Below are 57,671 nucleotides of genomic sequence, written 5' to 3'. Positions count from 1 at the left end.
GAAGAAGAAATTCCGTACGTAAATCCTTTTTCTTCCCGAATATTTTTTTGTAGCCTTGATCCGAAAAAACCACCTAAAATGGTATTCAAAACGCTGAACTTGTAGTAGTCAGGATTCTGGCGATTCATGCTCACTTGCCCCATGCGAATTGAACATTGTAGGGCATTTTCGCGTGATTCATGCGTACAAATGGCTGGAGTAGAAACGATGGCTGGTCGGTCATTTGTAGTAATTTTTGACTTGCTGGATTGATCCACAAATGAGGCGACTGTCGCGATGGCGTCAGCGCTTATTTGACCCGAAAGAAATATGGTCGGCTTTTGCTCAAGCCAATAGTTCTGATGAAAACCAACTAAATCGGTGCGCGTAATTTGCTGAAGGCTTTCTGCTTTACTTACGCGGCCATAGGGGTCATTAGGAAATAATTGTGAGCGAAAAATCTGACTGGCACTAAAGGCTGTTTTTTGCCAGTTTAATTTACTCTTTTGGATTTCGATCGCGATTTCTTTTTCAAATTCCTCTTCCGGGAAAGTGGCATGTTGAATAATTTCAAAAACCAAGGGCATCAGCGACTCGAAGTGCTTCGTTAATCCATAGACTGTGAACGTGGCATGGTCTAGGCTTGATTGTACATCCCAGAAAGCCCCGAAGAAGTCGAATTTCTGATTTAATTCTTGGGCAGTATGCTGTTGTGTTCCACGTTTCATCAGCATAGCAGTTAGGCTAGCCACGCCAGCTTTAATGGCTTCAGTGGCACCTGCTTGAATGGTATACTCGAATTTAAATACGGGCTGCTCGCCAAGTGAGATGGAATGAATATTTACTCCATGCTCGGTTGTGTACGTTTGAGTGGAAGGAAATTGAACCCAATTAATTGGATAGGATGGGGGAGCAAAAGTCCGATCAAGCATGTGCATTTAGGAATAGGCATAAAACACAAATGACATCCCGAGAGATGTCATTTGATGAACGATAATCGTTAAATTATTTTCTTTCTTGGTTGATTGCAGCCAATAATGAAATACGTAATGTGTTCGCTAATGGGCTGCTAGAACCTGTTGGTACTAGATAAGCAAAATCAAAACCATATTTTTGGTCTAATTTAAATCCTACACCCATGGTGAAATATTTACGATCACCTTTCATCGCACTTTCATTGAAGTAACCACCGCGAATCGCAAATGTATTGTTGTAAAGATATTCAGCACCCAAAGAAGCAGTAACTTCTTTTAATTCTTCACCGAACCCATCTGGAGCATCAAATAATGAACCAAAGATTCCACCAATTGCTGTTGTGTTGTTAGGATCTGTACCTGTTACGGCTCCGTTTGCATCAACAGACTGTGGCGTTGGAACCATTAATTTGTTTAAATCTAATGTTAATGTCAATTTGTTTTTTTCGTCGATGTTCTTTACTCCAGCAACACCCATACGTAGGTTAGTTGGAATGAAGTTTTTATCTAAACCACCATAAGAAACTTTACCAGAAATGTTAGATAAAACTAAACCATAAGTTAAGTTCCAATTTTTTTCTGTTACTGAGTTCCAGTATAATGCCAAATCAGCAGCAACTGTTTGAGCAGGCTTCATTTGAGAGCCTTGCGCTTGATAGCCACCAGTTAAATTTGAATTAATGTATTTTAGATTTACACCTAATGACAACGCGTTTGATAATTTACGCGCATGTGCAACAGTTAAGGCATATTCTTTCGAATTGAAGTTTCCTGCACTTGTACCATTTGCAGTTGTTGCTTGAAATAAGCCTTGATCAAAATAGTTGATTGAGAAACCAAATGCTTGATCTTTTGATGTTTTCTTGTATCCTGCAATGTTATACAATGCCATGTCATTTACTAAATTACGCAACCAAGGAGTGTATGAAATAGCAAATCCTAGGTCTTTATCTGCCGTCGCAAGTTTTGCTGGATTCCAGTAAATTGCATTAACGTCTGAAGAAATGGCAACACCTGCATCACCCATACCTGCAGAACGCGCATCAGGAGAAACATTTAAAAACAACATCGTAGGAGTTGGAACGCGACCTGCGTTCGTTTGGCCCAATACGGTAGTTGGTAATTGTCCAAAGGTTAGCGTGCTAATAGATACAGCAACTAAAGTAAAAACTACTTTTTGGATGATCGATTTATTCGTTGTCATTGTATTAAATTTATAAGAGAGTCTCTTAGCATTAAAGCTAGATTCAAAAATAGTTATTTTTAAGGTAAATGTTCGAAATTTGAAAAAAATCTTTGTCAAAATTTATTTTAGGGTCAATATTTTGGATTTAACAGTTTCGATGATTTTACCTTGACTGTCACGTATATTTATCCTAACAAAGCCCACAACTCCTGCTCCTAGCATATCCACAGAAAACTCAAATCCTGACTCTTGGCCGCCGAACGGAGTTAAACTACCAGCTTGTGTATGGATTTTTTCTCCCATCAAATTAAAAATCTCAAGTTCATATCGATCGCTACTCCAAATACGGGTTACCTCTGTTCGGAAAGTCATTTTTTCTTTAGCTGGATTCGGAAATAAGATCCAAGGCTGCCGACTTGACGAATTTTCTACTACCGTGAATGTTAACGATTGTTGGCTGGCATTATTGTTAGTGTCCCAACAATTCACCCCTAACGTATAGGCGCCTGGAGACAGATTTGTTAGTCGATAGCGCATGCTACCTTGATTGGGCAAATCTACCGTTGGCTCCCAAAAAGGTAATATGGGAATCTTTAGCGTATCATTTAGCGTCAGGTAGGCTGGTTCATTCATGGGCCCTAGCCAGCGCAGTCCTTGTTCATCTGAAATATTGATAAGCACAATCGGATTGGAAGAGACAGGATTTTGCTTGAGTTCGTCCGGAAATGAAATTTGTATAACCGGGGCTTTTGTATCTGGTAAGGTGTTTTGTTTTTTATCAACCAGTTGGTATCCAGAAATGGGCATGCCTGTATTCGATTGGCCAATAAGCTTTAGCTCGATTTTCCCTCCTTTAGAAGGAATGCTATTTCCCGAGATGGATGCATTGCCTTGTTTCATGGTATGCGCCGACTTGCCTATGAGTTTTCCAGGTGCGAAATAGCTAAAGGCATCGCCTTTTGTTCCTAGTGTTTTTACTTTCGAGTTTTCCGAATAATAGTAGGCCGCCACTTGGCCGTCAGCCGGGCTTTCTGATTTAGCCGTATAATTATCGCCATTGGCCGAAATAGTAATCTGGGCACTTTGCCAAGGTAAAGGGCTGCTCGGATCTCCCAACAAACTGATGTTCCGATTAATGACTCCGGTTTTGCTGGCATTTTTTGTGTCTCGAAATAAGTCACCTAGCCGGTAATCCTTGTTTCTAAGATTTGCTTTTAAAAAGCTGTAAAACGCCTTTCCAAACAGATAATTGCTACTTTGAAATACAGGTCTTGTTGTACTGATTAGTGCAATAGATCCTCCCTGCGGAGAAAGCAAGGCTATTTCTCCTCCAGAAAGTTGGTTAGGATCATCGAACCGACCAAACTGACAAGTTGCCGTAAGTAAGATGGGAAGGTTTTGGCTGTTTTTTAGGCCAACAAGATCATTGTTGGTGAGAATTTTTTCATCAGTCCATCCACTTTCGGAACCGTGGCCAACAAAATGGATGAAATCGGCTTCTTGATTAAATAGGGAAAGCACTTGTTTTTTGGCTGCATTAGATGTGTATTGACCATTAGCAACTTCCATGGGGAATTGATCCAAATAAGTTTTCTGATAATCGAATGCCAAATTACTCGCTTGCATACTGGTCGAAAAGTCTTCCGCATCTTGCATGTGAATCGAAAAATCACCGTCATCTGCAACCCAGCTAAATCGATAGGGCCGTTTGGTGGCTACCGATGGTTTACTTTGGTAGTCAATTAATTTTTGAACGAACATGTTAGCCTCATCGGGATTCTTTGCAGGAATTCGGCCAACAGCCAGTTGGAGATTCGGTTGGGTATTCTCCCAGTCCCCCGCTTGGGTATCTATAATTCCAAAGTAATCGTCGGATGAATAACTCATTAGGGGTTGCGTAGATTCGAGACTTTGATAAGTAGGCACATAGCAGCTTTTTTCTAATGCACTGGCCACGGCCGATTTGCCTTTGTAGTCTATAGAAGCATCACCTAAAATTAATACATACCGCAAAGCCGTTTGCTTAGCCAATGCTTGTAGGTAATTTCTAATGGCACTTACATCTTGTTTTCCTCCTGAAAATTCATGGTAAATTTGGGCTGTTGTAACTGTTTGAGTAGGAATTTTTTGGATGTCTGACTTGAATTTAGCCAGTTTTTCTGCTGCTGAGCGTAAAGGCGGGCTTGTGATGATGATGAATTGTAACTTTGGATCTTGAGCCAGGAGGTCCTGATTCGAAAACCGATCGCGCCAAACAGGGTATGACGCCAGGTTTGTATTTCCAAGGGCTAATTGGCTGCCAGGAGAAATACGAATTTCCATCTCTGTGCCAGGAGCTTGTATTTTTTGCCATTCATTTTGTCCATTTTTAAACCAAACTAGACTCGCAGGTTGCAAATTTGGTATTTGTAAGTTGGCCGTTGTATCTCGTGAATTGGTAAACAAATAAAGTGGGAGCTCCGTATTTGCATTAAATTTTCTAGCATAAGCAAGCTGAATATAATTTACATATCCAGTTCCTGAAGTTGTTTGATAGGCGATATTCCAATTCCAATTTGAGCTAGCTGGAGCTACATTGATGGGCTGTCTTATATCTGTAAAAAATGCTTTTTGATCGTATCTATTCCCGGATATTGCTGGAATTTCGGTTGAAATGGGGGTATTACCTGGAATAGATAGTGTGAATTTACTGGCGCTTGTAGCGCCGGCATAAAATCGAGCTTTTAGTTCTCCAGGTGATCCATCTTTAACATCTTTTAGCGCATATTGTAGGGCTAAATTTCCAGATCCATAAAGTGCATCTCCCAACCAGATGCGTCCGGATTGAATGAGGTTATATTTTTCCGGTTCGTATCGTGAAAGTGTGGTACCGAAGTTGAGTGGACTTCCGTTACCCTTTGATGGTCTAAATAAATTAATGCGCAGAGGTTTTGGGTCGTCTATGCGTAAATAATAGTAGCTCGAGTCGGTATACGCATGTGTTGTTTGGTTCCAGGAAGCTGATTTTGCGTCAAATTGAAGTTCATTTGGTGATTCTCCCCAAAAAATTAGTTGGCCTGATTCTTCTAATGAAGCCGGAACTGGATATAAGTTATTTGTGAGCGCTTTTGCGGGATCTTGTAAAAGCATTCCGGGCGCAGATGTATAGAGTCCGATGTTCCGGGTGTCCCCGGTAATGTTTTGTTTACGTAACCACGCTTGATCGATTCGATAGAATCCGGAGTTAGCAATCGCTATCCGATGCCAAGTACCATCTTTGAAAGGAGATTGCGAAAAGGTTGCAAGGGGTAGTCCAACGAGTAAAATGCCAATAAACTTGAATTTACGCCAAAGGTTCTTGCGGTTGTACATATGCGTTTTTGGCAACTAGATAGTTTCTCCCTGATTGAGTGTCTTGACAAATGTAGCGTGTTCTGCGAAGTTTCCCTTTGATGAGGATCAGGTTTTTTAGTTGGAACACAGTTCCTTCTTCTAAATCAATAAGCCGAGTACCTATGGCTGGTTGGGAATCGAATGTTGCTAATACGTTCACAAGTGGCGTATAGCCCGTAGACGTTGCAGCCGGGTTTTGAAGGTATTTCTTTAATACATGCACGAGCGAGGCGGGCAATAATTCCTCGTCTAAAATAGGCTCAAATAGTTCATAGAAATTACGTTTCCATTCGTTTCCATGTGGGTTTACTTTACTTTTGTGGATATCGTACGTCACCCGGTGTGCCACTTCATGTATGTAAGTGACTAAAAAAGCATACGGGTTTAAGTTGTGATTGACCGTAATTTGATAGCCTTTGGTAGGAGAATAGCGGAAGTCACCAAGTTTTGTGCCGCGTGCTTTCGAAACAATAAAGTCGAATGGATGGTCTTGCCATAATTGAAAGCAATATTCTGCCACTTCAGGAGGGAAGTGATCAAAGAATGATTCTATTTTTTTGCTTTTCGTCATTCGAGGGAATAAAAAAAGTCCTCCACAAGTGAAGGACTCTTTTCTGTAGCTTGGCTAAAATTATTTAGCAGCAGCAGTGTCAGCAGCAGCAGTGTCAGCAGCAGCAGAATCAACTGGTGCAGCAGCAGCAGTATCAACAGCAACTGAATCAGCAGCAGCCTCAGTTTTTTTCTCACCACAAGATGCTAAAGTTACCATACCAGCAACGAAAGCTAAAGCGAATACTTTTTTCATTTTTGTAATATTTTAAGGTTTGAGTTCCAAAAGTAGTAGGAAAATTTAGATTCCCCAAAGATTTGCTATTTTTTTTAAGATTTTTTTAAGGTTTGGCTAATATTTTGCCAAAAAGTGCCTCATTTTGCCAGAAATCAAGTTCTATTTTTAAGAAATCTTAAGGTTTACTTAAGATTGAGTATAATACTTGGAGAATATATAGCAAGTTTACTTGATTAAATCCTTAAATCGGTCGTAAAACCCGCTGCTTTTGAAGGTGAAGGATTTGTGTAAAACATAGTTTGACATAAAGCTGAATCCCATTCCATTCACGGTAGTTCCCACTTGTGTCACATTGATGCGCTTAATCGAATATGGTATTTGAATGAAATAGTCCGCATACGTACGCGAAATAATGGAATAGGGCATGACACTAAAAAGCCATGTGACAAAGCCAGAAAATGTGGCAACGAGTAAGAATTTGATCATTTCGCGCTGCGTCTGTTTAGTTTGACGCGCATTAAATGCAAATAATTTAGTTAGGATAAAGCCAACGATCAGCGAAACAAAGTAAGCGGGTAAGATAGTAGATTCGTACGGCAGTCGAAACCAATCCTTTAATAAACCTCCTGCTAATAACTGAATCACAGCCCCAATTCCCGCAATGATAAAGTATGCGATTAAATCTTTGCGATTAAATAGGCTGGTTTGCTTCTTCAAATCAATAGCTGCTTAAAATAAAGTTTTAACGAATGTAGGATAAAGACCTAACACAAGTGTTCCTACTGTACTAATCACTAAAGCTAATTTATATAAACCGGGAATTTGAATCGTTTCCATTTCGCTCGTTTTAAAATAAGCTGCAATGATTCCTTTGAAATAATAGTAAATACCTACGGCCGACATTAATACAGCTACGATAATTGAATAGGTAATGTTGCGGTGGAATGTGTCTGAAAAAACAAAAAACTTTCCCCAAAATCCACCTGTTAATGGTATGCCTGCAAGCGATAATAGTGATATGGTCAGGCAAAATGCCAACAATGGATTCTGTTTCGCTAAACCGTCAAATGCTTGAAAATTTTCTGGTTTTTCCACCCGGCCTGTTTGATATTCTGAAACGATTTTGAAAATCGCAAAAGCTGTTACCGTTGCCAATGTATACGCTAATGAATAATAAAGTATCGTCGATGTCGTCGTTGCCTGGTTGGCAGATACCGTCATCAACATATACCCAGCGTGCGAGATACTAGAATAGGCTAACATGCGCTTCATGCTTTGTTGGTATACCGCCGTCACATTACCAATCACTAAGGTCAACATACTTATAAAATATACCGGCAGTGCCCACGTATTATACAACCCACCAAACATGCCTGAAAACACATGAAATAATGCCGCAAAACCTGCTGTTTTCACGACTGTGGACATAAACATCGTAAAGATAGTTGGCGCTCCATCATATACATCTGGGGTCCAAAAATGGAAAGGAGCTGCTGAAACCTTGAAAAGCATACCTACAAGCATGAGTAAAATACCTGCATACAAGAAAGTTGGCATAGATTCTTTCGGTGTACTTGCAATCGCGTTTGCTATATTGGCAATATAAAATGAGCGTGTAGCTCCATAAACTAAGGTAATACCGAATAGTAAAATACCCGTCGCAAAAGCACCCATTAATAAATACTTAATCGCAGCTTCATTAGATCGCAAATTACGTTTGTCGGAGCCCGTCAAAACATACATGGATACCGAAAGGATTTCTAGGCCCACGAACAGCATGATTAAATGGTCGAAGGAAACCATGAGAATAGCACCTTCAACCGAGAATAACATGATGGCATAGTATTCAGCCGGATGTGTATGTTCATCGTCTTGGCCAAATGCATTCGAAAATGCTACGACAAAAAACGCAGCTAATTGAATAATGATACTAAAATTAATAGAGGTGTTCGTCGAGCGGAACATATTGCCGAACCACAGATATTCATGATTCCAATCCGCCACCGTTAAGCCCATGCTAAGTGCTAAAAAACCTAACGTGAATGTTTGAATGGTTTTTCTTGAAAGCCAAAAACCTAAAAATAGATTACTAATTCCAAAAATTGATAAAGCAATAATAGCCGTCATAATAGATGCGTTATAGATCTTAGTTAAGTAATTGCGTTAATTTCTCCACGCTTTCTGCGCTGTAATTAAGTACGACTTGAGGGAAAATTCCACCCAAGAGTACAAGGATAACTAGCGGCACTAAGACCATTTTTTCTGCTGATGTTAAATCTTCAAATTCTTTTGTAATGCGCGAAACATTACCAAACATGCTTTTTTGAATTAAGCGTAACGTGTATACCGCTCCCAAAATGATGGTAATCCCAGCAATTATCCCCATCCACATATCTTGATCAAAGACACTTTTTAATAATAGAAACTCGCCGATAAATCCATTCGTTAATGGCAAAGCAACTGACCCTAAACTTAACACAACGAATGCCACGCTCAACATATATGATGCTTGCGTAATTCCTCCTAATTGGGCAATTTCGCGTGTTTTTGTTCTACGCTCAATGATTTCAATGATGAAAAATAATCCCACGATATTTATACCATGCGAAAGCATTTGGTACAAAGCTCCTTGAATACCTGCCAAACTACCTGTTAATATCCCTGCCGACATAAGCCCTACGTGTGCAAAAGAAGAATATGCGATTAGACGTTTCGCATCTTTTTGTTGGATTGCGATGATTGAACCATATATTATACCAATGATGGAAAGAATCATGACGCTTGTTCCCCACGTGATGAGTCCCAATGGAAACATGGGTAATACAAGCCGAATCACGCCATAGGTACCCATTTTTAACATGATTCCCCCTAGCAACATACTACCTTGTGCTGGGGAAGTCGTGTAGGTATCTGGTTGCCACGTATGGAATGGGAAAATGGGCATCTTGATTGCAAATGCAATAAAGAATGCTAGAAACAAATAGTTTTGAGAAGTCGCAGGTAAACTACGCGCCGTCTCAACCAATACTTCAATATCAGATGAAGCTACTGCACCCGGTGTACGCAGATACACGTAGATTAAGCCGATTAACAAGAATAGTGAACCAAAAAGTGTGTAGACAAAAAACTTAAATGTGATTGCAATGCGATTTTCCCCACCAAATTGCGCCGAAAGGAAATAAATTGGTAATAAGGAAGCTTCGAAGAAAAAGTAGAATAAGAATGCGTCTTTCGCTAAAAATGATCCCACTAAAGCAGTTTGCATCGCTAAGATTAATCCTTGATAAACAGGATTATTGGCTTTTTCTGTATTTGCCGTGCTGCCAACAATAAATGGAATTAAAAGGCCGGTCAAACCAATCAATATTCCGTTAATTCCATCTACCCAAAGTGAAAATGAAAGCCCCGCTTCTGGAATCCACGGATAGGAAATAGTGAGTGCATTAGGAGACTGACTTGATTGAATCAACACATATGCAACTGCTATCGCCTCAATGATTGATCCAGTTAAGGAAATGACAAATGCATTTTTAGGTTTAGCTAGTAGTAAAAAGCTACCTAATGCAAGTGGAAATAAAAGAATGAAAAGTAAATACATGCCTTTAGCGTCGATTAAAGATTATAAAATCCAAGTCTTTAGACCCAAAAATAAAATGACCGTTACAGAAATAACAATCATAAAAATGTAGTAGCCTACGTTCCCCGTTTGGATCCGTCGGAATTCTGTAGAAGCATATTGAACAATTTTGCCCACACCCTCTACGATTAAATCCAAAACTAAAAACTCGAAAATTTGATACAAGAAATTACTCAAGAGACTAATTGGGCGAACAATTAGCATGTCATACAATTCATCGATATAGAATTTATGGTATACTACCTTTTGAATTCCTGAAACTGATTCATCCGATCCTGGGACAGATTTCTGCATACCAAAAACATAGATTGCCAGCGCCGCAGGTAAAAAGGCAGCTAATAGTGGCGCTCCTCCTTCTAAGCTTAAGAAATTAACTTCGGCGGCCTCACCAGCTGCAGGAAGTAGTGGGGCTAACCAATGGGCTAAAAATTCATTTCCGCCGGCAAAATGTGGCAAATTGATGATTCCACCTCCGACTGAGAAAATAGCTAAAATGATCAATGGTAGTGTCATCGTCCACGGCGATTCATGTAAATGGTCTGCCTGTTTTTGCGAACCTCTGAATTCGCCGAAGAATGTTAAAATAAATACGCGGAACATGTAGAATGACGTCATGGCTGAACCTAAGATCGCCAACCACCACATGATTGGATCGTGATGATACAAGCTAGCCAATATCTCATCTTTAGAGAAGAAACCAGCAAAAGGAGGTATACCCGCAATGGCAATTGTCCCTAACAAAAATGTTATGTAAGTGATAGGTAAATGACTTTTTAATCCACCCATTTTACGAATGTCTTGCTCGTCGGACATCGCGTGAATCACAGAACCTGCCCCTAAAAACAACAAGGCCTTAAAGAATGCGTGCGTCATGACGTGAAAGAAAGATGCCGTATAAGCTGAGGCACCTAATCCCATAAACATGTAGCCTAATTGGGATACCGTAGAATAGGCTAATACTTTTTTGATGTCGTTTTGGAATAAACCAATTGCTGCACCGAGTAAAGCGGTAGCAAGGCCAATCCAGCCAACAAAATGCAATACGTCTGGACTTAACTCGAACAATACATTAGCGCGGATGACCATGTAGATACCTGCCGTTACCATCGTTGCCGCGTGGATTAATGCCGAAACTGGTGTTGGACCAGCCATGGCATCAGGTAGCCAAGTAAACAACGGAATTTGTGCTGACTTGCCCATGGCACCGATAAACAAACAGAAAGAAATTAAGCCTACATTTTCAGGAACATTGCCTTCGCTAATGGCTGAAAAAATAGCCGTATAATCCGTTGTGCCGAAATCTTGAATTAACAAGAAGATACCTACTAAGAATCCCAAGTCACCTATCCGATTCATGATAAACGCTTTACGCGCCGCATCTCCATAACTATTTTTCTGATTCCAAAATCCGATCAATAAATAGGAGCAAAGTCCTACCCCTTCCCAGCCAATAAATAGCACAGTAAAATTGGCACCTAAAACCAATATCAACATGAAAAATATAAACAGGTTCAAAAAGGCAAAGAATTTGCCCAAACCTGCATCATGAGCCATATAGCCCATCGAATACACATGAATCAACGTCCCTACACCCGTGATAATGAGCAGCATTAGGAGGGACAATTGATCTACTTGAAAAGCAAATGGAATAGACAATTCGCCTAATTTGATCCATTCGGCTAATGTGTAAATCTGCGTTTGGCCGTCAAAATTTAAAAATAATTGCAAGGATAAAGCAAAAGCCACCACAGGTGGAATGGTTCCGATTATACCGGCTAATTGCTTATTTAATTTGGGGAATGCGAGTCCATTTACGAGAAAACCAATAAACGGAAGCAAGGGAATTAAATAGAATAATGACATATGATTAGGCTGATTGAATGTGTGCAGGAATTAATTTTTTAATTTATTAAGCACACCGATATCAATACTTTGAATGTTTCGGTAAATCATAACAATAATGGCTAGGCCTACAGCAACTTCAGCCGCGGCAACTGCCATAATAAAGAAGACAAAAATTTGACCTGCTGGATCTGAAAAATAAGATGAAAATGCGGCCAACAATAAATTGACAGCATTCAGCATGAGCTCAACGGCCATGAATACAATAATTGCATTGCGGCGGGTCAAAACTCCCAAAATTCCAATGCAGAATAAAGCGGAGCTTACAAGAATGTAATGAGTTAGTGGTATTGTACGTAATACTTCTGGAATCGATTGCATAGTCGTTATTTAAATGCATTTATGCGAGGCAAAAATACGAATTAAACTGAATTTTATAGCCCCTAACGTTGAAAACCTTGTAATTTAATTTCAGTCAATTTTCGTTTTGTATCCATCGGGAAATCACCTTTCATCATCCAATCATAATAGGAAGGATCTGATTTAAGTACTTCCAAAATAGGTCTACCAATATGTTTGCCAAAATTAAAAACCGCAATTTGATCTTTGTTGTAAACCATTCGATTGGCAAAATCAATCGAGTTTGAGGCACTCAATTCGTGTAATTTATTCACATCATTTTGAATCGGGAAATACTCATTTCCTTCAGCATCTTTCATGCTGGTGTTTGCATATCGTTTTACTTGTGCATTTAGCACTTCCAACGTAGCTAGCACATCTGCCTCTGCACCATGTGCACCTACCAGCTCCTTGTCGCAATAGAATCTGAATGCAGCTGTTAAATTTCGCGGCTCCATCATGTGGAAAATACGTTGGGCATCCACTAATTTTCGATTTTTCATATCAAAATCTACATCGTTGCGTAGAAATTCTTCAACCAACATAGGTACATCAAATCGGTTCGAATTAAATCCGGCTAAATCACAACCATCTAAAAACGTGGCCAATGATTTCGCTACTTGCTTGAAATTAGGCTCATTTTGAACATCGGCATCATAGATTCCATGAACTAATGAAGCTTCTAATGGAATTGGAATACCGGGATTTACACGTCTCGTTTTTACCTCTACAGAGCCATCAATATTGGCTTTGGCAATCGATATTTCGACGATTCGGTCGCGATTGACCATAATTCCCGTGGTTTCTAAATCGAAAAAGGCCAACGGTCTTTTGAGTTGCAGTTGATGCTCCATAGCTTTTGGAATTTAATAGGCGCAAAGGTAGCTTATTATTACCTTTGTTCGATGAAATTTACCCCTAAAGCAATTTTTTTTGATTGGGATCATACCATTTGGGATCACGATCGAAATGCAAATGAAGTATTAGTAGCATTATTCGACGAATTCAATCTGCCGATTGCCGATAAGAATTATATGTGGAATACATTTCAGCAACTAAATGATTCGCTTTGGGAGGATTATCAAATGGGTCGCATTTCTCAAAAAACACTTCGGGAGACTAGATTTGTGCGTTTTTTTGAGTCACTACAAATAGATGGGCCGGCGCATGAATTTTCAGAAGCTTATTTATATCAAACACCACGAAAAACACATTTGATTGCTGATTCATTTGAGGTGGTCGAAATTCTGGCTCAAAAATACCCACTATATATTTTAACGAATGGCTTTAATGATATTCAATGGGTTAAAATTGAGGGTGCCGGCATGCGTCATTTTTTTAAGGAGGTAATTACTTCTGAAACTACAGGTCACAAAAAACCTGCTCCTGAATTTTTTGATCATGCATTGCAAATAGCGGGAGTTAAACCTGAGGAAGCTTTAATGATTGGAGATCATCCGGTCATTGATATTCATGGGGCAGGACAGGCAGGAATTGCGGGGATTCATTTGAATCAGCGAAATGTAGCTTCCTCATGTGAGATCCAAATTCAAGAAATGCGCGCGTTGCTTGATTGGATCAACTAATTATTCAAAAAGGGAAAGTTGGTTGTCATTCGCTTTCCGATCGACAATCTTTTTGTCGCGAATGAATCGCTTGTTCTCCTCTAAAAAAGCGGTAAACTTTTCGATTTGTTCATACAAGGGATTGAAGTCCATGGTATTTAGATGATAGGATTCTACATATACATCCGTAAAATCTGTAATGACGTAGTCGAGTTGTTCAATACCAAATTTTTGCAGACCTAATAAATATAGGTTTTGGTGATTCTTTAAAAACCTTCCCGGCTCATAGAAAGATGTGCTCTTTAAATCAAAGGCGACATGTTCTCCAACGCCATCCACGTAGCCATAAATTTGGGTGTTTTTATAGCGGGACTCCACATAAAATTGCGTTTTGTATTTATCCGGAATTAGGTTACGTGCTTTGTCGATAATTCCTTCGGCAAATAAATCTTCATTTTCCCCTAAGGTTACAGCTCTTTCGAAATCGACGCCTTTTTGTTGGGCCTTTGTCGTTGGTTTTTTTACGCGATTAATACGCTCAATCATCTCAATTTCATCCACAATTATTTTGCCATGCGCATCACGCGTTTGGTTTAAATACAAGGAGAATGAATTTAAGAGGGTCGGGTATAGTCGAAAAATCATACGTGTTTATCCGATTTGAAGGCGAGAAACAGGAGTATTATTTACCAGATGTGATTCAGTAATTTCTTCAACATCTGCTAGCTGAACATTTCCATAAAATACACCTTCGGGATATACGACCATGGTAGGCCCTTTTCCACAAAAGTCTAGGCATCCTGCTCGTTGAATTCTAATTTTCGTGTCCAAACCCTGTGCTGCCCAGGTAGCTTTAAATTTTTCTACAAGCTCCATCCCATGTCCGGAACCACAACATTTTTTAGGGGCATCTTTGTCATTTGAGCAGATAAATACATGTTTTTCGAAGTGCATTAGGAGATAGGTTTAAGTTCAACAACAATTGGGCAATGGTCAGAGTGCATCGCATCTGGTAATATATAGGCATTGTGAATACGTTCTTTTAACGTGTCCGAGGCGAGGTGATAATCGATGCGCCAACCTAAGTTTTTTCCACGCGCACCAGCACGATAGCTCCACCAGGAATATTGGTGTGGTTCGTCGGAACGAATCAGACGAAAAGTATCCACAAAGCCATTTTGAATGAAATTTTCCATCCATTCTCTTTCTTCGGGCAAAAATCCAGAGCTATTGGCATTTCCCTTTGGATTATGAATATCAATTGCGCGGTGACAAATATTGTAATCACCTGAAATGATCAGATGCGGAATTTGAGTTCGTAGTTTAGATGTATACGCATGGAAGTCGGCCAGCCAATCCATCTTAAATGCTTGGCGTTCATCCCCACTTGAGCCTGAAGGCATATAGACACTCATCACAGAAACATGATCAAAGTCGATACGGATAACTCGGCCTTCAGAATCGTATTTTTCCATGCCACATCCGATTTCAACATGATTTGGTTTGAGCTTGGAAAATATGGCAACGCCAGAATAACCTTTTTTTTGTGCTGAATGCCAGTAGATGTGGTAGCCAAGCGCTTCAATTTCTTGCGTGTCTACCTGTTCACGTTCCGCTTTAAGTTCTTGAATACAAATAATATCAGCTGCTTGTTCGGCCAACCAAGATGTGAATCCTTTTTGGATGGCGGCACGAATGCCATTCACATTGTAACTGATTATTTTCATTTAGATTAAAAGATTTCAGATTCAAAGTAATGCACAATATGTGCTTTCAGCAAGAGATCTTGTTCTTTTAAATTGAGGGTTGGCACAGGTTTAACTAAATTCCAATGTGGCCATCCTTCAGTATCAAGACCCTCTAGCGCATAAAAACCGCTGTAGCTGAGGACTTTACATGTAGCAATGTGCATCAAATCTTGCTTTTGTTCTTTTGTGAAATGTACATGGCCTTGTCCCAACTCTTGTACACCAATCAAAAATAGAACGGATTCTAAATCGGTAGGTCGTTTCTGAAATTGATTTTCAAAAAAGTCTAATACCGCTTCAAATGAAGCGTGCACGATGGCGGGTTCAAATTCCATGGGAATGTTTAGGGAACGACAATAGAAACCTTAAATTTGGATGACTCCAACACGGCTTTTTGTCCTTTGGGATTATTGCCAATAAGTACGAGGTTACCTTCAATTTCCGTATCAGACAGATACGTGATGTTTAGGCGTCCTACCCCATTTTGAACGCCTGAACTGTCGGGCATTTTGGCTTCGTAAAAATTATTTTTATTTCTGAAGTCATCCACATTGTGAATGATATTTCCAATATTTCCAGACTCACCATCTCCAGGAATAAAATAGGTTCCAGTGCCTCTGAGCTGTAATATCTTCACGTAAATAGTTTCTTTCGATTGCTGATTTGTGGCAATCAAACTCAACGTTTTTTGGCCTGATTCAAGACGAACACTTGCTGAGACGGCATCACATTGAATCACGTGTTCACCTTCGTGACCGAATTCTATTGTGCCGACTAAATAACCTTTTTGCGTAGGCGTGTCACTAAATGAATTTTCGAAACTGATAATCAGTACAAATAATCCAAGTCCGGTATAGAGAAAATTGACTGGATTCTCAATAAATGATTTAAAGAAAGAACTGATCCAGTTTGTTTTCATGAAACGCTTAAATCCATACTTACGGGAAGTAGAGTTGCTCATTGCGTTAGAAGATTAATAATAATTAGATCAATTTTATTGGACAACAAAAATACGACAAGTTATTTATCAGGCAATGGTATTTATTGTCCATTTGTAAAATTAATTATTTTAAGGTCATTTGTTCTTTGTTAATTATAGGCAATGATAGGTCGATTTGGTAAATTTGAAAACTCTTTAGCGCCATCATAGTTATTTGGGCTAAGAAATCTAGTTAATTACTTAATTTGAGAGTTCATGAAGTCATTTTCGATTCCTTCGTTATTTAAAAGTAATCTTATTGGTCGAATTAAAGAGGTTCGCCGACTTCGTGACAAACTTAAGCGAGATTTCAGTCCTACCAAACTAGAATTTGGTCCATTAGAAGTTCACCTTTCTCGTCACTTTGGTTTTTGCTATGGTGTAGAGAATGCCGTGGAAACAGCCTATCGCATTATAGAGGAAAATCCGGATAAACGTATTTTTTTACTTTCAGAGATGATTCATAATCCTGCTGTCAATGCAGATTTATTGGATCGCGGGGTACAATTTTTGCAAGACACGAAGGGGGTGCCTCTTATTCCTTATTCTGAACTAAATGCAGATGATATCGTTATTGTTCCTGCTTTTGGTACCACGCTTGAAACGCAAGAACGTCTACAATTACAAGGAATCGATACCTATGCGTATGATACAACATGTCCTTTTGTGGAAAAGGTTTGGAATCGGGCGGATGCGATTGGAAAAAATAACTATACCGTAATTGTGCACGGTAAACCAAGTCACGAGGAAACTAAAGCGACCTTCTCTCATTCGAAGGCGATAACTCCTACCTTGGTCATCAAGGATTTATCACAGGCCAAATTGCTTACTCAATTTATACGGAAAGAAAGTTCTGCTGAGGAGTTCTACGATATGTTTGAAGGGCAATATTCGGTAGGATTTAATCCGGATACAGATTTAGAAAGACTCGGTGTTGTCAATCAGACGACTATGCTGGCCACAGATACGCAAGAAATTGTTGAATATTTACGTGAGGTCATCGTTGATTATTACCATTTAAGTCCAGATCAGGTAACACAACATTTTGCCGATACCCGAGATACCTTGTGCTATGCGACGAATGATAATCAAAGTGCAACGTATGGTTTGTTGCAAGTGGAGGCAGATTTTGCACTGGTTGCCGGTGGGTATAACTCCTCGAATACGGCACATTTAGTGGATTTATGTGATGAGAAATTACCTACTTACTTTATTAAATCCGCTGATCAATTGGTATCTAATCAAGAAGTGATCCACTTTAGTAATCGGAAAAAAGCAGAGATTAATTCGGTGGATTTCATCCCCAATAAAGAAAAGGTAGTCGTTTTATTAACTTGTGGGGCTTCCTGTCCAGACGCAGTAATTGAGGAAATACTTCGAAAATTAGTCTCTTTTTTCCCAGGAGCAATTTCGCCTGATGATGTGGTAGCTACTTGGGAGGCCCAACTTAGTAACTAGCTAAAATCTTGTTGACCGCCGGTAAGTAACCCTCGCCAAACAAGTTTACATGTACCATCAGTGGGTACAAATTATAGAGTGGAATGCGCTCGTGAAATCCCTTTTCAATAGGAAATGTGGCATGATAAGCCTCATAAAATTTCGTATCAAAACCGCCAAACATAGTTGTAAATGCTAATTCAGCCTCGCGTAATCCATAGTAGCAGCATGGGTCCACGAGTGTGACAAGTCCTTGTTCATTCACCATCGCATTTCCCGACCATAAATCTCCATGAATTAAAGCAGGCGCCTCATGTGGCAATAAATCAGGTAGTTTCTCGTAAAGTCTTTGAAAGTTTTCAGCTAATTCAGGAGTGATTTTTCGATCATATAAGGCACGGTCAACCTGTTTGTTGAGTCGGTTTTCTATAAAAAATTCTACTCCGTCTTTTTTCCACGAATTTTCCTGGGTAGCAGCACCAATAAAATTAGTGTAGTCTAGCCCATGTCCAAGGGAAGAAGTGTTTTTATGTAAATGCGCTAATTTTTCACCAAAATCATGCCAATAATTTGCATGCTTATCTGCTGATTCTATGCACTCCATCATCAAATATTCCTTTTCATCGAGTTGGCCAACTCCCAATACTTGAGGCACCTGAATGGCACCCGTAGCATGGATCATTTGTAAATTTTTGGCCTCTGCTTCAAAAAGTCCTTGATGGTCGCCTTGCGTCCACTTAATGAAATATTCGGTGTTTTTAACGCGCAACCTAACTGCCAAATTGAAATTCCCCCCATAGAAAAATTGGAAGTCATCGATTTGAGTTGACTCCCCAGTATGTTTGCTCAATATTTGGGCAATAAACTGATATTGTTCTTGGGATTGTTGTGACATAGCTATCGGATCAAGGGCAAAGCTAGGAATTATTTTTGGGCTGTACTGCTTTTTTGAATAAAGGTACGGTGCTACAAGGCTCGCCAAAAAAAATGCTTTTCGCAACGGGTTGTAGTTTTTGCATTAATGCCACATAGGCATCTGTAGGCACAGACTCCTTTGAACAGCCTTTGATGACGATTCGTGTATCTTGAAATTCTGCCGCATCAATCGACTCAATTTTGCTTAGATATAACGTTTTTTCTAAATCAGCCAGATTGCCAAAAATGGCCAAACGTGCGACAGGGTTGAGGTAGGTGGCCGCCAACATATATGCCCACGTGGGAATAATGGCGTCTGCAGTACAACCGATGGCCACGAATTTGTCTTGGTATGCCGACCAGTCATGCCCGGCCAAAAATTCACGGTACTCTTTTTCTTTCAAGGCTAAACCCATGAAAAGGAGTGGAGCTAAATCGAAAAAGATCCGGTCGCCAGGCGTGCGCATGGTTTCTAAATCCAATTGGATTAAGCCACTTTGATTAACGCGATTGATGATAGGTTCTTCCATATTAACTTTTGGATGTTTTGGGTTTTGTACCCATAAATTCTTTTAAATAGTTTGGCTCTGTCGTTACAATTGGCGCGAATACGTTGTTCTGAAATTGCTCGAATGCGAGTAATCCCATGTTTTTTGCTTCAGGATATGGGTGCGCCTCCGAAAATTCAATCAGGGGATGTTGGCATGTTTCCTGCCACTTCATAGCGCCATTCCCGAATGCTATCATCTTTTGATTGATCGATTGAAATGTGTCTGGTTCCAAAATGACCGCTTGAGTTTCTAAGGCAATTGTCTTGTTATGTGGATCCAAAATAGCAGCATAAACTTCCATACGCCTAGCATCGATCATGGGGAGTAAAAGGCTATTCGGCTTTTTTCCCCAAGCCGCGGCCATGATTTCCAATGTATTTAGGGTAATTAGTGGGAGGTCAAGGCCAAAGCAAAGTCCTTTGGCTGTCGCTAATCCAATGCGTAATCCTGTGTATGAACCTGGTCCATTCGAAATGGCAATGGCAGCTAATTGGTTTGCTTGTATTTCAGCTTGCTGAAGCGCCTGTTCGATTAATCGGGTTAATTTTTTGCCATGAACTCCTTCTTCTTGCGACTCACATGAATAGCATAACTTTCCATCCTGATGTAGCGCAACAGAACAGAGGGGAGTCGTCGTTTCGATGGAAAGAATATAACTCATTAGCTTATTTTAACGTCAAAATGGACTGGAATTTATTCGGTTTCTGCAACAAGGATTCACCCGCTTGAATGATGGGATCATGGGTATTTGCCCATTGATTTACCCCTTTCTGCAAATAATAATGTAAAATAATTTCTTGGCTTATCAATTGTTTCAATTCCTCTTGATTGGCTTGAATCTCTTGGTGTAAGGTGATTTTTTCCCCTGCCTTTGCAGCTAGTAAAGACTGATTCAACGTGGCATATGCTGGGTCTTTTTCGGTAGCGGCTAGTAAGGTTTTTACTTGGGATTGAATGGTACTTTCGAAGGTAAAGTCACTTTGTATGAGCCAAGATTCAAAGCTAACAAGATCTGATTGCGTGAATTCAAATTTTGCTGCGGATGAAATGCTTGGATTTTTGATTCGATAGGCTAGTGCGAAAAGATATATTTTATATTGTTTAAGCAGTGCATGTATGAAGGACGATTGCTGTGATTTAAGCACAACCTGATCTGGTGTAATTCCACCACCTTCCACTACTTTACGCCCATTTTTGGTTAGAAATGTGCGATTCGTTGAATCCGCATGTGTGATCGCAGATCCATTTTTGTATTCGACAGCTTGAATGCAGCGTCCACTTGGCGTATAATATTTTGCTGTCGTGATTTTAATTTTAGTGTGAAACGGCAAATCACGTGTGACCTGTACAAGTCCTTTGCCATAACTTTTTTGACCGATAATGACCGCCCGATCATAATCTTGTAAAACACCTGCCACAATTTCTGCTGCAGATGCTGAATTTTTATTGATCAAAACAACCATGGGTGTTTCGGTATCAAAGCTGGCGTTTAGGCCCGCATAGGATTTATTCCATTCTTCAATTTTCCCACGCGTTTCAACAATTTTTGTTCCCTTGGGTAGGAACAAATTACAAATGTCAATGGCCTGAGTAAGGAGTCCACCCGGATTATTGCGTAAATCTAATATGAGGGACTTCATCCCTTGTTGTTTTAGGGAAACTAGCGCACTTTTCATCTCTTTAGCTGCACTAGCGTTAAATTCGTCCAATTGAATGTATCCGATTCCTGGTTGGATTATTCCAAAATAGCTAACATTTTTAATCTGAACAGTGGCACGTGTCAAGGTTATTTTTTGCGTGCTTTGTGCCCCAGGTCTTTGTATTTCGATCACTAAAGGGGCATTTTCCGCTCCTTTCATTAGTTGGGCAGGATCTGTTTCTATTTTGGATGTGATACGGATGTCATTGATTGCGATGAGTTGATCGCCAATCTGTAATCCAGCTTTTTCAGCAGGGCTATCAGATTCAATAAAAGTAATGTGATGTTGTTGATTAATCTCGCTGAGCTGAATACCAATCCCTTGGTACTTACCTGTTGTCATTAACAAAAAGTCTTCCAGCTCATCCTCTGGATAAAAAACGGTGTAGGGGTCGAATGATTTAAGTAATGCATCCACGGATGTTTGCATGGCCTTTTGAGGATCTACTTCATCCACATAATACTTATTCAGTTCTTTAAAAACAGATGCGTAGATGTCAAGATTTTTGGCAATTTCAAATAATCGATCATTGGTGGCAACGAATGAAGCTGATGCTAACGAAATCCCTAGCACCAAGCTGAAAATAAAGAAGTACCTCTTTTTCGTAAATCTCATGATTTTGCTGTGCTAAATTCCTTCAATATGGATTCCATGCGTTTTTTGATCAGGTCATACGGTTCAATTGCGGACCCAATATAAACAAAACCCATGTAGCAAGGAAGCGCTTGAAAGTCGTCCCCTTCGAAAAAGGGCTTGGTAAGTCTGTAGGCCTCTCGGATCCGGCGTTTGATCAAATTACGATCAACTGCTTTTTTGAATTTACGCTTTGGGACAGATATAACGATTTGGGGCTTGTTGGGGCTCGTACCTGAAGGAGTTACCTGGTACAAAACTCGAAAAGGATAGACAAATCGGTTGTGTACCGTTTGGCTATCCTTTTGGAATAAAGAATCTATAATTTTGAGTTGCGTTAAACGCTCTGATTTCGGAAAATTAAATTTCACGGCAAGAATACTTTTTAAGTAACAGCTAGCCAGAAATCAGCTCTACTCTAATCTATGGCTTATTTACCTCTCTTCTCGTCAGAAACAGATAATTTATGACGACCTTTTGCGCGACGTGCAGTTAACACACGACGACCATTTGCAGTAGACATACGCTCACGGAATCCGTGCTTGTTCTTTCTTTTACGTACTGAGGGTTGGAACGTTCTTTTCATTGCTTTATTAATTTAAATCCGACCGTTAGCATCGAATTGGGTTTGCAAAGGTACGTAAAAATATATTTTTGTCAAGCCCCAAGTAAAAAAAATATAATATTTAAATTTGTTCTTTGTCCCACACCGTGAAAGTATCCATTTTAACTGTCGCTTATCAATCGGCTGCTACCTTAAGGCAGACCATCGATAGTGTATTAAGTCAAGATTATTCCAATATCGAATATTGGGTCATCGATGGAGGTTCCAATGATGGTAGTGTAGAGATCTTGGAATCCTATGCGGGAAGAATTCATTTTATTTCTGAAAAGGATTCGGGCATATATGATGCCTTGAATAAAGGTTTAGCGCGTATATCTGGTGACATAGTAGGCGTAATCGGAGCTGATGATTTTTACCCAACCTCTGACGTCGTTTCATCCGTTGTAGCTAGTTTTCAGTCAAATCAAACCGATGCCATTTACGGCGATATTCAATTTGTAGATCCTGAATCCATGCGTGTGGTGCGGTACTGGAAAGCCGGAGCGTATCAAGTCAAAAATTGGCTTTACGGCTGGATGCCACCTCATTTGTCATTTTATGTCAAGCGAGATGTATATGAGCGATTGGGGAATTATCGAACAGATTTTACGTGTGCTGCCGACTATGAGTGGATGTTACGGGCGCTGTATAAACATCGGATATCTGTTGCGTACTTGCCTAAATTACTGATGACAATGCGTAACGGTGGAACAAGTACGGCTTCGTGGAAGCATCGCTGGGTAGCCAATCGCGAGGATCGCAAGGCTTGGGCGTTAAATGATTTAAAGCCATATTTTTTTACGGTAACACTCAAGCCCATTCGTAAAATCATTCAATTGTTTCAATAAAAAAAACCTCTTCAGTTTCCTGGAGAGGTTTTTTGTGTGTGAAGTCAAACGAAAGTTAAACTTTGATTTCAACATCTACACCTGAAGGCAATTCTAATTTCATCAACGCGTCTACTGTTTTGGCAGAAGAAGAGAAGATGTCAATTAAACGCTTATACGTACATAATTGGAATTGCTCACGCGCTTTCTTGTTCACGTGTGGTGAACGCAAAACAGTAAATTTCTCAATTTTTGTAGGTAATGGAATCGGGCCTGAAACAACAGCACCTGTAGCTTTAACCGCCTTAACGATTTTTTCAGCTGATTTGTCAACCAATGTATGGTCGAACGACTTCAACTTAATGCGAATTTTTTGATTCATAAAATTTGGTTCATTAGGTGTATACCGCGCGAAAGAACCATTAACTCCGCTGGGTATTTTACTCGACTGCAAAAGTATATCATAAAAGGCTGACTACCAAATCTCTGCTAGAATTTTTGTCGGGCCACCGCTTGTTGCAATTCCTTATCAAATACGGATTTGCTCGCTGTAAATAGCTTTTTATCTAAAATATTCAAGCGATTCATGGCCTCTTTGGCATAATCGATTTCACCCATTTTCAACGCCTGAAGTGCATAAATCCATTGGAAAACGGCCTCATTTTCATTCCACCGAGCCGCTTGCAAGCTGGCTTCATATGCTTGTTTTTCTCTTTTATTGGTATTCAAAATCAGGATTGCTTCTTGCAGTATGTCGGGTTGGAATGGATATGCTTCAATGGCCAAAAGAGCAGATTTCAAGTCTTTCTTGGGAAGTTGGCCGCGAGTCATCCGCATAGATTTTCGCCAATAATCAACAATGTTTTTGTAGGCATCTAGTTTTCCTGTTGCATCTGAATCCACAACAAGGCTGAGTTTCTCGAGTGCGCGCAATGGTTTTTGATGATAGTAATCCTGCCAAGCATCGAGCAGAAGTAGTTCAGGGAAAATTGTATTTCCGTATCCTTTTGCAATCCATCGCTGCGTGGGCAATATGTCTAGTTTGCCTTTGAAATAAAGCATGGAGTTGTAAATGTTTGCCCAATCGCGCAAATCGCCTGTTGGATCAAGGTTTTCAATCGAAGGGGTGTCGGTCGCAAAAGTGCCGTTTTTGAGTAAAATGGCAAGTTTATTGGTATGAATGGAGGGATTATCTATTGGCAAATCTAGTATGACCTTTTTCTGGGAATATAATAGGTTAGCTTGCGCTAGTGCATTTTTTGGAAAGGCTAATGCTGCTTTTTGGTAAAAATATTGGGCCGAGTCTACAATCTGAAGACTTTCATAGGTGCGAGCCATTTGGGTCAATATGCGCAGGTTTTCGGGGAAGATTTGGTTAGCCTTTTGCAGTGTAAAAAGTGCTTGAAAGTACTGATTTTCTTGTTGGAATATATTGGCCAATCCCACATAGCTTGCGTCTGTCGGATGTTTCAATTGGCTAGTACTCAAATAATAGGCAGCAGTTTCAAGATCATGCGCTTCCAAGGCTAAATTTGCTAACCGAAAGCTACTTTGTCCATTTAATTTACTGTGCCCCATCGCATGTTGATAGGCAAATTCTGCTTGCTTTTTATCATGCAGCAACCAGGCAATATCGCCAGATTGATTTGCAAGCGCAGCTTTGACTTGATGCCAGGCGCTTCCATTCCGAGCAAATACCCAGGCGATACTTAGGATACAAATACCGATGTAAATTAGGTTCAATGGTACCCGAGGCGCTTTATGTGTAATCTTGTATACAGGTAGATTCTGGCGGATGGGTGTTTGAAAATTACTAATCAGGAAAAGTGGGAAAAGTATGGCCATGGTTAAATGGCATATCAAGGTCCAATGTTCCCATGCTGCGATGCCAGCGTCATTCCCGAGCGAAGCCCAGTTAAAGAGGACTGCTATGGCAATGAATCCAAGGCCAATGCGGAGAAGTCCATGGTGTTTATCGTCCCATAGGAATAAAATCCAACTTGCGATTCCGAAAAGGATTGGAGGTATATGCAGTCCTAAATCCCAATAAAGATGTGTATTTGCGTAGCTGAGAAATAAATTTCCCGCATAAAATCCAGCTAGAATCGTCCAATTTTTTAAGCTAAGTGAATAAGAATTCGTGTGTCCAATCTGAAAAATAGCTTGGGGTATCGCTGATGAGGACAAAATTGATAGCGCCATGAGGGCAGCAATACCAAGCATATTTAGTTGATCCGAGAGAAAGAGGAGTAGTTCTGTTGTATTTATTTGTGGTAATGACCAAAAAATAATACCTAATCCAAGTACTAGGCCGCTACCTAGGTAGTCCCACGAAATGCGTGTTGATTTTTTGAATAAAACAATAAGTACGCTGAGACCGATGCTAAATAGGGAAAAGGAAATTACCAGCGGCCAGGAAGCAGGTGTAATGACGGATAAATTGAACGACTGGCGAACAAATAAGATCGTTGACTGTAATTGTAAAGCTTGGTTTTGGTCAACAGTTCCTTGGTCTGGGATTAATTCGCTTATTTCATTGACTTGAATAAGTTCGGGTTTTAGCCAGAATAAAAATACGAGGCAAGAGAGGCAAAGGTAGCTTAGAAGGCTAAGAACTATCGTTTGAATTTTTTGTTGCACGATTTTGGCTGAATTTTAAAAATCTAATTTCTACATAAACTTTAATTCATTCAAAGAATCGGGCCGATATTGTCAAAAAAAAGGAGAAAAATACAATATCCGTTTTGCATATTGGAATTTACCCACTAATTTTGCAGTTCGAATGGATTTCTCATTTTCATATAATTAATTTTCAAATGGCAAACGCAGTTAATAAAGGGAGAGTTGCTCAAGTTATTGGGCCCGTAGTCGATGTAAGCTTCGAAGGAGAAGGTTCACATTTACCAGCGATTTTAAACGCTCTTTCTGTTACCAAATCAAATGGTCAGCATCTTATTTTAGAGGTTCAGCAACATTTAGGCGAAGATCGTGTAAGAACAATCGCAATGGAGGGTACAGAAGGTCTTCAAAGAGGTCAAGAGGTAATCGACAAAGGAACTCCAATGACCATGCCTACGGGTGATGGAATTAAAGGCCGTTTGTTTAATGTGGTAGGAGATGCTATTGATGGTATTTCACAGCCTAAGTCTGACAAAGGCTTGCCAATTCACCGTGCTGCGCCAAAATTTGATGAATTAGCGACAACAACTGAGGTCTTATTCACAGGAATTAAAGTTATCGACTTATTAGCTCCTTATGTAAAAGGGGGTAAAATTGGTTTGTTCGGTGGTGCCGGTGTAGGTAAAACTGTATTGATCATGGAGTTGATTAATAATATCGCGAAGGCTTACGAAGGTTTATCTGTTTTTGCAGGTGTAGGAGAGCGTACGCGTGAAGGAAATGACTTATTACGTGAGATGATTGAATCTGGCGTTATTAAATATGGTGAAGAGTTTAAGCATTCAATGGAAGCTGGGGAGTGGGATCTATCTAAAGTAGATCAAACTGAATTAGCGAAGTCACAAGCTACCTTGGTGTTCGGTCAAATGAACGAGCCTCCTGGAGCACGTGCACGTGTGGCTTTGTCAGGATTGACTGTAGCAGAGCACTTCCGTGATGGAGATGGCGAAGGTCAAGGACGTGATATCTTGTTCTTTATCGATAATATCTTCCGTTTTACACAAGCTGGTTCTGAGGTATCTGCCCTATTGGGTCGTATGCCATCAGCGGTAGGTTACCAACCAACATTGGCGACTGAGATGGGAGCGATGCAAGAGCGTATTACGTCGACAAAACGTGGTTCGATTACCTCGGTACAAGCGGTTTACGTACCTGCCGATGACTTAACGGATCCAGCGCCGGCAACAACGTTTGCTCACTTAGATGCGACAACGGTATTGTCTCGTAAGATTGCTGAATTAGGTATTTACCCTGCGGTGGATCCTTTGGATTCTTCATCTCGTATTTTATCTGCTGAAGTTTTAGGTGATTCTCACTACAATACAGCGCAACGTGTGAAGGAAATTTTACAGCGTTACAAAGAGTTACAAGATATCATCGCGATCTTAGGTTTGGATGAATTATCTGAAGAAGATAAATTAGTTGTTTCTCGCGCTCGTCGTGTACAACGTTTCTTATCTCAACCTTTCTTCGTAGCTGAACAATTTACAGGCTTGAAAGGCGTTCTAGTAGATATCAACGATACAATCAAAGGATTCAACGCAATCATTGATGGAGAATATGATCATTTACCTGAAGCTGCTTTCAACTTAGTGGGAACCATTGAAGATGCTGTTGTTAAAGGAGAAAAATTGATTGCAGAAGCTGCGAAATAATAAAAACTATGTTTGTAGAAATAATAACACCTGACCGTAAGGTATTCGCCGGAGAGGCTTCTGTGGTAACTTTACCAGGCGTGGATGGATCTTTTCAAATTTTGAATGATCACGCGGCCTTGGTTAGTACGCTAGAGAAAGGTACGCTATCGGCTGATAAGGATGTTTTTCAAATTGAAGGTGGTGTCGTTGAAGTATTAAACAATAAAGTTTTAATCCTTGCAGAAGGCATAAATTAATCATCAATGAAACGAGTTGCGATTTTATTTCTAGGTTTAGGTTTGCTGTCATCTTGTTCAGAAAAAACGCAGTTAACAGGTTCTTTAATGACTTTGATTAAAGAGAACCAATTGCCTTTAGATAAAATTCAGTTTTATAATGACAATGCCTTGTTTTTGGAACGCGAATTAAATGCTTCTGATGCCAATGTAAAATCGGGTAAGGTGATGATTGTCAATGGTAAGTCAATTAATCGTGTAAATCTAGAGCCACAAACGCCTGGCGTTTTAGTGAAAGAATCACAAGATCAATTATTGATTTCTTTTGAGGCAGGTGCTGGAATAGAAAAAAGCTTACATTTTGCTCCTGTTTTAGGTGAGCGAGGCGAGTATTACTATCAGTTAGTAGATGATTCGGGTAGTCCTACCTTTTCCCGCTTATCGTATGACGGTAACAAATATTTACTTTACAACAAGAAGAAGGTTCGTTTGCTAATCATGAAATCATCTTTTTCAGGTTTGAAGGTTAATAGCAAACGTATGCGTGGAAATCGAATCAAATAAGAATAGTTTCTAGAATTTTCAAAATAGGATGCTTGCATCCTATTTTTTTTTGTTTCAAATTTACTTGAGTATGCGCGCATACAAATACAAAATATGAAAGCAGAAAAAACCGTCGATTTCCAAATTAAGTCTAGTTGGTATGCTATCTCCCGCATGTACAACACATTTTCCGCCCAATTTGACATGACCATGGCTATCGGCTATGTGCTGTTGCACATCGACAAAGAAGGTACGCCTGCTACAAAAATTGCACCAGCGCTTGGTTTAGAGTCCAGAAGCTTAACGCGTATGTTGAAGACATTGGAGGATAAAAAATGGATCCGACGGGAGGCGAATTATGCCGATAAGCGTGTGGTAAAAATATTTTTAACTGATTTAGGGAAGCAGAAGCGTGATCAAGCGCGGCAAGGAGTTATTTTATTTAATGAGCTTGTTTATCAGCGCATTGGTGAGCAAAAAATTAGTGATTTTTTTGAAGTAATCGCTTCGATCAATCAGATATTAGAGCAAGAGTCAAATACAATTATAGAGTCTGTGTCAACAAAACTAAAGATAAAGCCATGAGTAGTTCAATAGCCATAAAGGGAGGTGAATTTTTAATTCGTCCGGTAGAACCTTTAGAAGTATTTATTCCGGAGGATTTCACTGAGGAGCAAAAGATGATCGGTCAAACGTGTCTTGATTTCATCAAGGCTGAAGTGCATCCTATTTTAGACCAGATTGATTATGCCACTGATACCTCGGTGATGGTTGGCCTTTTAGATAAGGCGGGCGAGTTAGGGTTGTTGGGCACTTCGGTTCCTGAGGAATATGGTGGCTTCGGTATGGATTTTAATACTTCTATGCTTGTGGCTGAGGCTTGTGGCGCTGGTCATTCTTTTGCTGTGGCACTTTCAGCGCATACGGGTATTGGAACCTTGCCTATTGTATATTATGGGACAGAGGCGCAAAAGCAAATGTATCTTCCCAAATTAGCATCAGGCGAATGGAAAGCCGCTTATTGCTTGACTGAGCCAGATTCCGGTTCTGATGCGAATGCAGCGAAGACGAAAGCAAAATTAAATTCAGCGGGGACACATTATGTGATTAATGGTCAGAAAATGTGGATTACGAATGGAGGATTTGCCGACTTATTTATTGTTTTTGCTAAGATTGACGATGACAAGAAGTTAACAGCTTTTCTAGTTGAAAAGTCATTTCCGGGCATAACCATGAATGCTGAGGAGCATAAAATGGGGATAAAAGGGAGTTCGACACGTCAAGTATTTTTTACGGACTGTGAGGTTCCTAAAGAAAATTTACTTTTTGAGCGAGAAGGAGGATTTAAAATTGCCGTAAATATTCTGAATATTGGTCGAATCAAATTAGCTGCAGCTGTGTTGGGTGGAGCAAAACAGGTAGTCGATCAGGCGGTGAATTATTCTTTTGAGCGTAAGCAATTTGGTCAATCAATTCAATCTTTTGGTGCGATTCAGGCTAAGTTGGCCTCGATGATTGTAAAAATTTATGCTTCAGAATCTGCGTCTTACCGTGCCGGTCAAAATATCGATGATTCGATTGTGAGTTTAAAGGCTGGAGGCATGGGTGATGCTGAGGCGAAGTTGAAGGGTGTTGAACAATTTGCCATAGAATGCGCCATTTTAAAGGTGCACGCTTCTGAGGTTCTTGATTTTGTCGTAGATGAAGGCGTTCAGATTTTTGGAGGAATGGGTTTTTCTGCGGAGGCGCCCATGGAGCGGGCTTACCGGGATTCACGTATTAACAGAATCTTTGAAGGGACAAACGAAATAAACCGTTTGCTTGCGATTGGAACCGTATTAAAGCGGGCCATGAAAGGGGAAATTGAATTAATGCCTGCGGCTATGGCTGTGGGTAAAGAGATTTTAGGAGTTCCAGATTTTATTAGTTCGGTGCCTGAGGGAATTTTTGGGAAAGAGTATCAGGTGATTGCGAATCTAAAAAAGGCAATACTAATGACTTCTGGTGCTGCTTTACAAAAATTTACAACGGCAATTGAGCAAGAGCAAGAAATTTTGATGGGTGTCTCGGATATGATGATTGAGGTGTACATCGCTGAATCTGCTTTAGCACGTGTTGATAAATTAGTTCAGCGTGATGGTCAGGATAAGCATCAGGTTGCCTATGAATGTGCACTTGTTTATTTACATGAGGCTGTAGATAAAATACATAATGCAGGAAAAGAGGTTATCATGGGATTTGCAAAAGGGGATGAGCTTAATGTATTGTTATTGGGATTGAAACGCTTTACGAAAATCGCACCTAAGAATTTAATTGAAGCAAGACGTGTGATTGCACAAGCTGCAATTGCAAAAAATGGCTATATTTTTTAATTTTTTCGGTTTTCAGGACAAATTATATATTTTTGATTTATATTTTTGCTAAAATCTTAATAACCCATAGTTACTTAACTTTAATTTTATGAAAAAACTACTATTAGTCTTGGCGATGATGCCGTTCTTTTTCGCTTGTTCTAGCAAGAAGAAAATGGCTGAGTTACAGTCTCGTTTGACAGAATTGCAAACTAGCAGTGACCAAGCGGTTTCACGTGCTAAATCAGATTTAGCTGATTGTCAATCATTGACAGCGAGTCTTCAAGGTGAAATCAAGAAGAGAGATGCTGATTTGGAAACTAAAACAGCTGCATTGAAGTCAATTCAGGAGCAATTAGATTATATGAAGAAGACAAATACAAATTTGTTGGATCGTTTGTCTGATCTTTCTGTTATTAATAAATCAGGTGCTGAGAGTATCCGTAAGTCATTAGATGCATTAAACGAACAAGGAAAATACATCAAAGACTTGAACTCATCTATTCAACGTAAAGACTCTGTTAATTTATCTTTAGTGATGAATTTGAAACGTTCTTTGGCTGATATTAACGATGAAGATGTAACTGTTGAAGTGAAAAAAGGTGTTGTTTACATCTCAATCTCTGATAAATTAATGTTTGCTTCGGGTTCAGCTAATGTAAATTCGAAAGCGGAAGCTGTATTAGCGAAAGTTGCTAAGGTGGTAAATGATCACAAAGATTTAGACATCTTGGTAGAAGGGCATACAGATGCGGTGCCTATTTCGACACCAGAATTTAAGGACAACTGGGATCTTTCTGCAAAGCGTGCTACATCTGTTGTTCGTTTGTTGCAGACGAAATTTGGAGTTGATCCTGAGCGTATGACTGCTGGAGGTCGTGGTGAATTTGAACCACAATCAGGTAATAACAGCCGCGCGGGACGTAAGCAGAATCGTCGTACAGAGATTATCGTGACTCCGAAGTTGGATCAGTTTTTTAACCTAATGACTCCTCAGACTTCTGGGAACTAATTAGGAGATTAGTATACATAAAAAAAGGCCTCATGAATGAGGCCTTTTTTTATGCGAATGTTCTTCGAACAAAATCTAGTTTTCTACGTGAGATGGGCAATGTGGTTCCTAGTGCTGTGGGAACTTCAGTTGCGCCTTGAGCATCGAATGCAGGGATATTTTCTTTGTTGACAAGATAGGACTTGTGTATACGTACAAATTGATTTAACCGTAATTGAGCTTCAAATTTTTTAAGGGTTTTTGCCATGACCACTTGTTTTTGATTTTTCAAGTGAACAATGCTGTAATTCCCTTTACCTTCAATGTATACAATGGTGTTTACAGGGCAGTTTTCAATTCCTGGTAATTTGATATCAATTTTCATACGTTCGCACTATTTTGCTTTTAAACTTTACAAACCTATAAAATTGGCTTATAGTAAAGCAAATTGACTTATCTAACGGTTGATTTTTTATCAAAAGGGCTTAGGGAGTTGTTGAAAATAAAAAAAGGTCTTCGATTGAAGACCTTTTTGCTCTGTAGCGGGGGCCAGACTCGAACTGACGACCTTTGGGTTATGAGCCCAACGAGCTACCAACTGCTCCACCCCGCGATGTAATTGGAGTGCAAATATGCAGGGTTATTTCGTGAAAAACAAGTATCTTTGCTAAAATAATCAATTTTTCCCTTAAGGGCATTGTTGTTTTTATATGGCCCATCAGCATAAAGCAGGTTTTATTAGTATCATTGGAAAGCCCAACGTAGGTAAGAGTACGTTGATGAATGCACTCGTGGGAGAGCGCCTTTCGATTGTGAGTTCGAAAGCGCAAACTACGCGTCATCGCATTCTAGGAATGCTTAACGGTGAGCATGAGGGTGATGAGTACCAAATCATATATTCTGATACACCAGGTGTACTGATGCCAAAGTATGAATTGCACAAGTCGATGATGGCTTTTGTGAAGAATTCATTAGAGGATGCAGATGTTGTGCTTTATGTGACAGATGTTTTTGATACCTATGAAGATTTGGATTTTTTGACAAATTGGAAGGATCATACAGAGACGCCTATTGTTGTACTAATCAACAAAATTGATTTGGTTACACAGGAGCGCTTGCAAGAATGTTTAGATTACTGGCAAGGGATTTTTCCTGGTCGGGCTATTTTACCCATTTCTGCTCAAGAAGGCGTGCATTTAGATCAAATTTTCAAACACATTGTTGAAAATTTGCCAGTTCATCCTCCATTTTTTGACAAGGATGAATTGACCGATAAACCAGAGCGGTTTTTTGCGGCTGAGATTATTCGGGAAAAGATTTTGATGAATTACAAAAAGGAGATTCCGTATTCTTGTGAAGTAGTGGTCACTTTGTTTAAAGAAGAGCCTGCTATTTTGCGAATTGCAACGGAGATTTACGTAGAACGTGTTTCCCAAAGAGCCATCATTATTGGTCATAAAGGGGAGAGCATAAAGAAGGTTGGGATTCAAGCACGGGCCGACTTAGAAGCGTTTTTTGGTAAGAAAGTATTTTTAGAGCAATTTGTGAAGGTTGAGCCAGATTGGCGTGCAAAAGCAGATAAATTGCGATCATTCGGGTATTCACCTGATTAATTTTTAAGACAAATGTCAAATATTGTAGCCATTGTAGGCCGTCCCAATGTGGGAAAATCAACGTTGTTCAATCGTTTAATTGAACAGAAAAAAGCAATCATGGACAACATGTCGGGCGTCACGCGCGATCGACATTATGGGTATGGCCAATGGACCGGAAAATTCTTTTCGGTTATTGATACCGGTGGATATGTGCATGGTTCCGAAGATATTTTCGAAGGTGCTATTCGCGAACAAGTCGAATTGGCGATTGAAGAATCTGCGGTATTATTGTTCGTCGTAGATTGTCAAACTGGATTAACCGATTTAGATAAGGATTTTGCTAAGGTATTACGTCGGTCAAAAAAACCTGTCATTTTAGTAGCTAATAAGGCCGATACGCATGAAAAAGCGATGGCTTCAGCGGAATTTTATGAGCTAGGTTTAGGAGACCCTTTTCCAATTGCAGCAGAAAGTGGTAGTGGCACTGGAGATATGTTGGATGTAATGATCTCACATTTTAAAGACGAAGGAATTGAAAATCCAGAAGCTGGTGTGCCGCGTGTTGCTATTCTTGGACGCCCGAATGTAGGGAAATCATCCTTTTTAAATGCGTTGCTTGGACGTGATCGTTCGATTGTCACCGATATGGCTGGGACGACACGTGATGCGATTCAAAACCGCTACACCCTTTATGGAAAAGATTTTATAATCACGGACACCGCAGGTATACGTCGTAAGGCGCGTATTGATGATAATATTGAGTATTACTCTGTTCTTCGTTCTATTAAGGCCTTAGAGGAGTGCGATATTGCTATCATATTGATTGATGCGACTACGATTGACCCGTTAACGGGTTTAGAGGCGCAAGACATGAATATTGTCAGTATGGCTGATAAAGCTAAGAAAGGCATTGTCTTGATGGTGAATAAGTGGGATTTGGTTGCGAAAGATACCAATACGGCAAACGCACTTGAAAAGGCTATCAAAGAACGAATGGCTCCATTGAATTACATGCCAGTGATATTTACATCTGTGATGGAGAAGAAGCGAATTTTCCAAGTTTTGGAAATGATGCTTCAGGTATATGAAAATCGTTCACAAAAAATATCTACATCCAAATTAAACGATGTGATGTTGGACGTTATCCAAAGCTATCCACCACCAGCTTGGAAAGGGAAATATATTAAAATTAAATATTGCACGCAGGTTTCTACACCATACCCAACGTTCATTTTCTTCTGTAATTTACCTCAGTATATTAAAGAAAGTTATGAGCGTTATTTAGAGAATCAAATGCGAAAGAATTTTCAATTGGATGGTACCCCCATCTCCTTATTTTTCCGCAAGAAATAGTTTATCTATCGACGAAAGGCTGATTTTCCCTAATTGGCCTTTCGCTCCGATTCCCCAGATTTCCTCACCTACTTGTATGATATTGTGATAGGAGCTAGGACCTAGGTTTTTCCATTGTTTCTTTTTTTCATGATAGGCCGCGCTTTGACTCGGTCCGGATACAATCCAATATGGTTTAGCCCAAATCACCTTTTCCATGTAGAAGGAGGGATTATCATTTAATTTCTGCCAGCTTTTCCCGCCATCCTGCGTTGTCAATATTGGGATGGAACTCTCATTTAACTTTCGGTAATCTCCACCTACAGCCCAAAATGTTTTCTTATTTTTCGAACCAATTGAAAAATAGCCTTTGGCTTCCCCGGTTGGTATGTTAGTCTCCGTATAATTCCACGCTGATTTTGGATTATGTTTCTGGTAAATTCGAGCAAGCGTACCGCCACCGCCTGTCAGCAACAAATGATCGCCTTGCATACTTAAACTTGATCCACTAGCCGCAAAGAATGCTTCTTTAGGTTGAAGTAACGGAGAATTTGCTGTGTCAATTTGGGTAAATATATTGTTTCTTATTTGGAATAAGGTAAGTTTTTGTTGAATTGGATCTGCTAAAAGCCAGCCTTCTTGTTGGTTAATATCCCATTGCATACAGTCAAAGAAAAATCCAGGTTCCTTCTTTTCAAATACTATTTTCCAATTCTCGCCTGCATCTAGTGTATGCCATATACTCGCTTTCCCTTCTTCAGATGGTCCCGCACTCATGAGTAAAACGTCTTGTTTGTTAAGAATAACCAGATCTCGGAAATCAAGTTTCTCAGCACCCGGAATTTGCATGAATCTCCAGGTCTTTCCAGCATCTGAAGAATGGCCAAATGTACCTTGGGTACCACCTGCCCAAATCTCTTGACCTAAAGACTTTAAGGCTCTAAAGGATGATTTGGTAGGTATCTCAACGGGCATCCATTGACCAAAGCTTTGGCATAAGATACCTATGAAGCAAATTATTGTATATTTTTTCATCATAAAAAAAGCCGCTCTTTTGGGAGAGCGGCTTAAAGATATTAGAAGAATTTTATTTGTTTACAATAATCTTGCCAACGAATGATTTGTCTTCAGCGGCTTTGATTTGTAAAATGTAAATTCCGTTTGCTAGGCCAGATACATTTAGTTTGTTTGTACCTAGTGTATTTTCCAACTTACCGGAGAATACAGCGCGTCCTACCATATCGAAGATCATTACATCAGCATTTGACCAATCCTCTAAGATTTGGATATCGATGTTCCCTGCTGTTGCTGGATTTGGATAAATCGCAACACCTGAGAACTCAGGATCTACGGCATAGTTGTAGCTAACTGTTCTCGTAAAGCAATTTAATGGAGTTCCTTCGATAACATATGCATATCTTCTTCTAACCGTATAGTCTCCTGCAGTCTTCACCTTCGTGATAAATGATTTAGGATTCAATAACGTTGTTCCAAATTTCCATTCGTAATCACCGCCTTTACCAGCGCCGTCTGTAGCTAAGAAGTTTAATGCCTTTAAGGTATATACTCCTTCTTTAACGATGGATGCATTAGGTGAAACTGGATTTTCTTGAACAATTACTTTAATCTCGCTAGAGAAAAGAGAAATACATCCATTTCCGTCAGTTACTTTAGCTGAATAAGATCCACTTGTTCTAACACCAGTATATACTTTACCTGTTGAAGCGGAGCTTGTTCCTTTATTAATGAACCAGTTTGTCGTAAAATTGGTGGTAGCAACTAAGTTAACGGCATTGAACACATTAAAGTCTGCATCAGAGCGTTGGCAGAAAATTGGAGATAATCCATTTTCTACAGCAACCGATGGTGCTGCTGGCAATTTAAATACTTTGATTTCAGTTGTATCAGATGGCAAAGAGAAACAACCTAAGGTGTCTATCGTACGAACTGTAAAGAAACCTATTTTTGAAATATCGATAATTTTAGTTGTCAAAGCATTATTCCACAAATACTTGGTTGGTTGACCATTAGGCAAGTCTGAAGACTCTAATCTAGCTTGAATTGGCTTGTCTTCACAGAATCCTGTTGGAGTCAACGCTTTGATTGTTGGCTTTACTGGACGCTCATAATTTGTAACTGCTACTGAATCAGATTGATCAGAGGTACACCCGTAGTTGGAAACATAGTTTACTGTAACAGATACATTACTACCAATCACAAATGTAGGTTTCGTTCCATAATTAGGAGCTGCAACACCATTGACGAACCAATTAAATTTCTCTGGTCTTGTTGGCTTGCTCTTCGCTTGATCAGCCGGATTGTACAAATAACCCTGATTCAATACGAATGCAGAATCTTTAACGGCTAAAGTAGTTGTCGCATCTAAACAGTATTTAGGATTTCCGACGATTGAAGGCTTTGGTAATTTAACATACCACAACATGATTTCATTGGAGGTTTTTGTTGGGCATTCCGCGTCTTTGGGAGTCAATCGGATAAAATATTTACCACGGCTATTATCCGCAATTAATTTTGCTGTTAAGGTTTCAGAATCTGCACCTGTTGCGCCACGAGCAGCTGCGCCGTATAAACCTTTAGATTCAGCTTCTTCCATTAACCAAAGAGCATTGACGTACGGGCGATATTTATTGATGTCATAGCTTGAATTAATGACAACGGTCTCTCCTTTGCAAACTTCTTTTGTAAAGGCATCTGGTGGACCTACTGCTGAAATAGAAACATTTGGTGCGCCAATAGCACGTTTTAGACCAAATCTAAATCCTTTTTGGGAATATGAACCTTCAAGGCCTGCAACGTTATTAAATGTACATTCTGCTGAGTAGGTGCCTTCTTGAAAATTATTACCACTAAGTGTTAAAAATTCATCTCCTGCATTCCAAACAGTTCCATTTGGAGTAACCCAACGGGTTTCTCCAAAACAGCCATCCGCGCGCAACCGAGTGGTGCCTGTATTAGTGTCATCTGCATCCGAACACTCTAATCGCTGTACAGAAATAGTTGGTTTGTAATCACTGATACGAGGAATCATTACAGCAATAGTCACTCGTGTATATGTGCCATAGCTTCCATTAGGGCTTTTGCAACGGACAAAATAACTATAAGGTTCTTTGGCATCTCGTCCAAATTTATTTAACACAACGGTTTGAACATTAAGTCTGCCATCGGCACCTGAACCTGATGCATAATACTCATCCCAATCGCCTGGAGCATCCATTTCTGTTGTGCCGAATTTATTTTCGGAACGCCAATCATACGTATATGGGCTCGGACAACCTGTGGCTACAAACTTACTTGCATACCCGTCGACTCCCGCAATGGTCACATTGCCAACCTTACCGTCGATTCTTGCTTGCTGTCCAAATGCAGCGGCGCTAGTCAATAACACAAGGGCTGCAATGAGGTTGTTTTTAAAAGATTTAGTCATTATCGTAAGAAATAATTGAGTAGATGATTTGGATTTTTTTTACTTGTAATTTTCCAAGCCACAAGTTAAAAATTTTTTTCTGATTTACAGAAGAAATTTATCGTTAGGTCACTTTTTGTGCATTTTTTTCATGCAAGGATTTATCAGAATCGGCTGTCGGCATTCATGAAATATTGTTTAAATTTGAAGCTTGATTCCAAGTGTTAGGGATACAAAAATTCTGATGTCATATTATAAGTTTTAACAATCATTGATTAAATGGAAGAGTTGCATTCGAAGTCGTTGAATTTTTTAGAAGAGATTGTTCAAGATGATCTTGCAGCTGGTAAATATCCTAATGGGATTTTTACTCGATTCCCGCCTGAGCCTAATGGATACTTACATATTGGCCATGCCAAAAGTATTTGTTTGAATTTTGGACTTGCCCAACGCTTCGGTGGTCGTACGAATTTACGTTTTGATGATACCAATCCGATGACTGAGGAAACAGAATATGTTGATTCGATCAAGCATGATGTTTCCTGGTTGGGGTTTCAGTGGGAGAATGAATTATATGCCTCTAACTATTTCGAGCAAATCTACCAATTTGCTATCAGCCTAATCGAAAAATCTTTGGCCTATGTAGACGACTCTTCTGCAGAAGAAATTGCTGCTCAAAAAGGTACCCCGACCACACCAGGCACCAATAGCCCATTTCGCGACCGTTCAGTCGCTGAAAATTTAGCACTATTTAAAGCCATGCGCAATGGCGAATTTCCAGACGGCGCAAAGGTTTTACGAGCCAAAATAGACATGGGACACCCCAACATGCACATGCGAGACCCTTTAATGTATCGCATTCGGCACGTTCCTCATCACCGCACTGGTAATCAATGGTGTATTTATCCCATGTACGACTTTGCCCATGGACAAAGTGACTCCATGGAAGGGATTACCCATTCTATTTGTACGCTAGAGTTTGATGTGCACCGTCCCTTATACGATTGGTTTATAAATAAATTAGAAATTTTCCCAACCCATCAGTACGAATTTGCGCGCTTAAATCTGTCACATACCGTCATGAGCAAGCGCAAATTGTTACAAATGGTGAATGAGAAATTAGTTAGCGGCTGGGACGATCCGCGCATGCCCACGATTTCGGGATTACGCCGAAGAGGTTATACGGCTGCGTCCATCCGTAATTTTTGTGACCGAATTGGAGTTGCGAAGCGCGACAACCTAATAGATATTAGTTTGTTGGAATTCTGTATCCGTGAGGATTTGAATAAAACGGCCGACCGCGTGATGGCTGTGATGGATCCCGTTAAATTAATTATCACAAATTATCCAGATGGTCAAGTCGAAGATTTGATGATTGAAAATAATCCGGAAGATCCTGAAACAGGCAAACGAATTGTGCCATTTACCAAAGAACTTTATATTGAGCGGGATGATTTCATGGTTGACCCTCCGAAAAAGTTTTTCCGATTGGGGCCTGGCCTTCAGGTTCGGCTAAAAGGGGCTTATATTATCACTTGTGATCAATTCGAATTGAACTCTGATGGCTCTGTCAAGGAGATTCACGCAACTTATATTCCTGAGTCCAAGTCAGGCCAAGATACATCAGGTATTCATGTAAAAGGCACGATTCATTGGGTTTCAATTCCGCATGCAATTCAAGCAGAAGTTCGTTTATTTGATCGTTTGCTTATCGTGGAAGATGCAGGTGAATTAGGGGATGATTACACAAAATTCATTAATCCTGAATCTCTCGAGGTGATTACAAACGTTTTTGTAGAACCTAGCTTAAATCAAGCTAAGGTTGAAGAAGCTGTTCAGTTTATACGTAAAGGATATTTCTGCCTGGATAAAGACTCAAGTCCAGATCATTTAGTATTTAATCGAACCGTATCGTTAAAAGATACGTGGGCGAAAGAACAAAAGAAGTAATTATTTTTTGGCGAAAAGGGAATCGACAAAAGCGGTCTTATTAAACACTTGCAAGTCAGATACTTTTTCGCCAACCCCTATGTATTTAACCGGAATTTTGAATTGATCCGAAATCCCTATCACCACACCACCCTTCGCAGTCCCATCTAATTTGGTAATTGCGAGTGCCGTGATTTCAGTTACTTTCGTGAATTCTTGTGCCTGAATAAAGGCATTTTGGCCTGTAGATCCATCCAGAACGAGTAAAACTTCATGCGGAGCCTCAGGAATGAATTTCTGAATGACACGTTTGATTTTGCCTAGCTCAGTCATCAAGTTGACTTTGGTGTGTAATCTGCCCGCCGTATCAATGATTACAATATCAGCCTGCATGTCCACGGCCTGTTTCACCGCATCATAAGCTACCGCTGCCGGATCCGTATTCATTCCATGATCAATGACCGGGATTCCTACGCGCTCTCCCCAAAGTTTCAATTGGTCCACTGCGGCTGCACGAAACGTGTCCGCAGCTCCTAGAACAACCTTTAATCCATTTTGATGAAACTGGGAGGCTAATTTTCCAATGGTCGTCGTTTTTCCAACTCCATTAACACCCACCACCATGATCACATAGGGTTTTTGGCTAGGTTCCGCAAACGCATTTTCAATGTCGTATGATTTGTTCTCATCCAACAGCGCCGCAACCTCTTCCCGTAATACTTGATCTAATTCCTCCGTAGAAACAAACTTATCGCGTTCCACACGACGCTCAATGCGCTCAATGATTTTTAGTGTGGTGGCTACGCCAACATCCGATGTCAATAAGATTTCTTCTAGCTCATCTAATACATCATCGTCAACTTTGGATTTCCCCAAAACCGCACGACCCATCTTAGAAATTAAGCCCTCCTTGGTCTTTTCCAAGCCTTTATCTAAGGCCTGCTCGAGGTCTGCTTGCTCCTCAGGAGCCGGCTTCTTCTTGAAAAAATCAAATAATCCCATCCGCTTGTGCGTATTTTATGAGGTGAAGGTAATAAAAAAAAGTCCCTGATGAAGGGACTTCAAATATTCTAGCTAAAAATGTGCCGACGAAAAAATTAGTTTTTCAACGCTGCATTAACCTCATCTTGAAGAATAATCTCTTCTTTGAAGGTATACGCACCTGTCGTTGGGTTTTTAACCGCCTTAATGATTTTAGCGTACTTAACGCCTCCTTCTTTCTTTAGTGTTGCAACTACTTTCTTTGCCATAATTCCTGGGTATTAAACCTATTTAATTTCTTTGTGTAGAGTAACTTTCTTCAATACTGGGTTGTATTTCTTCAACTCAATACGTGCAGTCGTGTTTTTACGGTTCTTCGTTGTAATATAACGAGACATTCCTGGTAGACCAGACTCTTTGTGCTCCGTGCATTCTAAGATTACCTGAATGCGATTTCCTTTCTTTGCCATAATTGTAAATTGGTTACGCCTCTGTTCGAAACGGATTACAAAGGTAGAAGAATTATTTTTTTTGCCAAAACCTTTATTGAAAATATCTATGAAAAAACAGATAATTTCAATCTGTTAACTGAAGATACCGCTCAAATACATCTTGGAGGCTTTTATTTCTCCCATAGTTTCTTCATTTTTGTTTAATGAATTCTATTCAATACGATTTCCGTCCGGAGAATTTTAAGCTTTCAGATCCTAATCAATATGATTTGGCCGACTTGAAAGCAGAAGAGATGATCATTTCGCTCGGGCCACAACACCCATCTACGCACGGTGTATTACGATTGGAAGTCATTTCAGATGGGGAACTTATTGTTGACGTGGTCCCGCACCTAGGTTATTTGCACCGCTGCTTCGAGAAACACGCTCAATCTTTGCCCTACAATCAAATCATTCCTTACGTAGACCGACTTGATTACATGGCCTCCATGAACTCAGAACACGCCTACGTGATGGGTATTGAAAAGATGTTGGGCATAACAGGGACGCTACCCAAACGTATTGAATACATTCGTGTTTTAGTCGCAGAATTAAATCGCATTGCTTCACATTTTGTGGCTGTTGGGACTTACGGGTTAGATATTGGTGCATACACACCATTTTTATGGCTCATGCGTGATCGCGAGCACATTCAACGCTTATTGGAATGGCTGTCCGGCGCCCGGATGTTGTATAACTATGTTTGGGTTGGAGGATTGTTTTACGATTTGCCCGTAGGCTTTGAAGAGCGTACTGCGGAGTTAATTCCCGTATTAAAAAATACGATTCGGGAAGTCCAACAAATCGTCGAAGGAAATAGTATTTTCATTAAGCGTACGGCCAATGTAGGTGTTTTGCCCCTAAATCTAGCCATAAATACTGGCTGCACTGGTCCAGTATTACGTGGTTCAGGTTTGGCATTTGATTTACGTCGCGTTGACGGATATTCTGTATATCCAGATTTGGAATTTGATATTCCTGTCGGGGCAGGTTTACACGGTCAAACGGGTGATTGCTGGGATCGAAATCATGTGCGCGTACTTGAATGCATTGAATCCATTCGAATTATTGAGCAATGTTTGGAAGCACTAACTGGCGAACATAAGCGTACCCAAGCGTTTAATCCGCAGGAATTTGTCCCGAAAAAAATACGACCAGTCGCACAAGATATGTACGTAAGGGCTGAAAATCCGAAAGGAGAACTCGGATTCTTTATTCGGGCCGATGGGAAATCAGACATACCATCACGCATGAAAGTGCGCGCCTGTTCATTTCACCACCTTTCCGTAATTCCAGATTTGGCCAAAGGGGCCTATTTAGCAGATTTAGTAGCCATCATCGGTTCCATGGACTTAGTGATGGGCGAAGTAGATAGATAATATGACACACGCATTTTTGCCTGCCTTAGAAGCAGAGATAAGTCGCCAACAAATGGGTAAGGAGCCCAAAGAATTGTATGATCCAATTCAATACCTCATGCAATTGGGAGGGAAGCGCATTCGCCCTGTCCTTTGTTTGCTGAGCTACTCCCTATTTAAATCAGACTGGGAAAAAGTGGTTCCTTCAGCTTTGTCGATTGAAATTTTCCACAATTTCACGCTGATGCACGACGACATTATGGACAAAGCGCCGCTTCGTAGAGGCAAGCCTACCGTCCATGAAAAATGGAATGACAACATCGCCATTCTCTCAGGGGATGTCATGCTCGTTAATGCCTATCAATACCTGAATCAATGTGATCATCTGAGTTTAAATGCCTATCAGTATTTATTGACGCGTTTTAATCGGACAGCTGCAGAGGTTTGTGAGGGCCAACAAATGGACATGAATTTCGAGACGCGTGCTGAAGTCAGCGTGGAGGAATACATCGAAATGATTCGATTAAAGACTTCAGTATTAATTGGGTTGTCCATGGAAATGGGCGCAATTTTGGCAGAAATGGATAAGCCAACTTCCCAGGCATTGTATGCGATTGGTGAAGCGGTAGGTTTAGGCTTTCAATTGAAAGATGATTTACTCGATGTGTACGGTGACCCGGAGAAATTTGGGAAGCAAGTAGGTGGAGACATCCTGGCAAATAAAAAAACCTATTTGTTGATACGTGCTTTTGAAACTGCCAAAGGTGAGCAGTTAGCGTCACTCACAGATTGGATACAAAGACCAAACCCAAATCCTCAGGAAAAAGTACAGGCTGTAACTCAGCTCTATACAGATTTGGGAATTCGAGAAGAAACGGAGGCCAAAATCAATGCGTATTTTGATCAAGCTTTTGAAGCCGTTGGGTTACTTTCCATCGAACCAGATAAAAAATCTGCCTTGAGCAAGTTTATGGCCGGGTTGGTTGATCGAGAAGTTTAGTGTAGTTTTGTAGTCTTGTCAAAGCTTCCTCGCGGAGCTTTTTTATGTTATGGATCAATCAATGTCAATTAGCTTACTGGTCATGGTAATTACCGTGGCAATCTCCGTCTTAGCTATGCAAAAGTCTAGCTGGATGAACACTATGACCATGAATCCATATCGAATTGCGAAAAAGCATGAATATTGGCGGTTTATAACTTCTGGGTTTATTCATGCCGACTTTACCCATTTGTTTTTTAACCTGTTCTCGTTTTACTTTTTTGGTGGTCAATTAGAGTACATTTTTAACATGATATTTCCTGGATATGGGGTGGCCATGTTCGTGCTATTTTATTTATCGGCTATCGTTGCCGCAGATTTGCCTACCTATTTCAAGCAGCAAAAAAATCCATATTTTAATTCCCTGGGAGCTTCTGGAGCTGTTTCGGCCGTCATTTTTGCCGGAATTTTATTTTTCCCTACCGAGAAAATTTATCTTTTTGGCCTCTTAGGTATTCCTGGATTTATCTACGCAGGATTGTTTACCTGGTATTCGATCGAAATGGATAAGCGTGGACGCGATTATGTAAATCATTCAGCTCATTTGTACGGTGCGCTTTATGGCATCGTTTTCATGACACTGACTTATCCGCAAGTTTGGTTAACATTTGTTCAACAAATTAAAGCCATGCTATGATTAAACGGATCGCCATTTTAGGATCGACAGGATCTATCGGAACACAAGCGTTGGACGTTATCAAGCAACATCCCGATGCGTTTGAAGTGGCCGTACTAACAGCGCAATCAAACGCAGATTTATTAGTCGAACAAGCCATACAATTTCATCCAAGTCAGGTAGTGATCGGTGATGAGGCAAAATATACATTTGTCAAAAATGCCCTTTCAGGAACAGCTATTGAAGTTTTAGCAGGAGCAGACGCTTTGCTAGAAGTTGTTTGCTATGATCATGTAGATGTTGTTTTGACGGCTTTGGTTGGATATGCTGGTTTACTTCCTACTGTGAAAGCAATCAAAGCAGGTAAGCCAATAGCCTTAGCCAATAAAGAAACATTGGTTGTCGCTGGTGCACTGATTATGCCATTAGCGCGTGAAATGGGTGTGCCGATTTTACCAGTAGATTCAGAACATTCAGCCATTTTTCAATGTCTGATGGGCGAGTCGCACAATCCGATTGAAAAGGTTATTTTGACTGCTTCTGGAGGTCCATTTCGAGGAAAGAAGCGCGAAGATTTAGCTCAAGTAACAAGAGCCCAAGCGTTGAAGCACCCCAATTGGACCATGGGGGCGAAGATTACCATTGACTCTGCTAGTCTCATGAACAAGGGCTTGGAGGTGATAGAAGCCGCTTGGTTGTTTGATGTGCAAGCTTCCCAAATCGATGTGGTGGTTCATCCGCAATCAATAGTTCACTCGCTGGTTCAATTTGAGGATGGATCAATCAAGGCGCAATTGGGCTTGCCCGACATGAAATTACCGATTCAATTTGCCTTAGGGTACCCCAATCGCATGCAGGCGAATTTCCCTAGATTTGATTTCAAAGACTACGCATCCTTGACTTTTGAGCAACCGGATTTGGAAACATTTCGGAATTTAGGCCTTGCCTTTCAAGCATTAGAAAAAGGAGGGAATATGCCTTGTATTTTAAATGCTGCCAACGAAGTAGCCGTTGACGCATTTTTGAAAGATGAAATCGGATTCCTGCAGATGTCAGATTTGTTGGCAAACTGCATGGCTCAGGGAACTTTTTTGACTTCGCCGAGCTTAGAGGATTACGTAAATACAGATAAAACTACACGAATAATGGCCCAGGAATGGGTTTCTAAATTAAAGAAATAGGTATGGAAGGTTTGATTATGGCAGGGCAGTTGATCTTAGGGCTGTCGATTTTAGTTACGTTACACGAGTTTGGCCACTTTATTACAGCCAAATGGTTCAAAATGCGCGTAGAAAAATTTTATCTGTTTTTTGATTTTCTTTTCCCAATTCCTACCGTATTGAATTTTGCCTTATTCAAAAAGAAAGTAGGGGATACTGAATATGGTCTTGGCTGGTTCCCGCTCGGTGGATATGTATCTATTGCTGGAATGATTGATGAGACGCAGGATGCGGCCGACTTGGCTAAAGAGCCTGAACCGTGGGAATTCCGCGCGAAACCAGCTTGGCAACGATTAATTGTGATGCTTGGTGGTGTAATCGTAAACGTAATCACGGGTGTGGTCATCTTTGTTTGTTTGACCTATTCCAATGGCAATAACTTCATTTCAAAAACGGAATTGAATAAGAACGGAATTGTAGCCCTTGAATTAGGTAAGCAAATTGGTCTACAAACAGGTGATAAAATTGTGAAAGTAAATGGTTCGGATTTTAAGTCACTTGCCGACTTGCGTACTTCCGATGTGTTGTTGGGCGACAATTCTTCCTACACCGTATTACGTGGCGACCAAACGATTCAGGTGAAAATTCCATCTGATTTTATTGAGAAATTGAGCGATAAAAAAGCTGGTTTCATTGAGCCAATGGCTGCTTTTAAAGTAGCAGCAGTTGCGGCGCCAGAGCAGCCTTCGATGTTTGGAGGATCTTCAGGAGAGATGTTGCCAGCATTCTCAGCTGGATTAAAAGAGGGGGATTACATTACTTCCGTTAATCAAACGCCAATTCACTTTTACCATGAGGCAAAAGAAGCGATTTCGAAAGAAGCAGGTAAGCCCATTCGTTTAGGAATTCTCCGTCAAGGCAAAGCAGATACCTTAGAAATGGTTGTCGCAAAAACAGGCCAAATTGGATTTGCCCCTGAATTGTTAATTCAAATGACGCACGAGGACTATAATTTTGGCCAAGCAGTAAGCATTGGTTCTGGTCGGGCATTTTCAGTTATTTCAGATAACGTGCGTGGATTTAAGAAAATCGCTTCTGGTGATGTTTCTGCTTCAAAGGCGTTAAGTGGTCCCATTGGTATTGCTCAAATGTTTGGCGGAGTCTGGGATTGGACGCGTTTCTGGATGTTGACCGGATTGTTATCCATGGCACTTGCTTTCATGAACATTTTGCCTATTCCTGCCTTGGACGGCGGGCATGCGATTTTCTTGATTTATGAAATGATTACGGGAAAACCCGCTTCTGAGAAGGTATTGGAAAAGGCCCAGCAAGTAGGTATGTTGATCTTATTAGCCTTAATGGCCTATACTTTTGGCAACGATATTTTTAAAGCATTCTTCTAATTTTGAGAGCCAAATTAATCCTATTGCTATTATTGACGACGCCCATTTTTGGGCGTTCGTTGCATCCGTTCCATTCTAGCGTGGGCGATTGCATCTATAATGCAAAGGATAAAGTATGGGAAATCAGCATTCGGCTTTTTGAAGATGATTTAACTTTAGGTATTAGTCAATTTACTGGAGCCCCATTTTCATTTCATAAAAACCCGCAAGTCGATCCCATTTTAGAGAAATATGTCCGAAATTATTTTGGCATTCAGGTGAATCAAAAAAGAACTACTCCGTACCGATGGATTGGTTGGGAGTCTGTCGACGACATGATCTGGGTTTATCTCGAGATACCCTCTGACCAAGAACTATCCGGTGTTTTTATTGAAAATAGCTTGTTGGCCGATTCATTCCCCGATCAAACCAATCTATTACAAGTGGTACGAAATACTCAAAAACGAAGTTATTTGTTCCGTAAAAACGAATGGGTTCAACGGCTCGAATAGGTGAATGTCTGCCAAATGGTCATGTGGCATGAAAATTGATAATTAGGGTCCCACTTCTGGAATTAAATCGAGGGGGAAATTTTAAATAGTGTGTATGAATAATTCAAACGACCTTTTTAAGCATTTGCGCTTATCAGACATGTCTGATTTTGAGAATATAGAATTGATCCCGATCGGATCAGAGGGGATGGGGCAAGATGACAAAATGGGCGTTTTGTCAGAAGAACTACCCATACTTCCCATTCGCAATATTGTTTTGTTTCCAGGGATGGTGATTCCGATTACGGTAAGCCGTCAAAAATCCGTTCGACTTGTTAAGAAAGCATATAAAGGGGATCGGACAATTGGCGTATTGGTGCAAGCCAACAATTCTAAGGAAGAACCCCAGCCGGACGATTTGTATAAGATTGGAACCGTAGGTCACATCATAAAAATGTTTGTGCTGCCTGGTGGAAATACGACCATTATCGTTCAAGGCCGCAAGCGATTTGAAGTAAAAGATTACATCAAAACTGAACCTAATTTAATCGCAAAAGTAGCCTACATTGAAGATACCTTTCCGAAGAAATTGAACAAGGAAAACAAAGCCTTGATTTCAACGCTCAAGGAAAACGCGACTAAGATTTTAAACTTAAATCCTGAGATTCCTCGGGAGGCTCAAATTGCACTCGATAATATAGAATCCAATTCCTATTTGGTGCATTTCTTGTCATCCAATATCAACGCGGAATTAATCGAAAAGCAGGCTTTGTTAGAGACGCTTGACGGGATTGAGCAAGCAACGAGGTTGTTGGAGCACATGCTCACCGACATCCAATTGCTGGAGTTGAAACGCGAAATACAAAGTAAAGCATCGAGTGATATTGATCAGCAGCAGCGGGATTATTACATACGCCAACAAATCAAAGTTTTACAAGAGGAGTTAGGAGTGGAAAGTCCAGAGCAGGAACTGGATGGATTGCGTGCGAAGGCAGCAAAGAAAAAATGGACGAAAGAGGTCAATGATTTCTTTCATAAGGAACTTTCCAAATTGCAGCGTACCAATTCCATGTCGCCCGAATACCCGATGCTCATGAATTACGTAGAGCTTTTGGTCGACTTACCTTGGTCGGAATATTCGAAAGATAATTTTGATCTGATAAAGGCAAAAAAGGTATTGGATGCGGATCATTTTGGCTTGGAAAAAGTTAAAGAACGCATCATTGAATATTTGGCAGTTTTGAAAATGAAGGGTGACATGAAAGCCCCGATTTTATGCCTTTATGGTCCTCCGGGAGTTGGTAAAACTTCTTTGGGTCGATCCGTAGCCAAGGCCCTTGGGCGCAAATATGTCCGTATGGCTTTAGGTGGCTTGCATGATGAGTCTGAGATTCGCGGACACCGGAAAACCTATATTGGTGCGATGCCGGGAAAAGTGATTCAAAACATAAAAAAGGCAGGGTCGTCCAATCCCGTATTCATCTTAGATGAGATTGATAAGGTAGGAGGAGATCATCGGGGTGATCCACAATCTGCCTTATTGGAGGTGTTGGATCCAGAGCAAAACAATAGTTTTTTAGATAATTATTTAGAAGTAGAATACGATTTATCGCGTGTGATGTTTATTGCGACAGCCAATAATCTGGATACGATTCATCCAGCTTTGCGTGATCGGATGGAAATCATTGAGGTGAGTGGGTACACCATGGAGGAAAAGGTGCAGATTGCTAAAAAACATTTGATACCCAAGCAGAAATCGGAGCATGGCTTAGAAAAGGCAAGTTTTACCTTATCTGATGTAGCAATCCAAAAATTAATCGAAGGATATACACGTGAATCAGGCGTTCGGAAACTGGAGCAAGAGATTGGTCGTGTCGTTCGTAAGATTACCAAATCAATTGCCATCGGGGAAACCTATCCAGCCAAAGTTGTACCTGTTGACATCGTTCGGATGTTAGGCCAAGAGGTATTTGAAAATGATTCGTACGAGAATAATGAGTATGCCGGTGTGGTCACTGGTTTGGCTTGGACGCCTGTGGGTGGTGATATTTTGTTTATCGAAACGCTACTAAATAAAGGTAAAGGTCAGCTGACATTATCAGGCCAACTGGGTGATGTGATGAAGGAGTCGGCGGTTGCTGCCTTAAGTTTCTTGAAGGCACATGCGGATGATTACGGCATTGATTACCGAATTTTTGATCAGTATAATTTACATATTCACGTTCCTGCAGGAGCTGTTCCAAAGGATGGTCCATCAGCAGGTATAACCATGTTAACTGCCATTGCTTCGGCATTAACACAGCGCCGTGTAAAATCGAATTTAGCGATGACTGGCGAAATTACGTTACGTGGGAAAGTCCTCCCAGTGGGTGGAATTAAAGAGAAAATTTTGGCGGCTAAACGTGCTGGAATAAAGGAGATCATCATGTGTGTAAAGAACCGCAAGGATGTAGAGGAGATTGAGCCTCATTACATTGCTGATCTTCGATTCCATTATGTGGAACATGCAACGGAAGTGTTGGCGCTTGCCTTGTTATCGGAGCAGGTTAAAAAGCCTGTTCAATTCGTTTTTCAGGAGGAAACTAAGGCGATGGTGTCTGCTGAGGTATAACTAATCTGACCAGCTTCTAAGCAATATTGAATGACTTTAGCTGCCTCTGTTCGCGTGAGTGGGCGGAGGCAGTCGGTCAAATCTTCTAGGGTCATCGGCCCATTTTTCAGGTAATTAAGAATTAATTTTTGTTCAACTTCCATGCCTTCTGGGAAAGCGCGGCCATTTTGTTCTTTTTTACGCTGAACACATATATCACACACGCCACAATTAATGAATAATTGCTCACCAAAATACGCACTGATCTTACGCGTCCGACATGTTTTTTGGTCACGAACATAGGATTCAACGGCATCGATTTTTGATTTACTGCGATCTTTTTTTTGTATGTACTCGGACCAGGTAATGGGCAGATTATCGATGTTTGCGCGTGGTGTTAGTAAGGTAAGTTTAGGTAACCCATTTTGTTTTTCGTATTCGATGATTTCGAATTTGGCCAATAGATTTAAGTAGCGTTCGATTTCTTCGACAGGAACTTTAAGTTGGATACTTAGTGACGCTTCAGAAATTGATACGAATTGGGTATATAAATTCCCGCCAAATTGCCTCAGTAAAAACTTCAAGAAGGATTCGAATTTTTCATTTCGAATTTGGAAATCGTAAAGTTCGGTTGCATTGACCTGAATCTTGATTTTGGATGGATTTTGAAATGCATCGCTCATCAGGAATAAACCTTCAGATTCAAGTGTTTTTAGTGCATAAAACGTCTCCGAGGTGGGTAGTTGGAATCTGCGCGCCATTTCAGTCCAGTCAAAATCATAGGTACTTAGTTCTCCACTTCCTGCCGCGATTTGCAAGAAATTACTCATGGCTTGGTAGGTTTTTTGAAGAACTTCTGCACTTGGGAATGATTTTTCCCAGTTTTTCTGTAGCTCGATCAGATCGTTTTCTTCAACCATCGCTACGGCATAGGCTTTTTGTTCATCTCTTCCTGCCCGACCGGCCTCTTGGTAATAGGCTTCCAAAGAGTCTGGCAGATCCACATGGACAACCAGGCGAACATCTGATTTATCGATTCCCATCCCAAAGGCATTGGTCGCCACGATGCATTGGATTTGATTAGCGATCCATGCTTTTTGTCGGCTGGTTCGTTGGTCTGGACTCAAGCCTGCATGGTAAAAATCGGCTTTCATTCCTTGTTTTTGCAGATATGCAGCGATTTCCTGCGTTTTTCTTCGGTTGCGTGCGTAGATAATCGAAGAGCCGCCTACTTTCTTTAGCATGTTGAACAGTTGAGGTTCTTTGTCCTCCACCCACAAACATGAATAGGATAGGTTAGCCCGTTGGAAACTTTTTTGAAAGACCTTGGGGTTTTTGAGCTGTAATTTATCGAGTATATCTTGTTGGACTTCCTGATTGGCAGATGCAGTTAGCGCAATACATGGGGTAGATTCCGGTATTAATTGCTTGAAATTGATAATTTCTAAATAGGCCGGCCGGAAGTCGTAACCCCATTGCGAGATGCAATGTGCTTCATCGATAACGAGCAAATTGATTTGCATTTGTTTGGCACGCGCAATAAACAAATCCGTTTTTAGGCGTTCAGGGGAAATGTATAGAAACTTGATTGCGCCGTAAATGCAATTGTCTAGAAGGATATCAATTTGCCGATTGGACATGCCTGAAAAAATGGCTACCGCCGGAATGCCTCGTTGGGTTAACTGATCCACCTGATCTTGCATTAAGGCAATCAACGGCGAAACAACGATGCAAATCCCGTCTTGAGCCATGGCGGGCACTTGAAAACAAATGGATTTTCCACCACCGGTAGGAAGTAAGGCAAGGGTATCTTGTTGCTTAAGTACAGATTCGATGATCTCCTGCTGGAGTGGTCGAAAGGTGCTATGGCCCCAATAGTTTGCTAATATGTGATGAATATCCGCCATTTGTTCAATCAAAAATACCAAAAAAAGCGTGTATCGAGACCGCTTGATTTTATTTTAAAAATAAACTGAAGAAATATGCGGTAGAATTTATGCCAAAGCTTATTTTTATAATCGATAAAAATAAATGTAGCATGTTGAATGAGCAGGATTTAGGCCAATTGAGGGCAAGAGGGATAAGTGAGGAGGAAATAAGCCAACAAGTTGGATATTTTGAAAATGGGTTTCCCTGGATGGCTTTAGAGAAGTCGGCAACGGTAGGAGATGGGATCATTCGCTTTTCCGAAGTGGAATTAGCTGATTTTGTCAGTTTGTTTGAACAGGAGCGTTCAGCCCTTTCGATATTAAAAATGGTTCCAGCATCCGGCGCTGCCACGCGCATGTTTAAGTCATTATTTGAGCATTTAACGACTGGAGAGTCCAACAAGGAATCGCGTTTGTTTTTCGAAAAAATTCAGGAATTCGCTTTTTATCCAGCGTTGAAAAAATGGATTACCTCGAGTGATGGCGAAACGGAGGTTTTATCACGCTTATTGTCTTCTCCAGGGCTTGAATATGGAATTTTACCCAAAGGTTTATTGGAATTTCATGCCTATGAAACGGGTGCGCGAACGCCTTTTGAGGAGCACTTAGTGGAGGCAGCCTTGTACGCATCAGATGGTGCGTTGGCACGTTTACACTTTACCGTTTCCCCTGAACACCGTTCTCGTTTTGAAGCCTTGGCAGCTCGTTTGATTCCAGTTTGGGAGGCACATTTTGGTATCCGATATGAATTGAGTTTTTCGGAGCAAAAGCCAAGCACGGATACGGTTGCGGTGAATATGGACAATACCTTATTTAGGGAGTCGGATGGATCACTATTGTTTCGTCCAGCGGGACATGGTGCTTTGTTGGAGAATTTAAATGACTTACAAGCGGATGTAATTTTTATCAAGAATATTGATAATGTCGTTCCTGATTCGCTTAAAGATTCGACGATTTTATATAAGAAGGCATTGGGTGGATTATTGGTCTCTATATTAGCTAAAACAGAATCGTTAGCGAGTCAATTGCGCGCGAATCCTTCGGAGGAACTAATTGCGGAGGCGCTTGTTTTTATGGGTACTTATTTGGGTTATGTGCCATCATCTGATTTCCAACAGGTTTTTTTGGCGGATCAAGTTGATGTGCTCTTGTCTGTTTTAGCTCGGCCTACGCGTGTTTGTGGTGTTGTAAAGAATACGGGAGAGCCGGGTGGCGGTCCTTTTTGGTGTCCGGATGAAACGGGAAATTTATCCTTACAATTGGTTGAGTCAGCTCAAGTAGATATGAACAATCCAGGCCAAAAAGAACTGTTTGCTGGATCGACGCATTTTAATCCGGTGGATTTGGTTTGTGCGCCACGGGGCTTAGATTTATTGGCATTTCGGGATATGGCAACTGGATTTATAACGGAGAAAACCAAAGATGGTCGTGGATTGAAAGCGCAAGAGTTGCCAGGTTTGTGGAATGGTGCGATGGCCTATTGGAATACGGTGTTTGTGGAGGTTCCGTTGGAAACGTTTAATCCAGTAAAGACGGTAATAGATTTATTACGTGATGCACACCAAAACAATGGATAGATTTTTACTTATTAAAAAAACACTTATTTTTGCACCTCTTCCAGCAGATTGTTTAGGAAGTATATAAATGCTTGATTACAAAAACCTTGTCCGGGATCCAGGCAAGGTTTTTTTTATCAAATATGTGTAATAATGACCAAGTAATTTTTACTCAATTTGAGCTTTTAAGATCAGTATAAAAATAAAGAAGAATGGGCTGAGTTCGAAACCGCTGTTTGGTAGAGGAGAATGTCACCCGATCAATGTAACACGTATATTATGGCTTTAGAACAAACATGGCGGTGGTTTGGACCGAATGACCCCGTTAAATTATCCGATGTACGCCAGGCGGGGGCAACAGGAATTGTGAGTGCATTGCATCAAATTCCCAATGGTCAAGTGTGGGAATTAAGCGATATTTTGGAGCGAAAAGCGCTGATTGAAGCCGCGGGATTAACATGGTCTGTGATCGAAAGTATCCCAGTTCACGAGGATATTAAAACACGTTCGGGCAATTACCAGCAATACATCGAAAATTATAAGACGTCGATAAGGAATGTAGGCAAAGCAGGATTAGACCTCGTTTGCTATAATTTCATGCCCATTCTAGACTGGACGCGCACGGACTTGGATTTCCGTTTTCCAGATGGAAGTACGGGATTACGATTTGATGCAGCCGAATTTTGTGCTTTTGAATTGTTCTTATTAAAGCGTCCAGGAGCAGCGCAACATTACACCCCGGAGCAAATCGCCCGCGCAGAAAAATGGTTAGCGTCAGCTACGCAAGCACAGCAAGATAAATTAATTCGCAATATAATCGCCGGTTTACCTGGTTCGGAGGAGAGCTTTACGTTAAAGTCTTTCCAAGAAGCTTTGGATACCTATGCAAACGTAGGAGAGCAGGAATTACGCGCGAATCTCTATGATTTCATCCGAGAAATAACACCTGCAGCTGAGGAGGCGGGAGTGATGTTGTCGATTCACCCAGATGATCCTCCGTATCCAATATTGGGATTGCCAAGGGTGGTAAGTACGGAAAGTGATGCCAATCAATTATTGGCTGCTTATGAAAGTAATGCCAATGGCTTGTGTTTCTGCACGGGAAGCTATGGCGTTCGAGAAGACAACGATTTAGTGGGTATGGTAGCGCGTTTAGGGCATCGTTTTAATTTTATTCATTTGCGTGCGACGCGCCGGGATGAGTTTGGTAATTTTCATGAGGCAGATCATTTGGATGGAGATGTGGATATGTTTGGCGTGATGCAGGGTTTGGTGAAGGAGCAGGACAAGCGTATCGCTGAAGGTAGAAAAGATTATCGTTTACCGTTCCGTCCAGATCATGGGCATCGCATGTTGGATGATTTGCAAGAGGGGAAAAAGACTAACCCAGGGTATACGGCGATTGGTCGTCTGCGTGGTTTGGCGGAACTGCGCGGATTGGAAATGGGGATTCGTGGCTTTTTGAAATAATTTTCTACTATCCCGTTTTGTTTTCTATTTCTTATTGTTAACTTTGCACCCCCATTAGTGTGGGATAACTCTATCTAATTGAGTTTGACATGCTTGAGAGGGATTAAATGATTTTATAATTAAACAGGTAATTACGCTAAAATGCCAACTATTCAGCAATTAGTGCGCAAGGGACGTGAGCAAATGACTTGGAAATCTAAGTCACCTGCTTTGGATTCTTGTCCACAAAGAAGAGGGGTTTGTACTCGTGTATACACGACGACTCCAAAGAAACCAAACTCAGCGATGCGTAAAGTAGCGCGTGTACGTTTGACAAACCAAAAAGAGGTGAATGCCTACATTCCAGGTGAAGGTCACAACTTGCAAGAGCACTCGATCGTTTTGATCCGTGGTGGTCGTGTGAAAGACTTACCAGGGGTTCGTTACCACATTATTCGTGGAGCATTGGATACTGCCGGTGTAACTGGTCGTTTACAATCTCGTTCGAAGTATGGTGCTAAACGTCCTAAACCAGGTCAAGCAGCTCCAACAGGTAAGAAGAAATAATTTTTAACAGGAAGATCCAGTATGCTATGTTAAAGCAGAAGGTTGGGTCGAAATTAAACAACTAACAACATGAGAAAGGCGAAACCAAAAAAGCGCTACGTATTACCAGATCCTAAATTTAAGGATGTATTAGTGACTAAGTTTGTAAACAACTTAATGTACGACGGAAAGAAGTCAACTGCATTTACTATTTTTTATGATGCATTGGACAAGGTTGAGGAGCGTACTAAAGAGAACGGTTTAGAAACTTGGAAAAAAGCATTAAACAATGTGATGCCATCTGTCGAGGTTAAGAGCCGTCGTGTGGGTGGTGCCAACTTCCAAGTACCAACAGAAGTACGCGCTGAACGTAAAGTTTCATTGGGAATGAAGTGGTTAATTGGTTATGCACGTAAGCGTGGTGACAAAACAATGATGGATCGTTTAGCGAACGAAATCATTGCAGCATCTAAAGGTGAGGGAGCAGCAGTGAAGAAGAAAGATGATACGCACAGAATGGCGGAGGCGAACAAAGCGTTCTCTCACTTCCGTTTCTAATTCAATTGAATTATGTCAAAAGGCCGACCAGCAATGGTTGGCCTTTTTTTTTGCCCTGTGGAGTTAATCGAGCGGGCTAGTGGAGTATTCCTAGAATTTTATTAGCTTTGGCAAAATTCAACAAATTAATATGATTTCTAAGAAGGCCAAATATGCGTTAAAGGCGCTAAAAGTACTTGCTCAGTCATATGAGAAGGGCCCATTGTTAATTTCGCATATTGCGGAATCAGAAAAAATACCCAAAAAGTTTTTGGAAGCAATTTTATTAGAGTTGCGTAACCATGGGATTTTGCAGAGTCAAAAAGGTAAAGGTGGTGGTTATTACTTACGTGTTCCTCCAAGTGAAGTTACGTTTGCAAAAATTATCCGGATTGTGGATGGTCCTATTGCGCCAGCTTTGTGTGTATCCTTACATTTTTATGGAAAATGTGATGATTGTGCGGATGAGGAAGCGTGCCAGTTGCGAACGGTATTAGCTAAATGGCGAGATGCCAATTTATCTGTTTTAGAAAAGACAACATTAGAGGAGCTTATTTAAGCTCCTTTTTTTATTCGTATAAGTGATCCAAATTTTTCATTTTGAAATCATCGGGATCTAGTTCTAAGAATTCTTCCCAGAATGGATTTTCTGGAACTGCGGCTTTGCAGATGATGGGTGTTTTCTTGATGGGGTGGATAAAATACAATCGACGTGCGTGTAGGTTTATGCTGGCGTCTATGTTGGGTTTATCGTATCCGTACTTGATATCACCACGGATGGGGCATCCTAGCGTAGCTAATTGTACACGAATTTGATGTGGTCTTCCGGTGATGGGTTCCACTTCGACTAGGTAGTGTAGGTTGATTTTCCCTAGTATTTTATAGTTCAGTTCGGCTTTGAGTGCTTTTCCTTCGGGGTAGTCGTATGCGGTTGTGATATTCTTTGCTTCATTCTTCAAAAGGTAGTGTGTTAATTTTCCTTTCTCTGGATAAGGCTTCTTGCGTGTGACTGCCCAGTACGTTTTTTGAATATCGCGTTTACGAAACATTTCCATCATACGTTCGAGTGCCTTGGATGTACGGGCAAAAATAACAAGACCACTCACCGGTCGGTCTAGTCGGTGAACGGGATGAAGGAATACGGCGCCGGGTTTCTGGTACTTTTCTTTGATGTAGTCTTTGAGAACATCGGTTAGTGTAACGTCACCGGTGCTATCACCTTGTACGAGAATACCTGCCCTTTTATTGACGATAAGGAGGTGGTTATCTTCGTAGATGATGTGATAGTCTTTCATTGGAATGTATTTTTAACCCGAAAGATCGGGCCAGATTTGCGATGCAAAGGTAGGATTATTTCGCGATAAGTCGGCAGGCGCAAAATATTTTAAAATTTTTTCCGTCAATTTTCTCTTGATTTTCAGCGAATTAGGTATTGTGGTATAAATTAATTCGTGTTGCGAGTTGGTATTTATAAATTATTCCTACATCTTTGCACTCCCAATTGCTAGGAAAACGATTCTAGCGCATTGACTGGAGGCGTGGTTACTGGGTTTCGGCTTGGTGATTGAGCAAGAAGTTAAAAGAGTTCTTTGACGTGTTGGTAGAAATAAAGACGAGGTTAGTTCTTTAAATGAGCTAATCAGAATAAGTAGCATTCAAGACAAGGATATAGACAATTTTCTTATATTAAAATAA

56 protein-coding genes and 1 tRNA gene (1 of these 57 running past the window's edge) are annotated in these 57,671 nt (G+C 40.5%); 24 read left to right on the top strand and 33 right to left on the bottom strand.

All coding sequences use genetic code 11. The features are described 5' to 3' along the window. The 11 genes from U0R10_RS06060 to U0R10_RS06010 all read right to left on the bottom strand — a co-directional run. Positions 1-911, bottom strand: partial view of a M16 family metallopeptidase gene (locus tag U0R10_RS06060; RefSeq protein WP_377983064.1) — the 5' portion only. Its footprint begins 361 nt before the window's first position; only the first 911 of its 1,272 coding nucleotides appear in the window; the start codon lies at positions 909-911; its stop codon lies beyond the left edge, outside the window. A 73-nt stretch (positions 912-984) separates the two neighbouring features. Beyond that, entirely contained in the window at positions 985-2,157 is a 1,173-nt protein-coding gene (gene porV / locus U0R10_RS06055) for a type IX secretion system outer membrane channel protein PorV (protein ID WP_377983063.1), read from the bottom strand. A 102-nt stretch (positions 2,158-2,259) separates the two neighbouring features. Further along, positions 2,260-5,490 (bottom strand): type IX secretion system sortase PorU, encoded by a 3,231-nt coding sequence (gene porU, locus U0R10_RS06050; RefSeq protein ID WP_377983062.1) that lies wholly within the window; start codon positions 5,488-5,490, stop codon positions 2,260-2,262. Then, positions 5,462-6,082 (bottom strand): SprT-like domain-containing protein, encoded by a 621-nt coding sequence (locus U0R10_RS06045; protein ID WP_377983061.1) that lies wholly within the window; start codon positions 6,080-6,082, stop codon positions 5,462-5,464. Before U0R10_RS06045 ends, porU begins: the two co-directional genes overlap by 29 nt. Positions 6,083-6,142: 60 nt before the next feature. Continuing rightward, complete coding sequence (locus U0R10_RS06040; protein WP_377983060.1) at positions 6,143-6,316, bottom strand: hypothetical protein; 174 nt, start codon at positions 6,314-6,316, stop codon at positions 6,143-6,145. 207 nt (positions 6,317-6,523) lie between these two features. Beyond that, a complete protein-coding gene (locus U0R10_RS06035) occupies positions 6,524-7,015 on the bottom strand; it encodes a GtrA family protein (protein ID WP_377983059.1) in 492 nt (163 codons plus the stop codon). A gap of 12 nt (positions 7,016-7,027) precedes the next feature. Next, positions 7,028-8,425: an NADH-quinone oxidoreductase subunit N gene (locus U0R10_RS06030; protein WP_377983058.1), complete on the bottom strand. Its 1,398-nt coding sequence runs from the start codon at positions 8,423-8,425 to the stop codon at positions 7,028-7,030. Positions 8,426-8,444: 19 nt separating this feature from the next. Next, positions 8,445-9,896: a complex I subunit 4 family protein gene (locus tag U0R10_RS06025; protein ID WP_377983057.1), complete on the bottom strand. Its 1,452-nt coding sequence runs from the start codon at positions 9,894-9,896 to the stop codon at positions 8,445-8,447. A 21-nt stretch (positions 9,897-9,917) separates the two neighbouring features. After that, positions 9,918-11,798 (bottom strand): NADH-quinone oxidoreductase subunit L, encoded by a 1,881-nt coding sequence (gene nuoL, locus U0R10_RS06020; RefSeq protein ID WP_377983056.1) that lies wholly within the window; start codon positions 11,796-11,798, stop codon positions 9,918-9,920. Positions 11,799-11,828: 30 nt separating this feature from the next. Then, positions 11,829-12,158, bottom strand: a complete 330-nt coding sequence (gene nuoK, locus U0R10_RS06015) for an NADH-quinone oxidoreductase subunit NuoK (protein WP_377983055.1) — start codon at positions 12,156-12,158, stop codon at positions 11,829-11,831. A 62-nt stretch (positions 12,159-12,220) separates the two neighbouring features. After that, positions 12,221-13,030: an exonuclease domain-containing protein gene (locus tag U0R10_RS06010; RefSeq protein ID WP_377983054.1), complete on the bottom strand. Its 810-nt coding sequence runs from the start codon at positions 13,028-13,030 to the stop codon at positions 12,221-12,223. A gap of 51 nt (positions 13,031-13,081) precedes the next feature. Here U0R10_RS06010 and U0R10_RS06005 point away from each other — a divergent pair, with 51 nt between their 5' ends. Beyond that, the gene (locus tag U0R10_RS06005) at positions 13,082-13,762 is read left to right on the top strand and encodes a YjjG family noncanonical pyrimidine nucleotidase (protein WP_377983053.1); all 681 of its coding nucleotides are present in this window, start codon (positions 13,082-13,084) and stop codon (positions 13,760-13,762) included. Here U0R10_RS06005 and U0R10_RS06000 read toward each other — a convergent pair whose 3' ends face one another. From U0R10_RS06000 to U0R10_RS05980, 5 genes are read right to left on the bottom strand one after another with little or no spacing between them, the layout of a single operon-like run. Continuing rightward, a complete protein-coding gene (locus U0R10_RS06000) occupies positions 13,763-14,386 on the bottom strand; it encodes a hypothetical protein (protein ID WP_377983052.1) in 624 nt (207 codons plus the stop codon). It lies immediately after the preceding gene. 6 nt (positions 14,387-14,392) lie between these two features. Continuing rightward, the gene (locus U0R10_RS05995) at positions 14,393-14,695 is read right to left on the bottom strand and encodes a (2Fe-2S) ferredoxin domain-containing protein (protein ID WP_377983051.1); all 303 of its coding nucleotides are present in this window, start codon (positions 14,693-14,695) and stop codon (positions 14,393-14,395) included. Continuing rightward, positions 14,695-15,468: an exodeoxyribonuclease III gene (locus tag U0R10_RS05990; protein ID WP_377983050.1), complete on the bottom strand. Its 774-nt coding sequence runs from the start codon at positions 15,466-15,468 to the stop codon at positions 14,695-14,697. The genes U0R10_RS05995 and U0R10_RS05990 overlap by 1 nt, the downstream gene beginning before the upstream one ends. Before the next feature lie 5 nt (positions 15,469-15,473). Then, positions 15,474-15,824 carry a hypothetical protein gene (locus U0R10_RS05985; RefSeq protein ID WP_377983049.1) on the bottom strand — a complete coding sequence of 117 codons (351 nt, stop codon included), beginning with the start codon at positions 15,822-15,824 and terminating at the stop codon, positions 15,474-15,476. 8 nt (positions 15,825-15,832) lie between these two features. After that, positions 15,833-16,450, bottom strand: a complete 618-nt coding sequence (locus U0R10_RS05980; RefSeq protein ID WP_377983048.1) for a hypothetical protein — start codon at positions 16,448-16,450, stop codon at positions 15,833-15,835. A 234-nt stretch (positions 16,451-16,684) separates the two neighbouring features. Here U0R10_RS05980 and U0R10_RS05975 point away from each other — a divergent pair, with 234 nt between their 5' ends. Beyond that, positions 16,685-17,926 (top strand): 4-hydroxy-3-methylbut-2-enyl diphosphate reductase, encoded by a 1,242-nt coding sequence (locus U0R10_RS05975; RefSeq protein ID WP_377983047.1) that lies wholly within the window; start codon positions 16,685-16,687, stop codon positions 17,924-17,926. Here U0R10_RS05975 and U0R10_RS05970 read toward each other — a convergent pair. From U0R10_RS05970 to rpmH, 6 genes are read right to left on the bottom strand one after another with little or no spacing between them, the layout of a single operon-like run. Then, the gene (locus U0R10_RS05970) at positions 17,916-18,800 is read right to left on the bottom strand and encodes a fructosamine kinase family protein (RefSeq protein ID WP_377983046.1); all 885 of its coding nucleotides are present in this window, start codon (positions 18,798-18,800) and stop codon (positions 17,916-17,918) included. The genes U0R10_RS05975 and U0R10_RS05970 overlap by 11 nt on opposite strands. Before the next feature lie 22 nt (positions 18,801-18,822). Continuing rightward, positions 18,823-19,350: a DUF2480 family protein gene (locus U0R10_RS05965; RefSeq protein ID WP_377983045.1), complete on the bottom strand. Its 528-nt coding sequence runs from the start codon at positions 19,348-19,350 to the stop codon at positions 18,823-18,825. 1 nt (position 19,351) lies between these two features. Beyond that, complete coding sequence (gene tsaB, locus U0R10_RS05960) at positions 19,352-20,032, bottom strand: tRNA (adenosine(37)-N6)-threonylcarbamoyltransferase complex dimerization subunit type 1 TsaB (RefSeq protein WP_377983044.1); 681 nt, start codon at positions 20,030-20,032, stop codon at positions 19,352-19,354. Between the two features lie 4 nt (positions 20,033-20,036). Then, complete coding sequence (locus U0R10_RS05955; protein ID WP_377983043.1) at positions 20,037-21,686, bottom strand: S41 family peptidase; 1,650 nt, start codon at positions 21,684-21,686, stop codon at positions 20,037-20,039. Then, positions 21,683-22,075 carry a ribonuclease P protein component gene (locus U0R10_RS05950; RefSeq protein ID WP_377983042.1) on the bottom strand — a complete coding sequence of 131 codons (393 nt, stop codon included), beginning with the start codon at positions 22,073-22,075 and terminating at the stop codon, positions 21,683-21,685. Before U0R10_RS05950 ends, U0R10_RS05955 begins: the two co-directional genes overlap by 4 nt. Positions 22,076-22,134: 59 nt before the next feature. Further along, positions 22,135-22,290 (bottom strand): 50S ribosomal protein L34, encoded by a 156-nt coding sequence (gene rpmH, locus U0R10_RS05945; RefSeq protein WP_127802947.1) that lies wholly within the window; start codon positions 22,288-22,290, stop codon positions 22,135-22,137. 125 nt (positions 22,291-22,415) lie between these two features. On the opposite strand from rpmH, the gene U0R10_RS05940 reads away from it, so the two are divergent. Continuing rightward, positions 22,416-23,156, top strand: a complete 741-nt coding sequence (locus U0R10_RS05940; protein WP_377983041.1) for a glycosyltransferase family 2 protein — start codon at positions 22,416-22,418, stop codon at positions 23,154-23,156. Between the two features lie 55 nt (positions 23,157-23,211). Here U0R10_RS05940 and rpsJ read toward each other — a convergent pair whose 3' ends face one another. Both rpsJ and U0R10_RS05930 read right to left on the bottom strand, forming a co-directional pair. Further along, on the bottom strand, positions 23,212-23,517 hold the full coding sequence (rpsJ, locus tag U0R10_RS05935; RefSeq protein ID WP_092014386.1) for a 30S ribosomal protein S10: 306 nt from the start codon (positions 23,515-23,517) through the stop codon (positions 23,212-23,214). A gap of 107 nt (positions 23,518-23,624) precedes the next feature. Further along, on the bottom strand, positions 23,625-25,775 hold the full coding sequence (locus tag U0R10_RS05930; protein ID WP_377983040.1) for a tetratricopeptide repeat protein: 2,151 nt from the start codon (positions 25,773-25,775) through the stop codon (positions 23,625-23,627). Between the two features lie 176 nt (positions 25,776-25,951). Here U0R10_RS05930 and atpD point away from each other — a divergent pair, with 176 nt between their 5' ends. From atpD to U0R10_RS05900, 6 genes are all read left to right on the top strand, one after another. Continuing rightward, complete coding sequence (gene atpD, locus U0R10_RS05925) at positions 25,952-27,469, top strand: F0F1 ATP synthase subunit beta (RefSeq protein ID WP_377983039.1); 1,518 nt, start codon at positions 25,952-25,954, stop codon at positions 27,467-27,469. Between the two features lie 8 nt (positions 27,470-27,477). Then, positions 27,478-27,708 (top strand): F0F1 ATP synthase subunit delta/epsilon, encoded by a 231-nt coding sequence (locus U0R10_RS05920; RefSeq protein WP_377983038.1) that lies wholly within the window; start codon positions 27,478-27,480, stop codon positions 27,706-27,708. Positions 27,709-27,714: 6 nt separating this feature from the next. Continuing rightward, positions 27,715-28,251: a hypothetical protein gene (locus tag U0R10_RS05915; RefSeq protein WP_377983037.1), complete on the top strand. Its 537-nt coding sequence runs from the start codon at positions 27,715-27,717 to the stop codon at positions 28,249-28,251. 93 nt (positions 28,252-28,344) lie between these two features. Beyond that, positions 28,345-28,815: a MarR family winged helix-turn-helix transcriptional regulator gene (locus U0R10_RS05910; RefSeq protein WP_377983036.1), complete on the top strand. Its 471-nt coding sequence runs from the start codon at positions 28,345-28,347 to the stop codon at positions 28,813-28,815. Beyond that, positions 28,812-30,602, top strand: a complete 1,791-nt coding sequence (locus tag U0R10_RS05905) for an acyl-CoA dehydrogenase family protein (RefSeq protein WP_377983035.1) — start codon at positions 28,812-28,814, stop codon at positions 30,600-30,602. Before U0R10_RS05910 ends, U0R10_RS05905 begins: the two co-directional genes overlap by 4 nt. Before the next feature lie 88 nt (positions 30,603-30,690). Further along, a complete protein-coding gene (locus tag U0R10_RS05900) occupies positions 30,691-31,593 on the top strand; it encodes a flagellar motor protein MotB (protein WP_377983034.1) in 903 nt (300 codons plus the stop codon). A gap of 49 nt (positions 31,594-31,642) precedes the next feature. Here U0R10_RS05900 and U0R10_RS05895 read toward each other — a convergent pair whose 3' ends face one another. Both U0R10_RS05895 and U0R10_RS05890 read right to left on the bottom strand, forming a co-directional pair. Next, entirely contained in the window at positions 31,643-31,957 is a 315-nt protein-coding gene (locus tag U0R10_RS05895; RefSeq protein ID WP_377983033.1) for a LytR/AlgR family response regulator transcription factor, read from the bottom strand. A 155-nt stretch (positions 31,958-32,112) separates the two neighbouring features. After that, positions 32,113-32,185, bottom strand: a tRNA-Met gene (locus tag U0R10_RS05890). Positions 32,186-32,282: 97 nt separating this feature from the next. Here U0R10_RS05890 and era point away from each other — a divergent pair. Both era and der read left to right on the top strand, forming a co-directional pair. Continuing rightward, positions 32,283-33,185 (top strand): GTPase Era, encoded by a 903-nt coding sequence (gene era, locus U0R10_RS05885; RefSeq protein WP_377983032.1) that lies wholly within the window; start codon positions 32,283-32,285, stop codon positions 33,183-33,185. 12 nt (positions 33,186-33,197) lie between these two features. Further along, complete coding sequence (gene der, locus U0R10_RS05880; protein ID WP_377983031.1) at positions 33,198-34,520, top strand: ribosome biogenesis GTPase Der; 1,323 nt, start codon at positions 33,198-33,200, stop codon at positions 34,518-34,520. Here der and U0R10_RS05875 read toward each other — a convergent pair. Next, a complete protein-coding gene (locus U0R10_RS05875; RefSeq protein WP_377983030.1) occupies positions 34,500-35,537 on the bottom strand; it encodes a WD40/YVTN/BNR-like repeat-containing protein in 1,038 nt (345 codons plus the stop codon). The genes der and U0R10_RS05875 overlap by 21 nt on opposite strands. Positions 35,538-35,586: 49 nt before the next feature. Then, complete coding sequence (locus U0R10_RS05870) at positions 35,587-37,944, bottom strand: T9SS type A sorting domain-containing protein (protein ID WP_377983029.1); 2,358 nt, start codon at positions 37,942-37,944, stop codon at positions 35,587-35,589. Between the two features lie 258 nt (positions 37,945-38,202). Between U0R10_RS05870 and U0R10_RS05865 the strand changes: the two genes are divergently transcribed. Next, positions 38,203-39,873: a glutamine--tRNA ligase/YqeY domain fusion protein gene (locus U0R10_RS05865; RefSeq protein ID WP_377983028.1), complete on the top strand. Its 1,671-nt coding sequence runs from the start codon at positions 38,203-38,205 to the stop codon at positions 39,871-39,873. Here U0R10_RS05865 and ftsY read toward each other — a convergent pair whose 3' ends face one another. The 3 genes from ftsY to rpmG all read right to left on the bottom strand — a co-directional run bounded on the left by ftsY (position 39,874) and on the right by rpmG (position 41,303). Next, positions 39,874-40,854 (bottom strand): signal recognition particle-docking protein FtsY, encoded by a 981-nt coding sequence (gene ftsY / locus U0R10_RS05860; RefSeq protein ID WP_377983027.1) that lies wholly within the window; start codon positions 40,852-40,854, stop codon positions 39,874-39,876. Between the two features lie 95 nt (positions 40,855-40,949). Then, positions 40,950-41,102 carry a DUF4295 domain-containing protein gene (locus tag U0R10_RS05855; RefSeq protein WP_109324168.1) on the bottom strand — a complete coding sequence of 51 codons (153 nt, stop codon included), beginning with the start codon at positions 41,100-41,102 and terminating at the stop codon, positions 40,950-40,952. A gap of 18 nt (positions 41,103-41,120) precedes the next feature. Beyond that, the gene (gene rpmG / locus U0R10_RS05850) at positions 41,121-41,303 is read right to left on the bottom strand and encodes a 50S ribosomal protein L33 (protein ID WP_109325429.1); all 183 of its coding nucleotides are present in this window, start codon (positions 41,301-41,303) and stop codon (positions 41,121-41,123) included. Positions 41,304-41,488: 185 nt separating this feature from the next. On the opposite strand from rpmG, the gene U0R10_RS05845 reads away from it, so the two are divergent. The 7 genes from U0R10_RS05845 (at position 41,489) to lon (ending at position 49,981) form a co-directional block, all read left to right on the top strand. Continuing rightward, positions 41,489-42,703, top strand: coding sequence for an NADH-quinone oxidoreductase subunit D (locus U0R10_RS05845; protein ID WP_377983026.1), 1,215 nt, complete (start codon positions 41,489-41,491; stop codon positions 42,701-42,703). A 1-nt stretch (position 42,704) separates the two neighbouring features. Then, a complete protein-coding gene (locus U0R10_RS05840; RefSeq protein ID WP_377983025.1) occupies positions 42,705-43,682 on the top strand; it encodes a polyprenyl synthetase family protein in 978 nt (325 codons plus the stop codon). Positions 43,683-43,743: 61 nt separating this feature from the next. After that, a complete protein-coding gene (locus tag U0R10_RS05835) occupies positions 43,744-44,358 on the top strand; it encodes a rhomboid family intramembrane serine protease (protein ID WP_377983024.1) in 615 nt (204 codons plus the stop codon). Continuing rightward, positions 44,355-45,518, top strand: a complete 1,164-nt coding sequence (locus U0R10_RS05830; RefSeq protein WP_377983023.1) for a 1-deoxy-D-xylulose-5-phosphate reductoisomerase — start codon at positions 44,355-44,357, stop codon at positions 45,516-45,518. The genes U0R10_RS05835 and U0R10_RS05830 overlap by 4 nt, the downstream gene beginning before the upstream one ends. A gap of 2 nt (positions 45,519-45,520) precedes the next feature. Continuing rightward, a complete protein-coding gene (gene rseP, locus U0R10_RS05825) occupies positions 45,521-46,900 on the top strand; it encodes an RIP metalloprotease RseP (protein WP_377983022.1) in 1,380 nt (459 codons plus the stop codon). A gap of 2 nt (positions 46,901-46,902) precedes the next feature. Next, on the top strand, positions 46,903-47,391 hold the full coding sequence (locus U0R10_RS05820) for a DUF6702 family protein (protein WP_377983021.1): 489 nt from the start codon (positions 46,903-46,905) through the stop codon (positions 47,389-47,391). Positions 47,392-47,485: 94 nt separating this feature from the next. Continuing rightward, on the top strand, positions 47,486-49,981 hold the full coding sequence (lon, locus tag U0R10_RS05815) for an endopeptidase La (protein ID WP_377983020.1): 2,496 nt from the start codon (positions 47,486-47,488) through the stop codon (positions 49,979-49,981). Here the strand turns inward: lon and U0R10_RS05810 are convergent. Beyond that, the gene (locus tag U0R10_RS05810; protein WP_377983019.1) at positions 49,942-51,867 is read right to left on the bottom strand and encodes a RecQ family ATP-dependent DNA helicase; all 1,926 of its coding nucleotides are present in this window, start codon (positions 51,865-51,867) and stop codon (positions 49,942-49,944) included. The genes lon and U0R10_RS05810 overlap by 40 nt on opposite strands. 89 nt (positions 51,868-51,956) lie before the next feature. Here U0R10_RS05810 and U0R10_RS05805 point away from each other — a divergent pair, with 89 nt between their 5' ends. The 5 genes from U0R10_RS05805 (at position 51,957) to U0R10_RS05785 (ending at position 56,535) form a co-directional block, all read left to right on the top strand. Next, a complete protein-coding gene (locus tag U0R10_RS05805) occupies positions 51,957-53,465 on the top strand; it encodes a DUF4301 family protein (RefSeq protein WP_377983018.1) in 1,509 nt (502 codons plus the stop codon). 258 nt (positions 53,466-53,723) lie between these two features. Continuing rightward, positions 53,724-54,914, top strand: coding sequence for a mannonate dehydratase (uxuA, locus tag U0R10_RS05800; protein WP_377983017.1), 1,191 nt, complete (start codon positions 53,724-53,726; stop codon positions 54,912-54,914). Between the two features lie 141 nt (positions 54,915-55,055). After that, positions 55,056-55,460 (top strand): 30S ribosomal protein S12, encoded by a 405-nt coding sequence (gene rpsL / locus U0R10_RS05795; RefSeq protein ID WP_377980517.1) that lies wholly within the window; start codon positions 55,056-55,058, stop codon positions 55,458-55,460. 69 nt (positions 55,461-55,529) lie between these two features. After that, positions 55,530-55,997 carry a 30S ribosomal protein S7 gene (gene rpsG / locus U0R10_RS05790; RefSeq protein ID WP_130895318.1) on the top strand — a complete coding sequence of 156 codons (468 nt, stop codon included), beginning with the start codon at positions 55,530-55,532 and terminating at the stop codon, positions 55,995-55,997. Positions 55,998-56,127: 130 nt separating this feature from the next. Beyond that, on the top strand, positions 56,128-56,535 hold the full coding sequence (locus U0R10_RS05785; protein WP_377983016.1) for an RrF2 family transcriptional regulator: 408 nt from the start codon (positions 56,128-56,130) through the stop codon (positions 56,533-56,535). Positions 56,536-56,545: 10 nt separating this feature from the next. Here U0R10_RS05785 and U0R10_RS05780 read toward each other — a convergent pair whose 3' ends face one another. After that, positions 56,546-57,277, bottom strand: coding sequence for an RluA family pseudouridine synthase (locus U0R10_RS05780; protein WP_377983522.1), 732 nt, complete (start codon positions 57,275-57,277; stop codon positions 56,546-56,548). Positions 57,278-57,671 lie beyond the last annotated feature (394 nt).

The organism is Aquirufa avitistagni (genome assembly GCF_042715545.1).
Lineage (GTDB): Bacteria > Bacteroidota > Bacteroidia > Cytophagales > Spirosomataceae > Aquirufa > Aquirufa avitistagni.
This window is presented reverse-complemented; position numbering and strand designations above follow the sequence as displayed.

Excerpts from the sequence above, each read along its gene's own strand:
- U0R10_RS05995 (WP_377983051.1), bottom strand. The coding sequence starts at position 14,695 with ATGCACTTCGAAAAACATGTATTTATCTGCTCAAATGACAAAGATGCC.
- U0R10_RS05985 (WP_377983049.1), bottom strand. The coding sequence starts at position 15,824 with ATGGAATTTGAACCCGCCATCGTGCACGCTTCATTTGAAGCGGTATTA.
- ftsY (WP_377983027.1), bottom strand. The coding sequence starts at position 40,854 with ATGGGATTATTTGATTTTTTCAAGAAGAAGCCGGCTCCTGAGGAGCAA.
- rpmG (WP_109325429.1), bottom strand. The coding sequence starts at position 41,303 with ATGGCAAAGAAAGGAAATCGCATTCAGGTAATCTTAGAATGCACGGAG.
- U0R10_RS06045 (WP_377983061.1), bottom strand. The coding sequence starts at position 6,082 with ATGACGAAAAGCAAAAAAATAGAATCATTCTTTGATCACTTCCCTCCT.
- U0R10_RS05905 (WP_377983035.1), top strand. The coding sequence starts at position 28,812 with ATGAGTAGTTCAATAGCCATAAAGGGAGGTGAATTTTTAATTCGTCCG.
- U0R10_RS05955 (WP_377983043.1), bottom strand. The coding sequence starts at position 21,686 with ATGAGATTTACGAAAAAGAGGTACTTCTTTATTTTCAGCTTGGTGCTA.
- U0R10_RS05990 (WP_377983050.1), bottom strand. The coding sequence starts at position 15,468 with ATGAAAATAATCAGTTACAATGTGAATGGCATTCGTGCCGCCATCCAA.
- U0R10_RS05895 (WP_377983033.1), bottom strand. The coding sequence starts at position 31,957 with ATGAAAATTGATATCAAATTACCAGGAATTGAAAACTGCCCTGTAAAC.
- porU (WP_377983062.1), bottom strand. The coding sequence starts at position 5,490 with ATGTACAACCGCAAGAACCTTTGGCGTAAATTCAAGTTTATTGGCATT.
- era (WP_377983032.1), top strand. The coding sequence starts at position 32,283 with ATGGCCCATCAGCATAAAGCAGGTTTTATTAGTATCATTGGAAAGCCC.
- U0R10_RS05785 (WP_377983016.1), top strand. The coding sequence starts at position 56,128 with ATGATTTCTAAGAAGGCCAAATATGCGTTAAAGGCGCTAAAAGTACTT.
- U0R10_RS05810 (WP_377983019.1), bottom strand. The coding sequence starts at position 51,867 with ATGGCGGATATTCATCACATATTAGCAAACTATTGGGGCCATAGCACC.
- rseP (WP_377983022.1), top strand. The coding sequence starts at position 45,521 with ATGGAAGGTTTGATTATGGCAGGGCAGTTGATCTTAGGGCTGTCGATT.
- U0R10_RS05855 (WP_109324168.1), bottom strand. The coding sequence starts at position 41,102 with ATGGCAAAGAAAGTAGTTGCAACACTAAAGAAAGAAGGAGGCGTTAAG.
- nuoK (WP_377983055.1), bottom strand. The coding sequence starts at position 12,158 with ATGCAATCGATTCCAGAAGTATTACGTACAATACCACTAACTCATTAC.
- rpsL (WP_377980517.1), top strand. The coding sequence starts at position 55,056 with ATGCCAACTATTCAGCAATTAGTGCGCAAGGGACGTGAGCAAATGACT.
- U0R10_RS05835 (WP_377983024.1), top strand. The coding sequence starts at position 43,744 with ATGTCAATTAGCTTACTGGTCATGGTAATTACCGTGGCAATCTCCGTC.
- U0R10_RS05805 (WP_377983018.1), top strand. The coding sequence starts at position 51,957 with ATGCCAAAGCTTATTTTTATAATCGATAAAAATAAATGTAGCATGTTG.
- U0R10_RS05915 (WP_377983037.1), top strand. The coding sequence starts at position 27,715 with ATGAAACGAGTTGCGATTTTATTTCTAGGTTTAGGTTTGCTGTCATCT.
- U0R10_RS05830 (WP_377983023.1), top strand. The coding sequence starts at position 44,355 with ATGATTAAACGGATCGCCATTTTAGGATCGACAGGATCTATCGGAACA.
- U0R10_RS05900 (WP_377983034.1), top strand. The coding sequence starts at position 30,691 with ATGAAAAAACTACTATTAGTCTTGGCGATGATGCCGTTCTTTTTCGCT.
- U0R10_RS05870 (WP_377983029.1), bottom strand. The coding sequence starts at position 37,944 with ATGACTAAATCTTTTAAAAACAACCTCATTGCAGCCCTTGTGTTATTG.
- rpmH (WP_127802947.1), bottom strand. The coding sequence starts at position 22,290 with ATGAAAAGAACGTTCCAACCCTCAGTACGTAAAAGAAAGAACAAGCAC.
- U0R10_RS06005 (WP_377983053.1), top strand. The coding sequence starts at position 13,082 with ATGAAATTTACCCCTAAAGCAATTTTTTTTGATTGGGATCATACCATT.
- U0R10_RS05840 (WP_377983025.1), top strand. The coding sequence starts at position 42,705 with ATGACACACGCATTTTTGCCTGCCTTAGAAGCAGAGATAAGTCGCCAA.
- tsaB (WP_377983044.1), bottom strand. The coding sequence starts at position 20,032 with ATGAGTTATATTCTTTCCATCGAAACGACGACTCCCCTCTGTTCTGTT.
- U0R10_RS06030 (WP_377983058.1), bottom strand. The coding sequence starts at position 8,425 with ATGACGGCTATTATTGCTTTATCAATTTTTGGAATTAGTAATCTATTT.
- atpD (WP_377983039.1), top strand. The coding sequence starts at position 25,952 with ATGGCAAACGCAGTTAATAAAGGGAGAGTTGCTCAAGTTATTGGGCCC.
- U0R10_RS05970 (WP_377983046.1), bottom strand. The coding sequence starts at position 18,800 with ATGTCACAACAATCCCAAGAACAATATCAGTTTATTGCCCAAATATTG.
- U0R10_RS06000 (WP_377983052.1), bottom strand. The coding sequence starts at position 14,386 with ATGATTTTTCGACTATACCCGACCCTCTTAAATTCATTCTCCTTGTAT.
- der (WP_377983031.1), top strand. The coding sequence starts at position 33,198 with ATGTCAAATATTGTAGCCATTGTAGGCCGTCCCAATGTGGGAAAATCA.
- U0R10_RS05975 (WP_377983047.1), top strand. The coding sequence starts at position 16,685 with ATGAAGTCATTTTCGATTCCTTCGTTATTTAAAAGTAATCTTATTGGT.
- U0R10_RS05920 (WP_377983038.1), top strand. The coding sequence starts at position 27,478 with ATGTTTGTAGAAATAATAACACCTGACCGTAAGGTATTCGCCGGAGAG.
- rpsG (WP_130895318.1), top strand. The coding sequence starts at position 55,530 with ATGAGAAAGGCGAAACCAAAAAAGCGCTACGTATTACCAGATCCTAAA.
- U0R10_RS06025 (WP_377983057.1), bottom strand. The coding sequence starts at position 9,896 with ATGTATTTACTTTTCATTCTTTTATTTCCACTTGCATTAGGTAGCTTT.
- U0R10_RS05965 (WP_377983045.1), bottom strand. The coding sequence starts at position 19,350 with ATGGAAGAACCTATCATCAATCGCGTTAATCAAAGTGGCTTAATCCAA.
- U0R10_RS05845 (WP_377983026.1), top strand. The coding sequence starts at position 41,489 with ATGAATTCTATTCAATACGATTTCCGTCCGGAGAATTTTAAGCTTTCA.
- porV (WP_377983063.1), bottom strand. The coding sequence starts at position 2,157 with ATGACAACGAATAAATCGATCATCCAAAAAGTAGTTTTTACTTTAGTT.
- nuoL (WP_377983056.1), bottom strand. The coding sequence starts at position 11,798 with ATGTCATTATTCTATTTAATTCCCTTGCTTCCGTTTATTGGTTTTCTC.
- U0R10_RS05875 (WP_377983030.1), bottom strand. The coding sequence starts at position 35,537 with ATGATGAAAAAATATACAATAATTTGCTTCATAGGTATCTTATGCCAA.
- uxuA (WP_377983017.1), top strand. The coding sequence starts at position 53,724 with ATGGCTTTAGAACAAACATGGCGGTGGTTTGGACCGAATGACCCCGTT.
- U0R10_RS06040 (WP_377983060.1), bottom strand. The coding sequence starts at position 6,316 with ATGAAAAAAGTATTCGCTTTAGCTTTCGTTGCTGGTATGGTAACTTTA.
- U0R10_RS05980 (WP_377983048.1), bottom strand. The coding sequence starts at position 16,450 with ATGAGCAACTCTACTTCCCGTAAGTATGGATTTAAGCGTTTCATGAAA.
- lon (WP_377983020.1), top strand. The coding sequence starts at position 47,486 with ATGAATAATTCAAACGACCTTTTTAAGCATTTGCGCTTATCAGACATG.
- rpsJ (WP_092014386.1), bottom strand. The coding sequence starts at position 23,517 with ATGAATCAAAAAATTCGCATTAAGTTGAAGTCGTTCGACCATACATTG.
- U0R10_RS05910 (WP_377983036.1), top strand. The coding sequence starts at position 28,345 with ATGAAAGCAGAAAAAACCGTCGATTTCCAAATTAAGTCTAGTTGGTAT.
- U0R10_RS05865 (WP_377983028.1), top strand. The coding sequence starts at position 38,203 with ATGGAAGAGTTGCATTCGAAGTCGTTGAATTTTTTAGAAGAGATTGTT.
- U0R10_RS06010 (WP_377983054.1), bottom strand. The coding sequence starts at position 13,030 with ATGGAGCATCAACTGCAACTCAAAAGACCGTTGGCCTTTTTCGATTTA.